This is a genomic window from Nocardiopsis oceanisediminis, from assembly GCF_048595525.1.
Lineage (GTDB): Bacteria > Actinomycetota > Actinomycetes > Streptosporangiales > Streptosporangiaceae > Nocardiopsis_A > Nocardiopsis_A oceanisediminis.
On record NZ_JAFMZJ010000001.1, the window covers coordinates 5,795,407 to 5,851,852 of the forward strand.

A 56,446-nucleotide genomic window follows, 5' to 3' on the forward strand; every position below is an offset into this window, starting at 1 on the left:
GGCCACCTCGTGCACGGTGATCGCGGGCAGGGTGGTGGAGCTGAACACCTCCAGCCACTCCTCCCGCTCGGCCTCGGTCCACTCCGGGTCGGGCGGGGTGATGTAGTAGTTCGTGGTGCTCTCCGCCTCGGCCGGGCCGGGCCAGGACAGCATCGCGGTCCCCCAGCGCTGGGACTCCGGGGACTCCGACACCTCCAGCTCCCCGTCGTGGAACGGGGCCAGGCCGCGCTCGGCGGTGAACGCGGTGGCCAGCCGGGTCCAGGTGCGGGCGGCCTCCAGCACGCCCTGCGGGCCGGGGTGGTCGCGCACCAGCTCCCGGGCGGCCTCCAGCGGCGGGCGGCCCGGGGCGATGCGCCCGGTGGCCTCGGCGAGCCGGTCCATCAGCCGGTCCCGCTCGGCGTCGGCGCGCTCGGCCAGCCGGTCGAGGTCGACGTCGATGCCCTCGGGGGTGCCCATCAGGCGGCGCAGCGCCCCGGTGCCGAGCCGGGCGCTGGGGTCGCCGTCCCGGGCGGCCTTCTCCAGGTGGCCGAGGAGCAGGGCGTGTGCGCGGAGCGCGTCGGCGCGGACGTCGGCGGGGGCGTCGGCGGGGATCCCGGCGGCGAGGCCGCGCGCCGCGGGCAGCAGCGCCTCGGCGATGGGGGCGCTGACCCGGTCCAGCGCGGCGAGCGCCGCCTCCACCGCGGCCGGCCAGGCCGCCAGGTGGCGCAACCGGGCCGCGGCCCGCTCCGGCTGCGGGGCGTAGTCCCGGTCGTAGCAGGACAGGTCGAGCTCGTCGAGGTGGAGCAGCGGGTTGATCCGGTGCTCCTCCAGCTCGCCCAGGGTGTAGCGGAGCGCCTCCTCCTGGATGCGCGCGTGCGCCTCCTCGTGCGGGTCGTCGAAGGCGCCGCCGGCGCCGATCCGGGCGAGCCCGGAGCGCACGCCGTCCGGGGAGAGGTCGCCGGTGGTGCCGTCGTACTCGTGCCGCCCGGCGCCCACCCGCATCTCGGGCACGCGGAGGTCGGCGATGGCTCGGAGCCGTTCCGGAAGTTCGTCCATGGCACCGGACCCTACCGGCGGCCGGCGCGGCGGAACCCTGCGGCCGCACGGGACGTCCACCCCTGTATGGACGGGATTCGAGGACCGCTGCGGCGGCGTGCGGTGCGGGCGGCCCTGGCGGTCGCGGTGCTGGGCGCGCTCGCGGCGGGGGCGGCGACGGCCTGGCTGCGGCTGTCCACTGCGGAGCTGCGCGCGGCGGTCGCCGAGACGCCGGAGCGGCCGGTCGCCCTGGTGCTGGGGGCCGGGCTGAGCGACGAGGGGCGGCCGATGCCGTTCCTGGCCCGCCGCCTGGACCTGGCCGCCGAGCTGTACCACGCGGGCAAGGTCGAGGCGGTCCTGGTGAGCGGGGACAACGGCCGCGAGGAGTACAACGAGCCCGACGCGATGGCCGACTACCTGGCGGCGGTGGGCGTGCCCCGGAAGAAGATCGCCGCCGACTACGCCGGGTTCAGCACCTGGGAGTCGTGCGCCCGCGCCGAGCGGGTGTTCGGCGTGGAGGCGGCGACCGTGGTCACCCAGGAGTTCCACCTGCCGCGCGCGGTGGCGCTGTGCCGGGCCGCGGGCATCGACACCCGCGGCGTCGCCGACCCGAGCTGGGGCGACTTCCCCAGCGACAGCGCCTACGGCTACGCCCGCGAGCTCCCCGCCGGCCTCAAGGCCGCCGCGGACGCGGCCCTCCGCCCCGACCCGACCTTCCCGGGCCCCCGCGAGAGCGCCGTCGAGGAGGCGCTCTCCGCACCCCGCTGACCCCGGGCGGGCCGCCTCGGGCAGGCTCGCAGGCCGCCGCGGACGCGGCCCTCGACCGGGGCCCGGCCTCCCCTGCCCCTCCGGGCGGGCGGCGCCGGCGCGGCAGGGGTCCGGCCTCCCCGAAGGGCCCGGCCGACCGGCGGGGCACCGGCCCTTGCACCGGCACGGCCGGTTCGGGCCGCGGTGGCGGCGCTCCGCCGCCCTGCCCTCTTCCCGCCCCTCGCCTCCGGTCCTCTCCGCGCCCCCGCTGAGGGCGGGGCCGTCGCCTTCCCGGCCCTGAGCTTGTTCTTCGACCTCGGGGGCGGCCGGAGCGCCGAGGCGGCCGACCGGTGGGCGTGGCCTGTGACCGCCGCCCGCACCCGGCTCCGCCCGGCCCGGCCGCCGAGGACCTGCGCCGCCCCCGGGAGCGGCCCCGGCCACCGGGACGGACGGTCGAGCCCGGCGCGGACGCGGCAGGGCCTTCGCAGCGCCCGCGCGAAGGCGGCCCGTCCCGGGGTTTCCGGAGGCGGCGGGGGCGGGTGTGCCCGGCCGGGCCGCGCCGTGCGGGGGCCGCGGGTCAGCGGCCGCCGAAGAGGCGGCCGAAGAGGCCGCCGACGCTCTCCTCCGGGCGGGGCGCGGCGGGGGCGGCCGGGGCCTGCTCCTCGGGCTCCTCTCCGTCCGCGGTGTCCGCGCCGACGCCGACGTACTCCCGGAAGCCGTCGCGGTCGGCGGGCAGGCCCCAGGCGGCCGCGGTCTCGCCGACGGCCGCCTCCTCCCAGGCGGAGGCGGGCAGCTCGGCGACCGCCCACAGCACGCGCAGCAGCAGGCCGGGGTCGCGCTCGTCGTCGCCGGTGTCGGCGGCCTCGATGGCCTCGGCGGCGTCCTGCGGTGCGGAGCGGGAGCCCAGCACCTCCTCCAGGGCGGAGCCGACGACCGCCGGGGCGAGCGCCCCGGCCTCGTGCAGCGCCTCGGGCAGGATCTCGGCGCGGAGCTCGGCGGCGGCCTCCCCGCAGCGGCCCAGCGCCAGGTAGGCCAGGACCACGGGGGCGGCCTCGCCCGGGTGCGGCCAGGAGTCGTCGAACAGGCCGGTGTGGCCGACCCGGGTGCGGCCGTGCCGGCGCATCCGCTCGACGGCCTGGTGCGGCACCCGCTCGCCGTGCTGCATGGCCAGCGCGGAGGCGGCCGCGAACTCGGTGTAGAGGTTGCCCGAGGAGAGCTGCCCGGCGAGCGCGACGGTGGTGTCGGCATCGGCCGGGTCGGCCAGCATGCCCAGCGCGAACAGCTCCGCGGAGAGCGGCCTGCGCCAGGAGTCGCGCGCCTGCAGGGCGGCGGAGGGGACCTCCGGGGCCTGGTCCAGCTCCAGCAGCCCGCGGCCGCGCAGGATCGCCGGCACCGCCTCGTCCCGGGCCTCGGGCAGGAAGGCCAGGATGGAGGCGGCCCACTCCGCGGTGGAGTTGAGGCCGCTGCGGTTCTCCCGGCCCTCCAGCAGGCCGACCAGGTCGGGGATGTGCGCGCGGACCGCCTCGCGGGTGTCCAGCTCGGCCTTGAGCAGCGCGGCGCCGGTGTCCCGGGCGACCGCGTCGTAGCGCGCGCTCATCCGGCGGAACGCCTGCTCGTCGGGGGCGTCCTCGCGCCACTTCAGGTACTGGTCGCGCACCGCGTCGAGGTCGGAGGCGACGGCCCAGGCCACCTCGTCGGCCCACTGGCCGCCGTCCCAGGGCACCGGGACGACCGCGGCCGGAGCCGGCACCACCAGCTCGAACAGGAGGCTGAGCGCCTCGGCGGGGGCGCCGGTCGCCTTGTCGGCGGCGATCCGCGCCAGGAACGGCGCGGCCTGCGGCGCGGCCAGGTAGCCGGGGCCGGGGTGGCGCAGGATGTCGAACAGGGCGCTGACCGCGTCCATCGATTCGGTGCCGCCCGCGGCGACGGTCCGCAGCAGCTCGGGGATCCGCGCCCCCTCGCCCGGGACCAGGCCGGTCCAGTCGATGTCGTCCAACCCGCGCAGCGGCCCCTGGCCGGTGTTCTCGTCCATGGGTGCGATTATCCCCGCACCGCGAGGCCGAGCGCGACGTGCAGTACGTCGCGGGCCTCCTGCCCGGCCTCCTCGGCCACGGCGGGTCCGGGGCGGAGCACGGCGTCGCGCAGGGCCTTGGCGCTGGCGCCGACCTCGCGCAGGTAGCCGGTGGCGATCGAGCGGGACCTGGCCCGGGAGCCGGCGTCGCCCACGCCGACCGCGTCGATCCCCGCGGCGCGGGCCAGCGCCACCGCGCGGGGCAGGTGGAACGCCTGGGTGACCATGACCGCGGCGTCCACCCCGTAGACGCCGCGGGCGCGCACGCAGCTGTCCCAGGTGCGGTAGCCGTGCGGGTCGGCGGCGACCGCCTTCTCCGGCACCCCGGCCCCGACCAGGTAGGCGGCCATGCCGTCGGTCTCGTTGCGCGAGCACGGCCGGTTGTCGCCGGAGACCAGGACCGCCTGCACCCGCCCGGCGCGGTGCAGCCGCACCGCCAGGTCGAGGCGGCGGGCCAGCAGCGGCGACGGGCCCTGCGGCCACATCGCGGCGCCGAGCACGATCGCCACCGGGCGCTCCGGGGCGTCCTCCGGCGCGAAGCGGCGCCCTGCCGCACGCGCGTACACCCAGGCGGTGGGCGCGGCGGCGGCCAGCGCCGCCCCTCCGAGGGCCAGTCCGGCCTGTCCGGCGATGCGCACGGGTCCTCCACTCGACGGTCCGGGGGGACCCCGACCCTACCGCCCCCGGCCGCGGAGGCGGCCACGCCCGCGGGCCGCCGCCCCTACCGCCGCGCTCCCGCCCTCCCCGCCGCCGCGAGGGCGGCCGGGAGGGCGCCGGGGTCGTCGCCGGGGCGCACCACCGCCACCGGGCCCTCGCCGGGTTCGGGCGGATCGAAGGAGTCGCGGTAGCCCGCCGCGACCTCGTCGCCGAGCCGCACCGCGTTCGCGTCCGCCCCGCCCCGGCGACGGATCCGGTCGGGCGCCGTCTCGCGCGGCGTCGCCGGGTGGACGAGGACGGGGACCACTCCGAGGGGCGCCGGCGGCCGGCGGTGGCGGTCGCGCATCCGGCGGGACCGGAACGAGCAGTCCGGCACGACGCCGGTCCCCGCCGTGACCACGCCGATGAGGCGGCGGCGGAGGTCGTCCTCGATGGCGGCGACGTCGTCGGGGAGCGGCTGCCGCCGCCCCCGGTTCCAGGCCTCCTCGTCGATCGAGAGCCGCACGCGGCCGCCGGCCTCCAGCCGCCGGGCGACCGTCGACTTGCCCGAGCCGGCCGGTCCGCACTTGAAGACCACCGCCGGTCCGCCGGGCCCCGGGTCGGCCATGGGGTCCCCCTCCCGCCGTGCTCCCGCCGTCATCGCCCCGGGCGGGCCTCCCGGTGAAGGCCTAGTGGATCTCCCAGAGGCGGGCCACGTCCGGGTGGGCCGAGGAGAGGCGGGCGTGCAGGGTGCGGGCCTCCTCCTCCAGGTCGGGGAGGGCGGCGCCGGAGGCGGAGCGGGCGGCGGTCTCCAGGTGGCCGAGGACCTCGGCGCGGTCGGCGCCGTCGACCCAGAGGATGCGGGCCAGCAGGATGCGGGCGGTGGCCAGGCCGGAGGTGTTGCCCCGCTCCTCGTACAGGTCGAGCGCCTGGTGCACGTGGGACAGGGCCTGCTGGAGCGGGCGGGCGTAGCGGAGCGGGACGGTGGGGTCGGCGCCCTCCCGGGCCGGGGAGACGGCCGCGAGGATCTCCTCGGCCGCGGCGTGGTGGGTGCGGGCCTGCCAGCGCAGGTCGCCCTGGTCCCCGTCGCGGCCGGCGCCGCGGCCCAGGTCGGCGAAGCCGCCGGCGGCCCGGCGGAAGGCCCGCTCGGCCCCGTCGAAGTCGCGGGCGTGCACCAGCACCCGGGCCAGGGTGAGCCGGGTGCGGTTCACCCCCCACAGGTCGCCCATCCGCTCCATCAGCGTGATCGCCTCGCGCAGCTGGGCGGTGCGCTCCGCGGCCGACCAGGCGCGGCGGAGCCGCCGGGTCGGGCGGCCGCCGCCCTCGGCCGTGCGCCACTCCTGGCGGAGCAGCTCGCCGTCGAGCCCGCCGAGCACCCGCAGGCACTGCGCGGCGAACCAGTGCCTGCCCTGCGCGCGGAACCCCTCCAGCAGCGATTGGAGTGCGATCCAGGCGTCCAGGTGGCGGCCCTCGTCGGCGAGGATCTCGGCCAGCATGATGCGGACCTGGTCCCGCTGGGCGGTGTCGCCCTCGGCCGCGAAGGCCTCCCGGGCCCGGCGGAGCAGCCCGGCCGCCTTCTCCCGGCGGCCCAGGTCGGCGTGGAGCTGGGCCAGGTCGTACAGGGCGCGGGCGTGCCACCGGCGCTCGCCGTGCTCGGCCAGCACCGCCTCGGCACGCTCCAGCTCCTCCTGGGCCTCGCCCAGGTCGCCCCAGCGCTGCAGGCAGACGCCGAGCGCCCTGTGGGCCCGCGCGGCCCACCGCTCGTCGGCGCCGAGCCGCTCGAAGACGAGCAGGGCGCGCCGCGCGTAGACGGCCCCCTGCTGGTAGCGGCCCCGGGCGCCGGACAGCTCGGAGGCCTCCAGCAGCGCCATGGCCAGCGCCTGCGCGTCGGCGCCGCCGTAGGCCAGGGCGAGCTGCGCCTCGACCGCCTGCTCCCACTCCTCCCAGTGGGTGCGCAGCGCCTTGCACATGTCGGCGACGGCGCGGGAGAGCCGCCACCCGGCCCCGGTGTGGCCGCCGTCGGCGGCCAGCCAGATGCAGCCCAGCAGCACCTCGCTCTCCCGGTGCAGCCAGGCGGGCGGGTTGCCGGGCGCCTCCAGGCCGAACGCGGCGGCCGCGGGGTCCGGCGGCGGGCCGGCCAGCGGCGGAGACGGGAACCCGGGGTCGTCGCCGTGCAGCTCCGCGGCGGCGGCCCCGGCGGTCCAGGTGTAGGCCTCGACCAGGCGGCGGGCGGCGGCCGCGGTCGCCTCCGGCCCCCACTCGGCCTCCGCCTCGGCGGCGGGGACGCCCAGTTCCGCCGGGCCGAGCACCACCATGGTGTCCCGGACCAGCTGGTGCATCCGGTAGCGGCGGACGCCGTCGTCGGCCCGGCCGAGCGGTTCCAGCAGGGAGAGCTCGACCAGCTCGGTGAGGACCGCGGCGGCGCGCTCCCTGGCGGTGCCGAGCAGGGCGGCCGCGGCGTAGTCGGCGGCCTCCTGCATGCCGCAGCCGGCCATCCGGTGCAGCAGCCGGCGCGCCTCGGTGCCGCACAGCCGGAAGACGCCGAGGAAGGAGGCGGGGAAGCCGGTGGGGCCGAGCAGCGGGGTGCCGTGCGTGCTGCGCAGCTTGGCCAGCAGCCGCTCGGCGTCCTCGCCGGTGTGCGAGGCCAGCCGCTTGCCGCACATCTTCAGGGCGAGCGGGAGGCCGTGGCAGTGCTCGGCGACCGCCCGCCGGGCCCGGCGCTCCCGACCGGGGTCGGCGGCGTCGGCGGGGATCGGCGCCTGCAGGTCCAGCAGCTCGGCGCCCTCGTCCTCGCTGAGCCCCTCCAAATGCACCTCGGTGAAGGCGAACCCGGCGTCGTGGAACGGGCGCCTGGCGGTGACCAGCACCGCGCTGTCCGGGCTGTTCGGCAGGAGCGGCAGGACCTGGCGGGGGTCCTCGGCGTTCTCCAGCACCAGCAGCAGCCTGCGGCCCGAGGTGCGGCCACGCCAGGCCTCCTCCAGGTGCCGGCGGGGGCCGCGCGGGGTGTCCCCGGAGGCGCCGAGCAGCTCCTCCAGCAGGGCGTGCACCGAGCGCGGCCGGGCGGCGGGCGGGGTCGGGGAGGGGTCGGCCCGGTCGCCGAGCAGCCGGGGGAACCTGCGGGGCAGCACGTCGGGCATGCGCAGCCAGCTCCGGCGGGCCTCCGGCTCTCTCCCGGCCGCCTCGTCGTCGGCGCTGGTCCCGGTGGTCAGGTCGACCCAGCGGGCCCCGTCGGGGAAGCGGTCCGCGGTCTCCCGGGCGACCCGGTTGGCCAGCTGGCTCTTGCCGGTCCCGGGCGCCCCGGTCACCACCGCGACCAGCGGGGGCGTCTGCGGTCCGGGCCGCCGCCACCAGCGGGCCCGGTCCAGGGCGCCGCGCCAGCCGGGGCGGGTGAACGCCTCGAACAGCCGCCGCATCTCCTTCCGCTGCTCCCGGTAGCCCACGAAGTGCGGCTCGGGGTGGAGCAGGTTGTCGCCGCGGCCCTCCCGCCAGAACGGGTCGGCCGCGTCCCGCCCGGTGCGGCCGCCGCGGAGCGCGTCGCGGGCGATGAACGGCAGCTGGGCCAGGGCGCCGATGACCACCAGGCCCCAGATCGCCTCGTTGGGCAGCCACTCCAGCAGGTCCGGCGCGTTCTGCAGCACGGTCGCCGCGATGGAGAGCAGCCCCCAGGCGCCCAGTACCGCGAGGTGCGCGCGGCGCTTCCGCTCGGTGCGCGGGGCGGGGGTCCGATCGGGCTGGGGGTCGGCCCGTTCCGTCATGCGCTCCATCCGTCCATGTTCCGGTCGCCGGAAACCGGCCGGGGGTCCGGCTCGTGTCGTGCCACCGATGCTCTCAGAGGCGGCGGGGCGGCGGCCGCACCGATCTTCTGTCCGGTATCTCAGACGCCCTGTCCACTGTTTTCGCAGGTCATAGGCGTCTTCGGTGTCCACATGGTGTCCTGGGCCACACTGCGGGCATTTCGCCGCAAAACCGGCCCTGAAGATGGGGGTCTACATCACCCCAGCTCATCACGTACGGCCGGAGGGCTGTCCGCCTTCGGCCACGCCGTGGAGGTTCTATGACCCCCTCTTCCCGGCCGACCCCGCCGGCGGGCGCGCAGACCCGCCGCGGCGGGGCCCGGTTCGCCGCCGCCACCCTCACCGGCCTGGTCTTCTTCCTGCTCCCGATCCGGGTGGGCGGCGAATGGACCATCCCCTTCGACCTGCTGGTGAACCTGATCAAGGAGGGGGCGCCGACCGCGGCGCGGCTGTACGCGGCGGCCGCGACCGTCGCGGCCGCGCTGCTCACCCTCGCCGCCGCGGTGGTCCGCCGGCGGGACGGCGGGCGGCCCGCGCTCCTCGGCCACTTCGCCACCGGCCCGGTCTTCACCGTGCTGCGCACGGCCGGCGCGGTGCTCGCGGTGATGGTGGTCGCCGGGGCCGGCCCGGCCGCCGTACTGGACGAGGGCGTCGGCCCGCTGATCTTCGACAGCGTGGTGCTGTCGGTCGCGGTCATCGTCCCGATCGGCGCGGTGTTCGTGTCGCTGCTGGTCTCCTACGGCGGGCTGGAGTTCATCGGCACCCTGGCCCGGCCGGTGATGCGCCCGGTCTTCAAGGTCCCCGGCCGGGGCGCCCTGGACGCGCTCGCGTCGTTCGTCGGGTCGTACTCCATCGGCCTGTACGTGACCAACCGGATGTACCTGGAGGGCCGGTACACCACCCGCGAGGCGGCCACCATCGCCACCTGCTTCAGCAGCGTCAGCCTGGGCTTCTTCGCGGTGGTCGCGGCCGCCCTGGACCTGATGCCGTACTTCCCGGTCATCGTCGGCTCGGTGCTGCTGCTCTCGGTGCTGCTCTCCGCGGTCCTGGTGCGGATCCCGCCGCTGTCCCGGCTCCCCGACGACTACCTGGGCGAGGGCGCGCCGGAACCGGAACCGGAGCGGCCGCTGCTCCGCGCCGCGCTGCGCAGCGCGCTGGAGCGGGCCCGGAGCGCCGAGGGCGTGGGCCGGGAGTGCGCGCGCAGCTTCGCCGAGGGGGTGCGGCTGGCGCTGGTCATCCTGCCCAGCATCATGGCGGTGGGCACCGCCGCGATCCTCATCGCGCAGCACACCCCGGTCTTCGACTGGCTGGGCCGCCCGCTGGAGCCGGTGATCGCGCTGCTCGGCATCCCCGACCCCGAGGTGGTGGCGCCCGCCTCCCTGATCGGGATCAGCGAGATGTTCCTGCCCGCCCTGCTCGGCGCGGGCGCGGCGGTGGAGGCGAAGTTCTTCATCGCCGTGCTCTCGCTGACCCAGCTCCTGTTCTTCTCCGCCACCATCCCGCTCCTGCTGGAACTGGACGTCCCGGTCCGGCTGCGCGACTGCGTCGTGCTCTTCCTGCTCCGCACGGCCGTCTCCATTCCACTCGTCGCGCTCATCACCCACATCGTGTTCTGAGCGGGCCCCCAGGTGCCGGTTCCGGCCGCGAACAGGCGGATTGTCCGCTCCCTCCGGTAGAAAAGAACCGTAGGCGGCCCGATACGCGGCGTTCCCCCCGCCGCGTCCCGGCCGGCCCGCGCGCCTGGAGTTGAGGAGGCCCATGCCCCAGCTGGCCATCGACGCGACGTGTCTTCCTCAGTACGACAAACTCGACGGGCCGACGCGCGAGCGGCTCCGCGCAGTCACCCGGAAGTTCCGCGAGCTGTCCTGGGAAGCCCTGATCGCCCACCCCGACCTGCGGATCCGCCCGCTGCCGCACGGCCAGGACCCGCGGATCAGAACGTTCCGGCTCAGCGACACCTGGACCGGCGTCATGCTCGCCCCCGAGTCCGGCGAGACGTTCCTCCTGGTGCACCTGCTGCCCAAGGAGAACGCGGAGGGCTGGGCCTCCGGCCAGCGGCACGACGTGAACAGCGTGATGGGCACCCTGGAGCGGCGGGACGCGGCCGCGCTCGCCCCGGTGGTGTCGGCGGAGCCCTCCGCCCCGCCGCGCCCGGCGGCCGCCTCCCCCGGCGCCCCCGGGGAGGGATCCGCGCCCGCCGGCGCCGCGGTGAACGGGGCGCCCGCGGGCGCCCCGGCCGGCGGGGGCGCGGAACCGGAGGCGGGGCCCGGCGGCGGGCCGTTCGACGGGGTGACCGACCGGGACCTGGAGCGGCTCGGCGTGGACCCGGAGATCCGCGGGTTCTGCCGGTCCCTCAAGGACGCCGCCGAGCTGCGCGCCTGGCGGCCGGCGCTCCCCCAGGACCAGTACGAGGTGCTCGCCGCGCTGGCCGACGGCCACTCGGTGCAGCGGGTGCTGCAGGAGGTGGTGGCGCCGCGGCGGCCGCGGATCGGCGCGGTCGCCACCGACGACTACGACACCGCGATCCGGCACACCCGGGAGCGGGTCATCGTGGTCGGCGACGACCAGGAGGTCGAGGACGTCCTGGCCGGGGAGTTCAACGCCTGGCGGGTCTTCCTCCACCCCAAGCAGCGCGACCTGGCCTACCGGGCGCGCTTCAGCGGCCCGGCCAAGGTCTCCGGCGGGCCCGGCACCGGCAAGACGGTGGTCGCCCTGCACCGGGTGAAGTTCCTCGCCGAGCACCTGCCGCTGGACGGCCGGGTGCTGCTCACCAGCTTCACCAACGCCCTGGTCGAGTCGCTCAAGCGGAACCTGGCGCTGCTCCTCCCGGACGAGCTCCTGGACGACGTGGACGTGGTCACCACCGACAAGCTCGCCCTGGACGTGGTCAAGGAGGCCCGGCCGGACGTCCGGCTGCGCACCGACACCCGCGGCCTGTTCGCCAACATCGCCCGCCAGCACCGGCTGGACTTCCCCCCGGACTTCCTCTACTCGGAGTACCGGCACGTGGTGATGGCGCAGGGCATCGGCACCCTGGAGGGGTACCTGGACCCGGACGCCCGGCGCGGCCGCACCGCCCCGCTCGACGCCGACCGGCGGCGCGCGGTGTGGCACGCGATCAGCGAGGCGCGGGCGCGGATGCGGACCGGGCGCGCGCTGGCCGCCGAGGAGATCCACGCCGAGGCCGCCCGGCTCCTCGCCGAGCGGGGCGAGAAGCCCTACACCAACCTGGTCGTGGACGAGGCCCAGGACCTGCACCCGATGCAGTGGCGCACGCTGCGCGCCGCGGTCGCCCACGGCCCCAACGACATGTTCATCACCGGCGACAACCGGCAGCGCATCTACGACAACACCGTCTCCTTCAAGCAGCTGGGCATCGGCGTGGTGGGCCGCTCCTACCCGCTGCGGGTCAACTACCGCACCACCGAGGAGATCCTCACCTGGGCCGACGGGATCATGCGCGGCCGGGTGCCGAACGAGCTCGGCGAGGCCGCGCCGGAGCCGCCCGGCTCGGTGCGCTGCGTGCTGAGCGGGCCGCCGCCGGAGGTGCGCGGCGCCGCCGACGAACCGGACGAGCTGGACGCCCTGGCCGAGCGGGTGCGCGGCTGGCTCGCCGAGGGCATCGCCCCCGGCGACGTCTGCGTGACCGCCCGGACCAACCGGCTGCGCGACTCCGTCGCCGCGCACCTGCGGGCCCGGGCGCTGCCCGCGACGATCTTCAACCCCGGCCGGCACTCGGTCACCGACGAGGCGGGATCGGTGCGGGTCACCACCATGCACGGGGTCAAGGGGCTGGAGTTCCGCGCGGTGGCGGTCACCGGGGCGACCGCCTCGGCGCTCCCGCTGATGGACCACGTGACCGCCCCCGACATCGACGAGAACCAGCACCGCGCCGACCTGGACGCGCAGCGCTCCCTGCTCTACGTCGCCTGCACCCGGGCCCGGGAGCGGCTCTACGTCAGCTGGCACGGCGACCCCAGCCCCTTCCTGCCCTGACCGCCGCCCGGGGCGGCGGAGTCCCGGGCGGCGCGCACCAGCTCCGCGATCTGGCCGGGGTGGCGCAGGTCGCTCCAGGTGAACCGGAGCAGGACGAGCCGCTCCGGGGCGACGGCGATCCGGTTCTGCCGGCTCCGGTCGGCGTAGAGCGCGCCGGGAAGCGCGTGCGCGCCGCGGCCGTCGGCCTCGGCGACCACCCCCCAGCTCGGCCAGGCCAGGTCGGCGTGGCCGGCCAGGCCGCCGTCCGCGGTGTGCACCGGGTACTGCAGGGTCTCCGGGGCGACCCCGGCGTCGGCGCAGACCAGCCGGAGCCGGGTCTCGAAGGTGCTCTGCGCGCGGCCGTCGCACTCCTCCCACCAGCCGCGGCTGCGCGGCGCCCCGGCCCGGCCGGCGTTGGCGTCGCGCAGCCCGGGCAGGTCGCCCGGGTCGACCAGGCCCTGCTGCAGGGCGGAGTCCAGGACGCTCACCGCGGTGTGCCGGTCGGTGAGCAGGGCGGTGTCGCGCAGGGTCCGCCCGGGGGTGGTGAGCCGGATGCCGTGCCGCAGGGTGACCTCGCCGGCCGGCACGTCCCAGCCGTGCAGGCGGACGCCGGTGGCGGTGCCGCGGCCGCGCCCGGGGACGCTGAGGTGGATGTGCTCGAAGCCGGGGCCGGGGACCGGGCCCTGCATCTCCCACAGCCGGGCGGCGGTGGGGCCGGCGACCACCGCGCGCGGCCCGTAGACCAGCTGGGCGGCCTTGGCCCGGGCGGCGAGCGGCGGCGGTCCGTCGCGGACGTAGTAGACCCCCGGGCGGAGGATCCGCCAGCGCCGGGCGCGCACCAGGGCGCCGACGCGGCCGGCGCTCAGCCCGGACCGGAGGGCCTGGTCGCGGCCGAGCACGCCGTGCTGGGCCGCGGCGAGGCCGAGGGCGGCGGAGAGGCCGGGCGGGGGCGGGTACGGGAGTTCTGCCATGGCCCCATCGGACCGCGTCGCACCGTCCCGGCGCGAGGCCTTCCCCGGACCTGTGGACGGCCCCCCTGTGGACAGGGCCCCGCGGACGGAGGCCTGTGGACGGAGGCCTGTGGACGGCGGAGGGCGGCCCGCCCCCGGCGCCCAGTAGGCTCCAGGGCCATGATCTCAACCGTTCGGGACGTGTTCTCCGGAGCCGCGATCCTCTTCCGCGGCGCGGGGATGGTGCTCCGCCGCCCCAAGCTCTTCTTCCTCGGGGCGATCCCGCCGCTGTTCACCTCGCTGCTGTTCGTCGCGGTGCTGGTGGCGCTGCTGACCAACATCGACGACCTGGCCGCCTGGACCACCCCGTTCGCCGACGGCTGGGCCGAGGGGTGGCGCACCGCGGTGCGGGTGGCCGCCGGCGCGGTGCTGACCGCCGGGACGGTGCTGCTGATGGTGGTCGCCTTCACCGGGCTCACCCTGGCGCTGGGCGCGCCGCTGTACGACCTGATCGCCGAGGCGGTCGAGGACGAGCTGGGCGACGCGCCCCCGGAGTCCGACGAGCCGCTGGTCTCCTCCATGGCCCGGTCGGTCCGGCAGTCGCTGGTGATCGTGGCGATCACCGCCCTGGTGTCGCTGCCGCTGTTCGCCGCGGGGTTCATCCCGGTGGTGGGGCAGACCGTGGTCCCGGTGGTCTCCGCGCTGTTCGGCGGGTGGATGCTCGGCATGGAGCTGGTCGGCGCGGCGTTCGACCGCCGCGGGCTGATCCGGCTGGGCGAGCGCCGCCGGGCCATGGCCGGGCACAGGGCGCTCTCCCTGGGCTTCGCCGTCCCCTGCTACCTGCTGCTGGCGATCCCGTTCGTGGCGGTGCTGGTGTTCCCGGCGGCGACCGCCGGCGGGACCATCCTGACCCGGCGGCTGCTGCCCGCGCACCGCCCCGGACCGGGCGCGCCCCCGCCCCCCGGCGGCCCCTACGGCGCACCGCCCCAGGGGCCGTACACCGGCCCGCCCCAGGGGCCGTACGGAGCACCGCCCCAGGGCCCGTACGGCGGTCCGCCCCAAGGGCCCCAGAACCCGTACGGCGGCCCGAGCGCGCCCCGCGGCGGCCTCCGCTAGGCCGCCCCCGGCGGGGGCCGCGCAGAGGCGGCGCGGTGCCGCCCTCCCGGGCCGGGAAGGGACGCGCCTCCCCCGCCGCCCTGGACCCTCCGCCCGTGCGGCGGGCGGGGGGCGGCTCCCCCGCCCCTCGTCCGCGCCGCGGCTCCTCCGGACCGGCCGGGGAACGGAGCGCGGGCCGCGCCCGCCATCGCGGTGCGGGCCGGTCCGGGCGGCGGAGCGGGCACGCGGCCGCCGCCCGGCGGCCCCGGGTGACCGCGGAAAGGGCCCCGGTGCGCGTCGCGCCGGGGCCGTCCGGGGTCAGCGCAGGCCGGCGGGGCGGCTGAGCGCGGTGGTGATCAGGCGATCCACCAGGGCCGGGTAGTCCACCCCGGTGGCCTCCCACATCTTCGGGAAGGCCGAGCTGGGGGTGAAGCCGGGCAGCGTGTTGATCTCGTTGACCAGCACCTCGCCGGCGTCGGTGTAGAAGAAGTCGACCCGGGCCAGGCCCTCGCAGCCCAGCGCCTCGAAGGTCGCCACGGCCGCCTTGCGGATCCGCTCGACCGCCTCGGCGGGCAGCTCCGCCGGGATGGTGAGGCTGCTGCTGGAGAGGTACTTGGCCTCGAAGTCGTAGAAGTCGAAGCCCTCGGCGACGTGGATCTCCGCGGGCAGCGAGGCCTCGGGGGCGGCTCCGTCCAGCCCCTCCAGCACGCCGCACTCGACCTCCCGGCCGGAGACCGCGGCCTCCACGATGACCTTCGGGTCGTGCTCGCGGGCGGCCTCGATCGCGGCCGCCAGCGCGTCGGCGTCGGCGGTGTCGGCGACCCGGGTGATGCCGACGCTGCTGCCGGCGCGGGCCGGCTTGACGAACACCGTGCCGCCCAGCGCCGCGGCGTCGTCCAGCACCCGCTTGCGCTCGGTGCGCCACTGCCGGTCGGTGACGGCCAGGTAGGGGCCGGTGGCGATGCCGTTCGCGGTGAACATGGCCTTCATGTAGACCTTGTCCATGGAGGCGGCGCTGGCGAACACCCCGGCGCCGGCGTAGCGGGCGCCCATCATCTCGAACAGGCCCTGGATGGTGCCGTCCTCGCCGTAGGGGCCGTGCAGCAGCGGCAGCACCACGTCCACCTCGCCGAGCCGGGCGGGCACCTCGTCCGGACCCATCACCAGCAGGTCGGAGGCGGCGTCGAAGGGCAGCGCCAGCCGGGCGCCGCCGGGCGCGGCGCTCTCCACCGTGGGCAGCTCCTTGGCCGCGCCGATGGCCAGCCGCTCCGGGTCGGACGGGGCGAGCACCCACTCTCCGCCCCGGGTGATGCCGATCGGCACCACCTCGTAGCGGTCCGCGTCGATCGCCGACAGCACACTGCCCGCGGTGACGCAGCTGATCTCGTGCTCGGAACTGCGTCCGCCGAAGACGACGGCGACGCGGATTTTACGCTGCTCGGCCATGCTGCCCGACCCTATCTCGCCTTAAAACCGACCCGAAAACCGCGATGTGCGGCGTCCGGACTTGCCGGAGCGGGCCCCGACCCGGGACCGCCCCGCCCTCCTGCTGCCTTCCCCGCCGCGCCGGACGACCGGCCCGCGCCGCGACCGGATCGGGCGCGCGGCCCGGGAAGCGGCGCTCCGGTGCGCGGCCGGAGGGCACCGCCTCCGGCACCGGGGAGGAGCCACCGCGCCGGCGCGCCGGATGCGCACCGGTGCGTCGTGGAGCCTACGTGACCGGAGCCGCCGCGGATACCACCCCGCGCCCAGGTGTCCCGGGCCGACCGCCGGTCAGACCCCGTACCGCTCCGGTTTGGCGCTGCGCGACATGAACGCCATCAGCGCCTCGGCGGGCGACAGGTCGTGGTGCATCATCCCGACCACGGCCTCGGTGATCGGCATGTCGATGCCGTGCTTGCGGGCCAGCGCCAGGATGGACTCCGAGGACTTCACGCCCTCCGCGGTCTGCCTGGTCTCGGCGACGACCTGCTCGAGGGTGAGCCCGGAGCCCAGCCGCTCGCCGAAGGTGCGGTTGCGCGAGAGCGGCGAGCTGCACGTGGCCACCAGGTCGCCCATCCCGGCGAGCCCGGCCAGGGTGTGCTCGTCGGCGCCGAGCGCCACCGCCAGCCGCACCGTCTCGGCGAGGCCGCGGGTGATCAGCGAGGCCTTGGCGTTGTCGCCGAAGCCCATGCCGACCGCGACGCCCACCGCCAGCGCGATGACGTTCTTCACCGCCCCGCCCAGCTCGGCGCCGACCAGGTCGGTGCTGCTGTACGGGCGGAAGTAGGCGGACTTGCACAGGTGCTGCAGGCGCACGGCGGTCGGCTCGTGCGGGCAGGCGACCACGGCGGTGGCCGGCTGCCGCTCGGCGATCTCCCGGGCCAGGTTGGGGCCGGTCACCACGGCGACCTGGGACTCCGGCAGCGCCAGCTCCTCGGCGATCACCTCGCTCATCCGCAGCGAGGTGCCGAGCTCGACGCCCTTCATCAGGCTGACGACCACCGCCCCGGGGCGGACGTGCGGGGCCCAGTCGCGCAGGTTGGCGCGGAGCGTCTGGGACGGCACGGCGACCACCGCGAAGTCCGCCCCGGACAGCGCCTCGGCCGGGTCCGCGGTGGCGGAGAGCCCCGGGTTGAGCGCGATGCCGGGGAGGTAGTCGGGGTTCTCGTGGCGCTCGTTGACCGCCGCGGCGACCTCGGCCCGCCGGCCGCACAGCACCGTCCGCGCCTGCCCGGCGTCGGCCAGCACGTTGGCGAACGCGGTCCCCCAGGACCCGCCGCCCATCACCGCGACCTTCGTCATGCGGCGCCCGCCTTCCCGTTGTCGCCGTCCTCGACCGCCTTGTCCTGGCGGGCCTGCTTGGGGTCGTAGGGCACCGCGGGGGGCTCCTCGCCGCGGATCTCCGCCTGCAGCCGGGTGATGGCCGCCATGATCTCGGCGGTGGCCTCGCGCAGTACCGTCCCGGTGAGCGGCTTGTCCCGGTAGGCCGACAGGTCCACCGGCGGGCCGGCCGCCATCCGCACCCGCTTCCGCGGGAACAGGCTCAGCTTGTTGGTGCCGTACTCCAGCATCTCGTGCTCGCCCCAGTGGGCCAGCGGGACGACCGGCACGCCGGTGCTCAGCGCCAGCCGCGCCACACCGGTCTTGGCGGCCATCGGCCACAGCTCCGGGTCGCGGGTGACGGTGCCCTCGGGATAGAAGATGACCGAGGATCCGTCCCTGGTCAGCGCGGTCTCCGCCTCGCCGAGCGCCTTGATCGCCTCGGTACTGCCGCGCTTGACCGGGATCTGGCCGGTGCTCTTGGCGACGGAGCGGACCACCGGGATCCGCATCACGCCCTCCTTCATGGTGAAGGTGGGCCAGCGGCGACCGGCGACGTAGAGGAAGTGCGCGATGGTCAGCGGGTCGGCCATGGACAGGTGGTTGGCGGCGATGATCACACCGCCGCTGCGCGGGATGTTCTCCTGTCCGCGCCACTCCGGCTTGGTGAGCGTCCGCATGATCGGGCGGACGATGGAGGCCACGACGACCTTCACCCACCGCGACTCGCGTTGCTTCGCCACAGGCTCCTCCGGATTCGCCCCGCTCTCCAGGTGCACCCCCGCAGGGCCGGAGGGGGACGGTCTCCTGCGGTCGGTCCAGTCTAGGCGGCCCGGGAAGGCGCCCACGTCATGCCGGTACGGGCGGTTCCCGCCGATCCCTGCGCCGTATGATGATCGGGTTTATCCGGTTCCATCGGCGGTCAGGGGGGGAGCACCGGTGGGCGAGCTGTGGTCGGTGCTGGTCCCGGTCAAGGGGCTGGCCGAGGCGAAGACCCGGCTGTCCCCGCTGGGCGGGGCGCTCCGCAGCGAGCTGGCGCTGGCCTTCGCCCGGGACACGGTGGCCGCCGCGGCCGCCTGCGCCCGGGTCGGCGCGGTGTTCGCGGTCACCGACGACCCCCGGGCCCAGCGGGCCCTGTCCGGGCTGGGCGCCTCGGTGGTCGGCGGCGAACCGGGCACCGGGCTCAACCCGGCGCTGGCGCACGGCGCCGCCGCGGCCCGGCTGCGCGACCCCGGTCGGGGCGTGTGCGCGCTCTCCGCCGACCTGCCCGCGCTCCGCTCCGAGGAGCTGGAGCGGGCGCTGGACGACGCGGCCCGGTATCCGCGCTCCTTCGTCGCCGACGCCGCCGGGGTGGGCACCACCCTGTACGCGGCCGCGCCCGGGGCGGAGTTCGCCCCGGCGTTCGAGGGCCCGTCGCGCCGCCGCCACCTGCGGCTGGGCGCGGTCGAGCTGTCCCGGGCCGGCCTTCCCGGCCTGCGCCGGGACGCCGACACCCCGGCCGACCTGGACGCCGCCCGCGGGCTGGGCGTCGGCCGGCACACCGCCGCGGCGCTGGAGCGGCTGGGGCTGTGAACGGCGCGGCGCCGCCGGGCCCTTCCGGGCCGGGCGGCGCCGCGATGCGTCGGGTTACTTCTTCTTGTCGTTCACCAGGTCCTTGAAGTCGGCCCCGGCCCGGAACCTCGGGACGAAGCTCGCGGGGACCTGGATGGCCTCCCCGGTCGCGGGGTTGCGGGCGGTGCGGGCGGCGCGCTCGGCCTTCTCGAACACGCCGAACCCGGTGATGGCGACCTTGTCGCCGGCGGCGACGGTCTTCTGGATGGTCTCCAACACGGCGTTGACGGCCTCGGTTGCGGTCTTCTTGTCCCCCAACCGGTCGGAGATCGCGTCGATCAGGTCACGCTTGTTCATTGGTTCCTCCGGTTCCCCCTTGCTCGCACGAAATTAGGGGACCGGAGGGGGTCCGCACAAACACAAACGCCCCTGTTTTCAGCGTGTCGAGGACTCATCGACCTGCGAAGAGATCTCCTTCAGCATCCGGTCGAGACGCTCGGAACCGCGAACAGGATCCCTTTTGACCGCTTCCGTGACAGTCAAAAGCCTACGAATAACCGGAATCCGGACACCCTCCGGGAGCGACTCGGCCAGCCGGTGGGCCTCCTTCAGCCGCTTCGCCAAATCAAGGTAAAATTCCGCTCCGGGCGGCGGTTCCGCGCCCTCGGAGGGGGGTCCGGGGTCTACCTGGTCACCGGGAGCCATGGCCTCCGGGTCTCCTCGTAGGCGTCGATGTCGTCGGTGTGCCGCAGGGTCAGGGCGATGTCGTCCAGCCCCTCCATCAGCCGCCAGCGAGTGTAGTCGTCGATCTCGAACGGCTCGGTCAGCCCGGGCGCCCGGACCTCGCGCTCCACCAGGTCCACGGTGACCGGCGCGGAGGGGTCGGCCTCCACGGTCTCCCACAGCCGCTCGATCACCGGCTGCGGCAGCACCACCGCCAGCAGCCCGCCCTTGAGCGCGTTGCCGCGGAAGATGTCGGCGAAGCGCGGGGAGAGCACGGCCTTGAAGCCGTAGTCCTGCAGCGCCCACACCGCGTGCTCGCGGGAGGAGCCGGTGCCGAAGTCCGGCCCGGCGATCAGCACGTCGGAGCCCCGGTAGGCCTCCTGGTTCAGCACGAAGTCGGGGTCGTTGGCCCGCCAGGCGGCGAACAGCCCGTCCTCGAACCCGGTGCGCGCCACCCGCTTGAGGTAAACGGCCGGGATGATCTGGTCGGTGTCCACGTTGCTCGCGCGCAGCGGGGCGCCGCGCCCGGTGTGGACGGTGAACTTCTCCATGGCTCGTCGTTCTCCGTTCGTCGTCGCAGGGGCGTCAGGGGCGCCCGGTCACAGGTCCGCGGGCGAGGAGAGCGTGCCGCGCACCGCGGTCGCCGCGGCCACCAGCGGCGAGACCAGGTGGGTGCGGCCCCCCTTGCCCTGCCGCCCCTCGAAGTTGCGGTTGGACGTGGACGCACTGCGCTCGCCCGGCTTGAGCTGGTCGGGGTTCATGCCCAGGCACATCGAGCAGCCCGCCTCGCGCCACTCGGCGCCGGCCGCCGTGAAGACCTCGCCCAGGCCCTCCTCGTTCGCCTGCTCCTTGACCCGCATCGACCCGGGGACCACCAGCATCCGCACCCCGTCGGCGACCTTGCGGCCCTTGATCACCTCGGCGGCGGCGCGCAGGTCCTCGATCCGGCCGTTGGTGCACGAGCCGAGGAAGACGGTGTCCACCCTGATGTCGCGCATCCGGGTGCCGGCCCGCAGGTCCATGTAGGCGAGCGCCTTCTCGGCCGCGGCCCGGTCGTCGGCGCCCTCCATCGCGGCGGGGTCGGGCACCTCGGCGTCCAGCGGCACGCCCTGGCCCGGGTTGGTGCCCCAGGTGACGAACGGGCTCAGCCGGTCGGCGTCGAGCACGACCTCCTTGTCGAAGACGGCGTCCTCGTCGCTGCGCAGGCTCTTCCAGTGCTCGACGGCGGCCTCGAAGCCGGCCCCGGCCGGGGCGTGCGGGCGGCCCTCGATGTAGTCGAAGGTGGTCTGGTCCGGGGCGATCATGCCGGCCCGGGCGCCCGCCTCGATCGACATGTTGCAGATGGTCATCCGGGCCTCCATGGACAGCGCCCGGATCGCCTCGCCGCGGTACTCGATGACGTAGCCCTGCCCGCCGCCGGTGCCGATCTCGGCGATCACCGCCAGGATGATGTCCTTGGCCGTCACCCCCGGCGCGAGCGTGCCGTTCACCGTGACCGCCATGGTCTTGAACGGGGTCATCGGCAGCGTCTGGGTGGCCAGCACGTGCTCCACCTGGCTGGTGCCGATGCCGAAGGCCAGCGCGCCGAAGGCGCCGTGGGTGCTGGTGTGGCTGTCGCCGCAGACGATGGTCATGCCCGGCTGGGTGAGCCCCATCTGCGGGCCCACCACGTGCACGATGCCCTGGTCGATGTCGCCCATCGGGAACAGCCGGACGCCGAACTCGGCGGCGTTCTTGCGCAGCGTCTCGATCTGGGTGCGGGAGACCTTGTCGGCGATCGGGCCGAGGATGTTCTCGGTGGGCACGTTGTGGTCCTCGGTGGCCACCGTCAGGTCGGGGCGGCGCACCCCCCGGCCGGCCAGCCGGAGGCCCTCGAAGGCCTGCGGGCTGGTCACCTCGTGCACGAGGTGCAGGTCGATGTAGAGCAGGTCGGGCTCCCCGTCGGCACGCCTGACGACGTGCTCCTCCCAGACCTTCTCGGCCATCGTGCGTGCCATCTGCGACGCCTCCCGGTTGTATCGCTGGACCGTGTACGGAGCGGACGTGTGGAGCGGCCCGCCGCCTCCCGGCACCCGCCCGCGCGGCGCGGAGACGCGCGTCGGACCGGACTTGCATTCCAAATAGCGAGACGGCAATATCAAGCCATGGACAACTCTAGCTCATCCAGCGGCGTCGGTGTCCTGGACAAGACGATGTCGGTCCTGGACGCCCTCGAAGCGGGCCCGGCCTCCCTGGCCCAGCTCGTCAAGATCACCGGCCTGGCGCGCCCCACCGCGCACCGGCTGGCCGTCGCCCTGGAGCGGCACCGCATGGTCACCCGGGACAGCCAGGGGCGGTTCGTCCTCGGCCCGCGGCTGGGCGAGCTGTCCATCGCCACCGGCGAGGACCGGCTGCTGGCCGCCGCCACCCCGGTCCTGGCCCAGCTGCGCGACCTCACCGGGGAGAGCGCCCAGCTCTACCGAAGACAGGGCGACGTCCGGGTGTGCGTGGCCGCCGCCGAGCGGGCCAGCGGCCTGCGGGACACCGTCCCGGTCGGCAGCGAGCTGCCGATGAACGCCGGCTCGGCCGCCCAGATCCTGCTCGCCTGGGAGGACACCGACCGGATCCGCCGCTCGCTGCGCGGCGCGCACTTCACCGCGCAGAGCCTCACCCAGGTCCGCCGGCGCCGCTGGGCGCAGAGCGTCGGCGAGCGCGAGCAGGGCGTCGCCTCGGTGTCGGCCCCCATCTCCGGACCGGGCGGCCGGGTGATCGCCGCGGTCTCGGTCTCCGGCCCGATCGAGCGCCTGACCCGCTCCCCCGGCCGGCTGCACGCCAAGGCCGTCACGGCCGCCGCGGAGAAGATCACCGAGGCCCTGCACAACCACGAGGCGGCGTGAGCGCCCGCGCTCTATAGTGGAATTCCGCGGTCCACGAAGGAGGGCGAGCGATGGCGATGCCCGTCACGGGCCTGATGCAGGATCTCGGCACCCTCGCCGACCACATCGAGGCCCCCGATGGCTACCGGGTGGAGATCATCGATGGGAAGGTCGTCGTGTCCCCCACTCCGCTCGGTTCGCACGCCCTGCTCGCCTCCCGGGTCCAGTACGCGCTGCGCGGCCTGCTGCCGGCCGAGTGGGAGATCGTCCAGTACGTGACCCTGGCCATCCCCGCGACCGGCGAGCGCTACATCCCGGACCTGGCCGTCCTCCCGTCCTCCCTGCTCACCGAGGAGATCTGGAAGTTCCCTTCCCAGGAGGCCCTGCTCACCGTGGAGATCACCTCGCCGAGCAACGCGGAGACGGACCGGGTCAAGAAGCCGCGCGGCTACGCATACGGCGAGATCCCCGCTTACCTGCTGATCGACACCGAGAACCGGCGCTGGACCCTCTTCGAGGAACCGGAGAACGGCGTCTACCGCAAGCAGATGCACATCACCACGGGCGACGACCTCCCGCTCCAGGCCCCCTTCAGCGGACCGCTGCGGACCGCCGCCATCGGCTGACCGCCGAAAAGACGCCGCCGCCTTCCACCGGGCGTCCCTGGCGCCGACGGGCTATCCCCGCAGCGGGACGCGGAGGATCCGGTCGTCGCCGTCGCGGGGGTCGCCGCGGCCGTCCCGGTTGCTGGTGGTGATCCACAGCTCGGAGCCGCCGGGGGCGGCCGCCACCGCGCGCAGCCGGCCGTACTCGCCCTGGTAGAGCGCCTCCGGTTCGGCGACCGGGTCGTCCGGGTCGCCGGTGAGCGGCACCCGCCACAGCCGCTCGCCGCGGAGCGCGGCGACCCACAGCGAGCCCTCCGCGACCGCCGCGCCGCTGGGCGAGGCCTCGTCGGTGGTCCAGGTGACCACCGGGTCGACGGCGCCCTCGCCGCCGCCGGTGCCCTCGGTCTCCGGCCAGCCGTGGTCGCCGCCCGGCTCGATCACGTTGACCTCGTCCCAGGTGTCCTGGCCGAACTCGGTGGCCAGCAGCGCCCCGTCCCCGTCCCAGGCCAGGCCCTGCACGTTGCGGTGCCCGCCGCTGTAGACCAGGGTCCCGCCGGGGTTGCCGGGGGCCGGGTCGCCGTCCGGGGTCATCCGCAGGATCTTGCCGCCGAGCGAGTCGGGGTCCTGGGCGTTCCCGGTGTCGCCGGCGTCGCCGGTGCCCGCGTAGAGGTGGCCGTCCGGGCCGAACGCGATCCGGCCGCCGTTGTGGAACGAGGCGGAGGGGATGCCGTCCAGCACGGTCTCCTGCCCGCCCAGCCCGCCGTCCGGGCCGTAGTCCATCCGCACGATCCGGTTGTCGGAGCCGGAGGTGAAGTAGGCGAACACCGCGCCCTCCAGGTCCTCGCCCATCTCCGGGGAGACCGCCAGGCCGAGCAGGCCGCCCTCGCCGGAGGGGGCGACCCCGTCCACCTCGCCGGCCTCCTCGGTGCCGCCGTCCGGGAAGACCCGCAGCACCCGGGCGGTGTCCCGCTCGCCGACCAGCGCCGAGCCGTCCGGCAGGAACGCGATGGACCAGGGCGTCTCCAGGCCGTCGGCGACCGTCTCCGGCTCGCCGGGCGGGACCAGCCGGTCGGTGGCCCGCGGCTGCTCCGCGGCGCCGCCACCGCCCCCGGCGGCCTGCTCTCCGGCCCCGCCGGAGCAGGCGGGGAGGAGCAGGGCCGCACCGAGGAGGGCGGCCGCGGCGCGCGGGCGGGCGTGTCGTCGCATGCCGGATTCCTGCCCGCCGCGGCCCCGCCGTATCCCGGGAAGAGCCGCTCCGCGGGCCCTGGCGCCTTACTGACACCTTGTTTAACATGACGCCATGTCTCACACGAGTGCGGCCGAGGCCGCGGCGGCCCCCCGCCTCCGGTACGCGGCCACCGCGGACGGGCTGCGCCTGGCGGTGCGCGAGCACGGGGACCCGGCCGCGCCGACCCTGCTCTGCGTGCACGGCTACCCGGACGACTCCTCGGTCTGGGACGGCGTCGCCGCCCGGCTGGCCGACCGGTACCACGTGGTCGCCTACGACGTGCGGGGCGCCGGCGCCTCCACCGCGCCCCGGCACCGCTCCGGCTACGCGCTGGACCGGCTGGCCGACGACATGGCCCGGGTCGCCCGCGCCGCCTCCCCGGGCGGACCGGTGCACCTGCTCGCGCACGACTGGGGGTCGATCGCGGCCTGGCACGCGGTCACCGACGAGCGGCACGCCCCGGCGTTCGCCTCCTACACCTCGATCTCCGGCCCCTGCCTGGACCACGCCGCGCTGTGGCTGCGCTCCCGGCTGCGGCCGTCGCCGCGCGCCCTGCGCGCCTTCGCCGACCAGGCGGTGCGCTCCGGCTACATCGCCTTCTTCCACCTGCCGGTCCTGCCCGAGCTGGCCTGGCTGACCGGGGCCGGCGGCGCGGTGCTCGGCGCCCTGGACCGGATCGGCCGCCCGCCGGCCGGCTCCCCGCCGCCCCGGCGCGCCCTCCGCGACCACCTCAACGGCCTCGGCCTGTACCGGGAGAACTTCCGCCCCCGGCTGCGCGCACCCGCCGAGCGGCGCACCGCCGTCCCGGTCCAGGTGCTGCTCCCCGCCGACGAGGTGTTCATGACCGAGGGCGCGCAGACCGCGGCCGCCCGCTGGACCGAGGACTTCCGGGCCGTGCCGGTGGAGGGCGGCCACTGGATGCCGCGCTCCCGCCCGGGCGCGGTGGCCGAGCGGGTGGACGCCTTCGTCCGCGGCCTCGGCGCCGCCGGCCCGCGGTGACCCCCGCCGCCGGTCGCCGATACTGGACGGTGCACGGCGAGCGGCGGAAGGGCGGCGGCGGATGGCGAGCGGACCGGCGGGCGGAGCGCGGCGCCCGCGCAGGATGTCCCCGGACCGGCGGCGGGAGGACCTGGTCCGCACCACGCTCCGGCTGTTCTCCGAGCGCCCGCCGGAGCGGGTCTCCCCGGAGGACGTCGCCGCGGCCGCGGACGTCTCCCGGGCGCTGGTCTACCGCTACTTCTCGGACATGGACGAGCTGCGCACCGCCGCGCTGCGCAGCGCGATCGACGAGCTCGCGCCGCGGCTGGCCGCACCGGAGGAGCTGCCCCCGGCCGAGCAGGTGCGCCGCGCGCTGCGCGCGTTCATCGCCTTCGCCGAGGGGTACGCCCCCGCCTACACCTCGCTGCTGCGCGGCGGCTCGAAGGTGGCCACCGAGCGGACCGAGGCGCTGATCGACGAGGTCCGCGGCCAGGTGCTGGCCCTGCTGGCGGAGCGCGCCGGGGCCGGCGGGCCCTCGCCCCGGGTGCGGCTGGCGATGCGCTGCTGGATCTCCGCGGTCGAGTCGGCCGTGCTGATCTGGATCGAGGAGCGCCCGATGCCCGCCGCCGAACTGGCCGACTGGCTGCTCGACCAGCTGCTCGCGATGGTCGGCGCCTCCGGGGCGGGCGACGCGGAGGCCTTCGCCGCACGGCACATTGGATAGCGGTACTCTCCACTCGGGGGCGCGGAGGCGCCCCGGGAAGGAGGCCGCGGCGTGCGCATCTCGGAACTGAGCAGGCGGAGCGGGGTACCGGTCGCCACGATCAAGTTCTACCTGCGCGAAGGGCTGATCCCCAAGGGGGAGGCCACCTCGGCCACCCAGGCCCGCTACTCCGAGGGGCACCTGCGCCGGCTCCGGCTGGTGCGCGCGCTCACCGAGGTCGCCGGCGTCCCGCTGGCCCGGGTGCGCCGGCTGCTCGACGCGGTCGACGACACCGGCCTGGAGCTGCACGACCTGCTCGGCACCGTGCAGTACACCCTGGCCGCCGAGGAGGCCGGGGACGCCGCCGGCGACGCCCCGGAGGCCGAGCGGGTCGAGCGCCTCCTGGCCGGCCTGGACTGGCGGGTCTCGCCCCTCTCCCCGGACCGGCGCGCCCTGGGCCGCACCCTGGAGGCGATGGAGCGGCTCGGCTTCTCCCCCGGCCCCGAGCTGCTCGCCCGGTACGCCGCCGCGGCGCACGCCGTCGCCGAGCTCGACGTCGCGGGCATCGACCCGGACGCGCCCCGGGAGCGCACCGTCGAGTACATGGCGGTCTGCTGCACCCTGATGGAGCGGGCGCTCGCCTCGATGCACCGGATGGCCCAGGAGGACGTCTCCGCCCGGACGCTGCGCGGCCGGGCCCGCCGCGAGGAGGAGCGGAGCGGGGACGCCTCCCCCGCCGCCGACGCCCCCGGGTCCTGATCCCCGCAACGTCACGATCATCGCGGGATGGCGGGTCAGCCGCGCACCGGCGGCCGCTTGTGCGTGCTGACCGCGATCCGGTTGAAGAAGGCGATCAGCGCGATCCCGGTGATCAGTGCGGCCAGCTCGCGCGGCGGGAAGTGCGCGGCGGCGCGGCCGTAGACCTCGTCGCTCACTCCGTGCTCGCCCAGCCGGGTGACCTCGTCGGTGAGCTCCAGCGCGGCCTGCTCGGCCTCGGTGAAGTGGTCCCGGGCCTCCCGCCAGGCGGCGGCCAGGAACAGCTTCCGCTCGCTCTGGCCCGCGCGGAGCGCGGAGCGGGTGTGCATGTCGATGCAGAACGCGCAGCCGTTCAGGTAGGAGCCGCGCAGGTAGACCAGTTCGGTCAGGCGCTCACCGAGCGCCTCGGCGACCAGCTTGCCGATGGCCGCCGCCGAGGGGTACATCTCGCCGAATTCGGCGGCGACGTCGACGCGTGCGTGCCGGTGCTCTGCTGCGGTGCTCATGGGGGCTCCCTCCGCCTCCGTGGGGTGCTGCTCTTCGCAGAAGAGACACCCCGGCCGGGCGGAGGCGTGACGCCCGGAGCCCCGGAACGGGTGTGAAGTGGGCCACTGGAGGGGCGAGGGGCCGACGGCCGGGCCAGGGGCGCGGCTCGGGCGCGGTCGCCGGCCCGGAGGGCCCGGAGAAGCGGAAAGGCCCGCACTCTGCGAGTGCGGGCCCTGCCCGTTGGTACCCCCGAGCGGATTCGAACCGCCGTTACCGCCTTGAGAGGGCGGCGTCCTAGGCCACTAGACGACGGGGGCCTTGGTGCTTCGGAACCCATCCTACCGAACTCCGGAAGTGCCCGGGTCGGCAGTGATCTGTCCGTTTTCGGGTCGGCGCCGGAGCGGCGACCCCAGAAAAAAGGCCCCCACGGTGATGGGAGCCCCTCCCTGTTGCGTACCCCCGAGCGGATTCGAACCGCCGTTACCGCCTTGAGAGGGCGGCGTCCTAGGCCACTAGACGACGGGGGCCCAGACGGGCCGGTGACCGGCCCCGCGACCCTCGATGAGGGCCGTTGGCTGGGGTACCAGGACTCGAACCTAGACTAACTGAACCAGAATCAGTCGTGCTGCCGATTACACCATACCCCAGTGCGTTTCCGCGGCTTCCCGGCCCTTTTCCGGCCCGTCCCCCGCGGCGACGTGCTCAACCTTAGCGGACTTCCGGAGTGCTCGCGAATCGAATACGGGGGCGGTCCGGGTGCTCTGGACCACCCCCGCGCACGGCTACTCCGCGGGCGCTCCGGCCTCGGCGGAGGAGAGCCGCTCCAGCGCGGCGCGCAGCCGGCGGACGGTGCGCTCCCGGCCCAGCAGCTCCAGCGACTCGAAGAGCGGCAGCCCCACGGTGCGGCCGGTGACCGCGACCCGCACCGGCGCCTGGGCCTTGCCGAGCTTGAGCCCCTGGGCGGCGCCGATCTCCTCCAGCGCCGCCTTGAGCGCCTCGGCCCCCCACTCCTGCTTCTCGTCGGCGAAGCGCTCCGCGGCGGCGGTGAGCATCTCCGCGCCGATGCCGGGCTTCATCGCCTTGTTCCACGACTTCTCGTCGAAGACCGGCTCGGCCAGGAAGAGGAAGTCCACGTTGGGCACGATCTCGCCGAGGACCGCGATCCGGCTCTGGGCCAGCGGCGCGATGGCGGCGAAGGCCTCCGGGTCGTAGTCCTCGGCGGCCCAGGGGGCGTCCGGGCCCTCCAGCCAGGGGCGGCAGCGCTCGGCGAAGTCCTCGGCGCTGAGCGCGCGGATGTACTCGCCGTTGAAGGCGCGCAGCTTCTTCTCGTCGAAGAAGGCGCTGGAGCTGTTCACATCGGCGATGTCGAACAGCGGCACCATCTGCTCCCAGGGCATGATCTCCCGGTCGTCCCCGGGGGCCCAGCCCAGCAGCATGAGGTAGTTGACCATGGCCTCGGCCAGGTAGCCCTCCTCCTGGTAGGACTCCAGGGCCACCTTGTCCCGGCGCTTGGACAGCTTCTGCCGCTTCTCGTTGACGATGACCGGCAGGTGCGCCCAGACCGGCGGGGTGTGCCCCAGCGCCTCCCAGAGCAGCTGCTGCTTGGGGGTGTTGGACAGGTGCTCCTCGCCCCGGACCACCTCGTTGACGCCCATCTCCACGTCGTCGACCACGTTGGCCAGCACGAACAGCGGGGAGCCGTCGCCGCGCGCGATCACGAAGTCCTCGATGGCGGCGTGGTCGAACTCCACCCGGCCGCGGATCCGGTCGGCCACCACGGTCGGCCCGCCCTCGGGGACCCGGAAGCGCAGCGCGCGCCCCGGACCGGGCTCCAGGCCGCGGTCCCGGCAGAAGCCGTCGTAGCCGCGGAACTGCTCGCCGCGCCGCTCCACCACCGCGTCCCGGGTGCAGTCGCAGTAGTAGGCCCGGCCGGCCTTGTACAGCGCCTCGGCGGTCTCGCGGTGCTTCTCCGCGTAGGCCGACTGGAAGTAGGGGCCCTCGAAGTGCGGGTCCTCGGCGGAGATGCCCAGCCAGGAGAGCGCCCGGACGATCCCGTCGGTCCACTCGGGGCGGTTGCGGGCCGCGTCGGTGTCCTCGATGCGGAGCACGAAGCGGCCGTCGGTCTGCTGTTGGGCCAGCGCCCAGTTGAAGAGCGCCGATCGCGCCCCCCCAACGTGGAACATGCCGGTCGGGGACGGCGCGAAGCGCACACGAATCGAAGTCTCACTCACCCGACCAACCCTATCCGCGCCGACCGCCCCGGCCGGGGGTATCGGTAACCGGTGGATTCGTAGCTAACCTTCTTGACAGCGGAAAGTTGTGAAGGAAACCTACTGACACGCCGGGACGCCTCACCGGGGAAAGGACGGCCTCCTCCATGGCCACCACCGACAGCGCGGACGCCGCCGAGCGGGAACTGCGGGAACAGCTCGCCGGGCTGGCGACCGAGGCCCGCCGGGACGATCTGGCCGACATCGACCGGATGGGCACCGAAGCGATCCTCCAGGCGATGAACGCCGAGGACGCGACCGTGCCCGCGGCGGTCGCCAAGGCCGCCCCGGCCGTGGCCGCGGCGATCGACGCGCTCACCGCGCGGATGCGCCGGGGCGGACGGCTGATCTACGCCGGCGCGGGCACCGCCGGCCGGATGGGCGTGCTGGACGCCTCGGAGTGCCCGCCCACCTTCAACACCGACCCCGGCCAGGTGGTCGGGCTGATCGCCGGCGGCCCCGGGGCGATCCGGGAGGCGGTCGAGGGGGCGGAGGACGACGCCGCCGCGGGCGCCGCCGACCTCGCCTCGATCGGGCTGACCCCGGAGGACACCGTGGTCGGGATCTCCGCCTCCGGGCGGACCCCCTACGCCGTCGGCGCGGTGCGCCACGCCCGCGCGGCGGGCGCGCTGACCGTCGGGGTCTCCTGCAACCCCGGCTCCCCGCTGGGCGCCGCCGCCGAGCACGCGGTGGAGGTGGACACCGGGCCCGAGCTCATCGCCGGGTCGACCCGGCTCAAGGCCGGCACCGCGCAGAAGCTGGTGCTGAACATGATCTCCACCGTCACCATGGTCCGGCTCGGCAAGACCTACGGGAACCTCATGGTCGACCTGCGCAGCACCAACGAGAAGCTGCGCGCCCGGTCCCGGCGGATCGTGGAGATGGCCACCGGCGCCGGCGAGGAGGCCGTCGAGCGGGCCCTCACCGAGACCGGCGGCGAGGTGAAGGCCGCCATCCTCACCCTGGTCGGCGGGGTCGGCCCGGAGGAGGCCGCCCGGCTGCTCGCCGGCTCCGGCGGGCGGCTGCGCGACGCCGTCGACGCCGCCCGCGCCGGGCAGGCCCCGCCGTCCGCCGAGAGGACCGCTCCGTGACCCGCACCCCGCCCTGACCCCCGCGCCCCGGGCGGGGCCGCACCGCCCGGGGCCGCCCGGCCCCGCCCTCCCCCCTGCGCCCGCGCCCCCGGCGCCCGTCCCCGAACCCCGCCCCGTCCCCCCGACGGGACCGCGTCCGCTCCCCATCCCCCGTACGAAGCCGAGGGATCCACCGAAAGGTTTCCGATGAGCGCACCGGACTCCCCCGCCGCGACCGCGCGCGACCTCCTCGCGCTGGTCGGCGGCGAGGCCAACGTCACCTCGATCGCCAACTGCATCAGCCGGCTCCGGCTCGGCCTGGCCGACCGCTCACTGGTCCGGGACGCCGCGGTCCGCGAGCACCCCAAGGTGCTGGGCGTGGTGGACGACGAGACCTACCAGATCGTGCTCGGGCCGGGCGCGGTCGGCAGGGTCACCGAGGAGTTCACCCGCCTGGTCGAGGCCGAGCGCGAGGAGCGCGCGGAGGATCCGGGACGCCCGGCGCCGGACGGCGCCGCCGCGCTGGCCGAGCGGGGCGCGGCGATCCGGGCGGAGAACAAGCGGCGCAACGCCACCCCGGTCAAGCTCTTCCTGCGGCGCATCGCCAACATCTTCGTGCCGCTCATCCCGGCGCTGATCGCCTGCGGCATCCTGGCCGGCGTCAACGGGCTGCTGGCCAACTTCGGCTGGCTGCCCGCGGCCCAGCCCGCGCTCGCCGCGCTGGCCTCCGGCTTCATGTCGCTGATCGCGGTGTTCGTCGGGATGAACGCGGCCAAGGAGTTCGGCGGCACCCCGATCCTGGGCGGCGCGGTCGCCGCGATCATCCCGTTCGCCGGCGTCGCCGACGTCCAGGCCTTCGGCGTGGAGCTCTCCCCGGGCCAGGGCGGCGTGCTCGGCGCGCTGGCCGCGGCGGTGCTCTGCGCCCGGGTGGAGCGGTGGGTGCGCCGGTGGGTGCCGGAGACGCTGGACATCCTGGTCACCCCGACCATCGCGGTGCTGGTCTCCGGCCTGGTGACGGTGTACGGCCTGATGTACCTGGCCGGCGAGCTCTCCGAGGCGATCGGGGTGGCGGCGAACTGGCTGCTGGCCCAGGCGGGCGGCTTCGCCGGGTTCATCCTGGGCGGGCTCTTCCTGCCGCTGGTCATGCTCGGGCTGCACCAGGCGCTGATCCCGATCCACACCACGCTGATCGGGCTGGACGGCCACACCGTGCTGCTGCCGATCCTGGCGATGGCCGGCGCGGGCCAGGTCGGCGCGGCGCTCGCGGTCTACGTCCGGCTGAAGAACAACGCCGGGGTGCGGAACACGATCCGCTCGGCGCTCCCCGCCGGCCTGCTCGGGGTGGGCGAGCCGCTGATCTACGGGGTGACGCTGCCGCTGGGGCGGCCGTTCATCACCGCCTGCGCGGGCGGCGCGGTCGGCGGCGGCGTGGTGGGCCTGCTGGGCCAGCTCGGCACCACGGTCGGCTCGACGGCGATCGGCCCGTCCGGCTGGGCGCTCTTCCCGCTGCTCCAGGGGAGCCAGGGCCTCGGCCCGGCGATCGCGGTCTACGGCGCCGGGCTGCTCACCGGGTACGTCGCCGGGTTCGCGCTGACCTACTTCTTCGGCTTCGGCAGGGGCGCGCTCACCGAGCTGAACGCCCCGGCGGCGGAGCGGCCCGAGACCGCCGGGGCACCGGTGTAGCCGGTCCCGAGCCGGGGCGCCGCCCTCTTCTCCGCGGCCCTCCCCGGGGCGGGCCCGCCGGCCCGGTCCCCGCTCCGGGGGCCGGGCCGGCGGAGCCGGCCGGGTCAGTCCTCCCGGGTGGTGACCGTGTTGGCCAGCTCGCCGATCCGCTCGATGGCGACGGTGACCCGCTGACCGGGGCGGACCGGGCCGACGCCGGCCGGGGTGCCGGTGAGGATGACGTCCCCGGGGACCAGCGTCATGAAGGAGCTGACGTAGGAGACCAGCTCCGCCAGCGGGTGGATGAGGCTGGAGGTGCGGTCGTCCTGGCGGACCTCGCCGTCGACGCTGGTGGTGATCCGCAGGTCGGAGGCCTCCTCCAGGGTGAGGCCGGTCTCGATCCAGGGGCCGAGCGGGCAGAAGGAGTCGAAGCCCTTGGCCCGGGTCCACTGCTTGTCCTTGCGCTGCAGGTCCCGCGCGGTGACGTCGTTGGCGCAGGTGTAGCCGAAGATCAGCTCGCCGGCCCGCTCCGGGGGCACCTCGCGGCCGAGCCGCCCGACGACCAGGGCCAGCTCGCCCTCGTAGTCGACCCGCTCGGAGATCTTCGGGTGGAACACCGGGTCGTTCGGCCCGACCACCGAGGTGGAGGGCTTGAGGAAGACCACCGGCTCCTCGGTGGCCGGCCCGGTGGTGTCCGCCATCTCCGCGACGTGCTCGGCGTAGTTCTTGCCGATGCAGATCACCTTGCTGGGCAGCACCGGGGAGAGCAGCCGGACGTCGTCCAGCTTGGCCCGCTCCCCGGTCAGCTGGATGCGGCCGAGCAGCGGGTGCCCGCTGAGCCGCGAGACGTACTCCTCCCCGCTGTCCACGTCGGTGTCGACCAGCCCGAAGCCGACATCGTCCCCGGAGGAGAACCTCGCGATGCGCACGGTCGCGCCCACCCCTTCACCAGCTCGAAGTACCTGTCCCCCGAGATTACCGACGCGGCGGCGCCGGTGCGCCGCGGCGCGGCGCCGCCCGCCCCGGAGCGGGGCCCGGTCCGTCCCCGGCGGTGCGGGCCGGACCGGGCCGCCGGCGGGGCCGGGGCGGCGGCGCGGCCGCGCCGCGCACCGCCCGCGCGTCCGTTCTGCACGGATGAACGGTCGCCCCGGCGATGTTCAACCTCCCTTAGCATTTCCGGTATGACCGATTGGGACCTGCGCCGGCTCCGGGTGCTGCGCGCACTGGGCGAGCACGGCACCGTGCGGGCCGCGGCCGAGGCCCTGCAGATGACGCCGTCGGCCGTCTCCCAGCAGCTGGCGGCGCTCTCCCGGCAGGTGGGCACGGCGCTGCTGGAGGCGCACGGCCGCCGGGTCCGGCTCACCGACGCCGGGCACGTGCTGCTCCGCCATACCGACCAGGTCTTCTCCGACCTGGAGCGGGCCGAGGCGGAGCTGGAGGGGTTCGTCCGCGGCGACGCCGGGCGGGTCTCGGTGGGCGCGTTCGCCACCGCGGTGCCGGCCCTGGTCGTCCCGGCCGCCACCGACCTGCGCCGCCGCCACCCCGGCCTGGAGCTGCGGATCCGCGAGGCCGAGGCGGCCGAGGCCTACGAGCTGCTGGCCGCGGGCGAGGTGGACCTGGCGCTCTCGCTGGCCGCCGACGCCCCCTCGCCGCGGGACGCCAAGTTCGAGCGGACCACGCTGCTCGCCGACCCGATGTACGCGGCGCTGCCCGCGCACCACCGGCTGGCCGCCGCCCCCGGCCTGCGCCTGGCCGACCTGGCCCGCGAGCCGTGGATCTTCGGCGGCTCCGGCCCCTGGCGCGACATCACCCTCACCGCCTGCGCCAACGCCGGGTTCACCCCGGAGCAGACGCACGTGGCCGCCGACTGGGAGGCGATCCTGGCCATGGTCGCCGCCGGGATGGGGGTGGCGCTGGTGCCGCGGATGGCCGCGCCCGCGCCGCGCCCGGGGGCGGCCGTCCGCGAGCTCCGCGCCGACCGGCCGCGGCGGCACGTGGTCGCCGCGGTGCGCTCCGGCTCCGGCGACCGGCCGCGGCTGGCCCGGGTGCTGCGCGCACTGCAGCGCGCCGCCGCCGAGCACGCCGAGGACTCCGGCGCCCGCACTGTTCAGCCGGACTGAACAGTCTGATCGGCAGATCGCGATGGACGTGACGGATCGGCCGGGCGCACACTGGACGGCAGACGGCCCATCGAGGTACGGACCGTACATTTCCGGCACCCGATCAGAAGGTGAGACGTGACCGCGAACCAGACGTCCGATCCGCACGCCCACGACGCCCTCCCCTACTCCGGCGGCGACCCGTACGCCGACTACCGCCGCTCCGAGCACGCCTTCACGGCCCTGGTCGACCTGGCCGACCGCCGCCTGGGCGCCGGCGCCATCGCGACCAACGACGAGTTCTTCGCCCAGCGGGAGAACCTGCTCAAGCCGGAGCCCGCGGTCTTCGACCCGGAGGCGTTCGGGCACAAGGGCAAGATCATGGACGGCTGGGAGACCCGCCGCCGGCGCAACACCGCCGAGAGCCCCTTCCCCGGGGACGGCGAGCACGACTGGACGCTGATCCGGCTCGGCCTGCCCGGCGTGATCCGCGGCATCGTCGTGGACACCGCGCACTTCCGCGGCAACTACCCGCAGCAGGCCTCGGTGGAGGCCGCCAGCGTCCCGGGCACCCCCTCCGAGGAGGACCTGCTCGGCCCGGACGTGGTCTGGACCGAGATCGTCCCCCGCTCCCAGCTGCGCGGGCACGCCGCCAACGGGTTCCCGGTGGACTCCGCCAAGCGCTGGACCCACCTGCGGCTGAAGATGTACCCCGACGGCGGCATCGCCCGGCTGCGGGTGCACGGCGAGCCGGTCGCCGACCCGGAGTGGCTGGGCGCGCTCGGCTCCTTCGACCTGGCCGCGCTGGAGAACGGCGGCTCGGTCGCGGACGCCTCCGACCGCTTCTACTCCCCGCCGGAGAACACCATCCTGCCCGGCCGCTCCCGGAAGATGGACGACGGCTGGGAGAACCGCCGCCGCCGGGTCCGGGAGAGCAACGACTGGGTGCTCTACCGGCTGGCCGGCCACTCCGAGGTGCGCGCGGTGGAGATCGACACCGCCTACCTCAAGGGCAACGCCGCCGGCTGGGTGGAGATCTCCTTCGCCGACGAGACCAAGTCCGACCTGGCCGACCCGGCCGCCTGGACCGCGGTGCTGCCGCGCACCCGGCTGCAGCCGGACTCCCCGCACCGCTTCCTGCTGACCGACGCCCCCGCGGCCACCCACGCCCGGATCGACGTCTTCCCGGACGGCGGCTACTCCCGGGTGCGCTTCCACGGCGCGCTCACCCCGACCGGCCTGGACGCCCTGCGCGCCCGCTGGGCCGAGCTGGCCTGAGCCCGCGGCGCGGCGGCCGGAGGGGTCAGCCGAAGGTCGCCGCGCCCGCCACGAAGGCGCACACCAGCACGGACAGGACCGCCAGCAGCGGCCAGAGGAAGCGCAGGTAGGCGCCGTAGCCCACCTTGGCCAGGGCGAGGCCGCCCATCACCACCGCGGTGGTGGGCACCCACAGGTTCATCCACCCCGACGCCGACTGCCAGGCGGTGACCACCACGTCCGCCGGCACGTCGGCGAACTCGGCCAGCGGGGCCATCACCGGCATGGCCAGCGTCGAGTGGCCCGAGGTGGACGGGATGAGGAAGGCCAGCGGCAGGTTCACCACGAAGACCAGCACCGCGAACAGCCCGGACGAGGTGCCCGAGACGGCGTCCTCCATCGAGTGCAGCACGGTGTCGGTGATCTGCGCGTTGTTCATGATCGCGGTGACCCCGCGGGCGGCCACGATGACCAGGCCGGGGCCGATGAAGTCGGCCGCCCCGCCGACCAGGGTGTCGGTGAGGCCCTTCTCCCCCATCCGGGCGACCGCCCCGACCAGCACCGCGGCGACCAGGAACAGCGCGGTCAGCTCGGGGAAGGACCAGCCCAGCTCCCACGGGTAGGGCTCGGCGTCCGCGTCCCCGGTGAGGATGCCCGCCCAGGGCAGCACCGCGTAGACCATCACCGCGAAGGCCGCGACGAGCAGGGCGATGACCGCCTTGTGCGTCCCGGTCAGCGGCTCCGGGTCGGCGGTCGCCGCCCCCAGGGCGTCGTCACCGGGCTGCGCCTCGGCCAGCGACGCCTCCGGCCGGGCCTTGACCCGGGCCGCGTAGCGCAGCACGTGGCCGATGGTGACCGCGGTGAGCACGACCAGCATGGCCGCGCGCAGCGGCAGCCCGTCGCCGAGCGAGACCCCGGCCGCCGGGGAGGCCACCCCGGTGGAGAACGGGTTGACCGTCGAGCACAGCACCCCGACCCCGGCGCCCAGGATGATCGTGCCGACCGCGACCATCCGGTCGTACCCCAGCGCCAGCACCAGCGGCACGATCAGCCCGTAGAACCCGAGGGTCTCCTCGGCGAACCCCTCCACCGAGCCGAGCACCGCGAAGACCGCCATGATCGCGGCGATCAGCAGCGCGCCCCGGTCGCGCAGCCGGTGCGCCAGCCGGGCGATGCCGCGGTCCAGCGCCCCGGTGGCGAACACCATGGTGATGAAGGCGCCGATGGCCAGCACGAAGAAGAACACCCCGGCGCTGCCGAACAGCGCGCCGACCATGTCCGGGCCGACCTCGCCGGAGTCCTGGTCCTGCACCCCGTACAGCCCGTTGACCGGGGACAGGAAGAGGTCGGACAGGCGCTCGCCGAGGCTCCGGTCGTCCTCGACCCGCTGGTAGCTTCCGGCGATCGGGCGGCCCTCGGCGTCCCGCTCGTAGGCGCCGGGCGGGACGAGGAAGGCCGCCGTCCAGACCGCCAGGGTGACCAGGGCGAGCACGGTCAGCGCGCTGGGGAACCGCCGGCTCCGCCCCCCGGCCCCGTCCCGCCGCTCCGCCGGCGGGGCGCCGCCGGAAGCGGCCCCGGGAGGGTCCCCGGAGGTTCCGCCTCCATCGCGGTCGCCCCCGGGAGGGCCGCCGGGCCCTCCGCCGGAAACGCCGTCGCGGGCACCCCCGGAAGCACCGCCCCCGGGAGGGCCGCCGGAGGCCCCGCCGCCCCCGCCGCGCGGGGCGCCCTCCCCGGTCACCTCGGCCCCTGCCGGGCCGCGCGGTCCCGGGCGAAGGCCCGGAAGAAGGCCGCCTCGGCGTGGACCGCCCGCTTCAGCTCGTCCAGCAGCACCCGCTCGTTGGGGGCGTGCAGGTTGGACATCGAGTCCTGCGCCCCGAACAGCAGGATCTCCGCTTCGGGGACCGCCTCGGCCAGCCCGGCCACCAGCGGGATCGCGCCGCCGGAGGCCATGTGGACCGGATCGGCCCCCCACGCCTCGCGCATCGCCTCGGCGGCGGCCCGGTAGGCGGGGCCGCCGGTCCGCGCGGCGAAGCCGTCGCCGGCGTCCCCCGGGGTGACCTGGAGCCGGACCCCGAACGGGCGGACCCGGTCCAGGTGCTCGACCACCGCGCGCTGCGCCTCGGCGGCCTTCTGCCGGGGGTGCACCCGCACGTTGAGCTTGGCCCTGGCGTAGGGCACCACCGCGGCCGCGGCGCCGTCCACCGAGGGCGCGTCCAGCCCCATCACGGTGATGGCCGGGCCGGTCCACAGCCGGCGGCCGAGGCTGCCGGTGCCGAACAGCGGCACCCCCTCGCGCACCCCGGCCATCCGCCGGAACTCGTCCTCGTCCAGGGTGGCGCCGTCCCACTCCTCGCGGAGCAGCCCGGGGACGGCCACGTCCCCCTCGGCGTCGTGCAGCGTGGCCAGGGCGTGCAGCAGCACGATGAGGGCGTCCGGCGCGGCCCCGCCGTACTCGCCGCTGTGCCGGGGCTCGGCCAGGGTGCGGGCCTCGACGATCACCTCGGTGTCGCCGCGCAGCGCGACGGTGAAGGTCGGCACGCCTGGCCGGACGTTGCCCATGTCGGCGATGACCATGGCGTCCGACCCGAACAGGTCGGGGTCGCTGGCCGGGTAGTCGTCGAAGGCGCTGCCGTACTCCTCCTGGCCCTCGATGACGACCTTGACGCCCACCGGGGGCCGGCCGCCGAACGCGCGCAGCGCCCCGACGTGCACCAGGATGTTGGCCTTGTCGTCGGCGATGCCGCGCGCCCGGATCGCCCCGTCCACCCGGGTGGGCTCGAACGGCGGCGAGTCCCACAGCGCCTCGTCGCCCGGCGGCTGCACGTCGTAGTGGGCGTAGAGCAGCACGGTGGGGGCGCCCTCCGGGGCCGGGATGGAGCCGGTGATCACCGGCTGGGTGCCGGGCAGGTCGAGGCCGCCGATGGAGCCGACGCCGGCCGAGCGGAGCAGCTCCACCACCCGGTCGTGCGCCCGGAGCACCGGCCCGTCCGGGTAGCCGGGGAAGGCGATCGACGGGATGGCCGCCAGTCCGGCCAGGTCGGTACCGAGCCCGTCGGCGAGCTCGTCGACCCTGCGTGCGAGGTCCTCCATGTCCGGCTCCTTCGGCTGCGGTGCAGCGGAATCGCTCTCCGTGGCAATCCGTGCACTTCCCCGCACCGGCCCGTCGGGCGCCCGGTGCCGGGTAAAGATCCGCACAAGCGGGGCCCGCCGCCGCCCCTGGCCGGCCTTCCCTCCGGGACCGCCCTCTCCCGCCTGCGGCGCCGCCCGACCGGCCGGGCAGCGGCGGCACGGCCTCCGGCCCCTGCCCCTCCGGGTCCTCCCGGTGGTGGAGACTGGCCCCGACAGGCAGGACCAACGACACGAAAGCGGGGCGCCGCCATGCCGAGCGTCGTCAAGTTCAATGTGCTGACCGTGCCCGAGGGGGCCGGGCCGACCCTGGAGGAGCGGTTCGCCAAGCGGGCCGGGCTGGTCGAGGGGCAGCCCGGGTTCGAGGAGTTCCAGCTGCTCCGCCCGGTGGAGGGGACCGACCGCTACATCGTCTACACCCGGTGGAAGGACGAGGAGTCGTTCCGCGCCTGGCTGGAGAGCGCCGCGTTCCGCGAGGGGCACGCCCGCGCCGCCGCGGAGGCCGGGGAGGGGCACGGACACGGCGGTCCGGCCGCCTCCGGCAGCGAGCTGTGGGGCTTCGAGGTGATCGAGCACGTGGTCGAAGGGCGCGGCTGACCTCGGCGGTTGCGGGGCCGGTCTCGCCCGGCCCCGTTATCTGCGATGCTAGGTGGCCTCTCCATCACCGAACCCGGGAAGTCCGCCGCCGCCCATGCCTGCCCCGCGAACCGGTGCCCGTCCGCACCGCCGACGCCGTCGGCCCGAACTGCTCATCGGACTGCTCGTCATCGCCCTCGGCTGCACCTTCCTGGTCCTGGACCGGGTCCCCTCCGGCTCCGGCGGCGCGCCGGCCGACCGGCCCTCCCGGGAGCCGCAGCGGGCCGCCGAGGAGGCGACCGGGGACGCCGGGGAGAAGGACGGGGAGAAGAAGGAGGAGCAGCCTCCGCTGCTCCGCTCCGTGGTCGGCGCGGTGGACTCCGCCGACGGCGAGCTGGACGTCGTGCCGGGCGGCTCCGACCCGGTCGGCGACGGCACGGTCAAGCGCTACACGGTCGCCGTGGAGAAGGGGCTGCCGGGCGAGGCCGAGGACTTCGCCGCCGCCGTGGAGACCGTGCTGGACGACGAGCGCGGCTGGGCCTCCGAGGGGCTCTCCTTCGAGCGGGTCGACGACGGCCCGGTGGACTTCCGGGTGGTGCTGGCCGCCCCCGCCACGGTGGACGCGCTCTGCGCCCCGCTGCGGACCAACGGCTACACCTCCTGCACCACCGGCGACCGCGCGGTCATCAACCAGAACCGGTGGGTGGACGCGGTCGAGGAGTTCGGCGACGACCTGGAGACCTACCGGGTCTACGTGCTCAACCACGAGATCGGCCACGCCCTGGGGCACGGCCACGTGAGCTGCCCCGGCAAGGGCGAGCCCGCCCCGGTGATGCAGCAGCAGACCCTGGGCCTGAACGGCTGCGAGCCCAACGGCTGGGTCAGCCCCTGACCCCGGTGGGCCGGGTGCCCGGCCCACCTGCCCCCGGGCCCGGCCCCTTCGTCTTCCTCCCCCGACCGGCAGGCGCCCGCGGCGCCCGAGCCCCGGAGCGGCCGGGAGGCCGGGAAGGGCCGGAGCGGAGCCCTTTCCAGCCCCCGGCCCCCGGCGCTCCCCCGAAGGGGCCCACCGGCCGGGGGCCGTTCCCCCGCCCTGGTCAGGGGGCGGGGTACCCCTGGCGCATCAGGCCGTAGGTGATGGCCTGCTCCAGGGCGGTCCAGGAGGCGTCGATGACGTTCTCCCCGACGCCCACGGTGGTCCACTCGCCGCGGCCGTCGCCGAAGGTGACCAGGATCCGGGTGACCGCGCCGGTGCCGCCCCCGCCGTCCAGGATGCGGACCTTGTAGTCGGCGAGCTGGATGCCGCCGAGCGCGGTGTAGACGCCCTCCACCGCGCTGCGCAGCGCCCGGTCCAGGGCGTTGACCGGGCCGTTGCCCTCCGCGGTGGCGATCACCCGCTCGCCCTTGACGTGCAGCTTCACCGTGGCCTCGCTGAGCGAGGAGCCGTCGGCGCGGCGCTCGGTGATCGCCCTCCAGGACTCGGCGGTGAAGTAGCGCGGCCGGTCGCCCCGCTCCTCGCGGAGCAGCAGCTCCAGCGAGGCGTCGGCGGCCTCGAAGCTGTACCCGGCCCGCTCCATCTCCTTGACCCGGTCCACCACCCGGCCCAGCAGGGCCCGGTCGCCGCCCAGGTCCACCCCGAGCTCCTCGGCCTTGAGCTCCACCGAGGCCCGCCCGGCCATGTCCGAGACCAGCATCCGCATGCCGTTGCCGACCAGCGCGGGGTCGGTGTGCTGGTAGAGGTCGGGGTCGACCTTGATCGCCGAGGCGTGCAGGCCGGCCTTGTGCGCGAACGCGGAGACGCCCACGTAGGGCTGGTGGGTGGCGGGCGCGATGTTGACCAGCTCGGCGACGGCCGCGGAGACCCGGGCGGCCTCCGCCAGGCGGCCCTCCGGCAGCACCCTGCGGTCGTACTTGAGCTCCAGGGCCGCCGCCACGGAGAACAGGTCGGCGTTGCCGACCCGCTCGCCGTAGCCGTTGGCGGTGCACTGCACGTGGGTGGCGCCGGCCTCCACCGCCGCCAGCGTGTTGGCGACCGCGCACCCGGTGTCGTCCTGGGCGTGCACGCCCAGCCGCACCCCGGTCGCCTCCAGCACCTCGGCGACGGTCCGCCCCACCCCGGACGGGAGCATGCCGCCGTTGGTGTCGCAGAGCACCACGGCGTCGGCACCGGCCGCCCCGGCCGCCCGGACCACGTCCAGGGCGTAGCCGGGGTCGTACCGGTAGCCGTCGAAGAAGTGCTCGCAGTCGAGGAAGACCCGGCGGCCGCACTCCTTGAGGTGCGCCACGGTGTCGGCGATCATCGCGAGGTTCTCCCCGCCGGTGGTGCGCAGGGCGCGTTCGACGTGGCGGACGTCGCTCTTGGCGACCAGGGTCACCACCGGGGCACCCGATTCGCGCAGTGCGGCGACCTGAGGGTCGTCGGCCGCCCGCACACCCGGTCGGCGGGTCGCGCCGAACGCGGTGAGCTGCGCGTGCTCCAGGTCGAGCTCTTGTGAAGCCCGCTGGAAGAACTCGGTGTCCTTGGGGTTGGCCCCCGGCCAGCCGCCCTCGATGAAGCCCACGCCGAACTCATCGAGCAGGCCCGCGATGGCGAGCTTGTCGGCGACGGTCAGGTTGACGCCCTCTCGCTGGGCGCCGTCGCGCAGGGTGGTGTCGAAGACGTGGAAGCTGTCGTCTGGCATCGGTGGGACTCCCGAGTCGGATGCTGTCGGCGGCGTCCGGGCCCGCCGGCGCTGGGCGGTGCAATAAAAAAGACCCCTCGTGGACACGAGAGGTCGGCGCGCCGGCGGGGTCCGTTAGCCGGCGCGCCTCACGATAATGATCACCTGAGACGGCACGCGATCAGTGTGCCACAGCCGTCCCGGAAACCAGGAGTTCACCGCGGAAATGTCTCGCCATCCGAGACGGGCGGTCCTGGATCCGGACGGATCGGGCCCCGCGGGATCGCCGCGGGACCCGGCCGCCCGGCGGGTGATCAGGCCAGGGCGCGGACCCAGCCGTGGGTGTCCGGCCGCTTGCCGTACTGCAGCGCGACGAGCTCCTCGCGCAGCCGCATGGTCACCGGGCCCGGTGTGCCGTCGCCGATGTCGAAGGCGCCCTGGGCGCTCTTGACGTGCCCGACCGGGGTGATGACCGCGGCGGTGCCGCAGGCGAACACCTCGGTGATCTCCCCGCTGAGCGCGCCCTGGCGCCACTCGTCGGTGGAGATGCGGCCCTCCTCCGCGGGGACGCCGAGCTCCGGGGCGAGCTTGAGCAGCGAGTCGCGGGTGATGCCGGGCAGCAGCGTGCCGGTGAGCCCGGGGGTGATGATCCGCGCGCCGTCGCCGGAGCCGAGGACGAAGAACAGGTTCATCCCGCCCATCTCCTCGACCCAGCGGTGCTCCACCGCGTCCAGCCAGACGACCTGGTCGCAGCCCTGCTCGACGGCCTGCGCCTGGGCCAGGAAGCTGGCCGCGTAGTTGCCGGCGAACTTGGCCTCGCCGGTGCCGCCCGGCGCCGCGCGGGTGTAGTCCTCGCTCAGCCAGACGGTGACCGGCTTGACGCCGCCCTTGAAGTAGGGGCCGGACGGGGAGGCGATCACCCCGAACAGGTAGGACGAGGAGGGCCCGTTGACCCCGAGGCCGACCTCGGTGGCGATCATGTAGGGACGCAGGTAAAGGCTGGCGTCCTCCTGGTCGGGGACCCACTCCGCGTCGTGCTTCAGCAGCAGCTCGATCGCTTCGATGAACACCTCCTCCGGAAGCTCCGGCATGGCCATCCGCCGGGCGCTGCGGTTCATCCGCCGGGCGTTGGCCTCGGGGCGGAAGGCCGCGATGCTGCCGTCGGGGTGCCGGTACGCCTTGAGCCCCTCGAAGATCTCCTGTGCGTAGTGCAGGGCCTTGGTCGCCGGGTCGAGGCTCAGCGGCCCGTAGGGCTCCAGGGCGGCGTCGTGCCAGCCCTTCCCCTCGGTGTAGCGGATGGTGACCATGTGGTCGGTGAACACGTTTCCGAACCCGGGGCCGTCCAGCAGCGCCGCTCGCTCCTGCGGGGTCTTCCGCCGGGACGAGGGCCGGACGTCGAACGTCAACCCGCTTGTGGTGGTGCCGTTGCTCATGGGTCTCTCAGGTCCTCTCACCTACATGGGCCGGCAGCGCTGCCGGTCCGCTTTCCAGTCTGGCGGAATCGGCGCATCCCGGGCCAGTGCCGGTACCGGTCCTGTGCACGGCCGGCATGGAAAAGGGCGCGCCCTCCCGGACGTGGTCCGGGAACGGGCGCGCCCCTGCGCACCGATGACCGGCGGCCCGGCCGCGCCCGCTCACTGAAGGGGGCAGGGCCGGGGCCGCCGCGCGGCTCAGCCCTGCCGGGCTACTCGGGCGACCAGGTCGTCGCCGATCTGGGAGGTGGAGCGGGTGCTCCCCTCCTTGGCGCGGACCTCCAGGTCCTCGGCGACGGCCTGCTCGACCCGCCGGGCGGCCTCCGGCGCGCCCAGGTGGTCCAGCATCAGGGCGACCGAGAGCACGGTCGCGGTGGGGTCGGCCTTGCCCTGGCCGGCGATGTCCGGCGCCGAGCCGTGCACCGGCTCGAACATGCTCGGGAAGGCGTTCTCCGGGTTGATGTTGCCGCTGGCGGCCAGGCCGATGCCGCCGGTGACCGCGGCGCCGATGTCGGTGATGATGTCGCCGAACAGGTTGTCGGTGACGATCACGTCGAACCGCTCCGGCTGGTTCACGAAGAACATCGCGGCCGCGTCGACATGGCTGTAGTCCACGCTGACCTGCGGGTACTCCTCGCCGACCGCGCGCACGACGCGCTGCCACAGGTCGCCGGCGTAGGTGAGCACGTTGTCCTTGTGCACCAGGGTGAGCTTCTTGCGCGGGCGCTCGGCGGCCTTGGCGAAGGCGTAGCGGACCACGCGCTCCACGCCCATCCGGGTGTTGACGCTGTCCTGGGTGGCGATCTCGTCCGGGGTGCCCTTGCGGAGCACGCCGCCCATCCCGGCGTAGGGGCCCTCGGTGCCCTCGCGGACCACGAGCATGTCGATGTCGTCCGGTCCGCGGTCGGCCAGCGGGGTGGCCACGCCCGGGTAGAGCCGGACCGGCCGCAGGTTGACGTAGTGCGAGAAGGCGAAGCGGAGCCGGAGCAGCAGGCCGCGCTCGAGCACGCCGCTGGGCACCGACGGGTCGCCCACCGCGCCGAGCAGGATCGCGTCGTGGCCGCGCAGCTCCTGCTCGACCTCGTCGGTGAGGGTCTCGCCGGTGGCGTGCCAGCGGCGGGCGCCCAGGTCGTACTGGGTGGTCTCGAAGGAGAGGCCGTGCTCGGGGGCCACCGCGGAGAGCACCCGCAGCCCTTCGGCCACGACCTCGGGGCCGATGCCGTCCCCGCCGATGACGGCCAACTTCACGGTGCGCTCACCCATACCTGCCCCAGACTTCCTTCGCTCGGCCATCGTCCTTCCGACCTCTACCTTCTCGCATTCTGAGACCGGAAGGACATCCTGTGAGACAACTCTAGCGCCTCACCAGTGCTCGGGGGCGCCGTTGTCCCTGCGCTCGAAGGCGTCCTGCAGCGCGCGCTGCGCCTCGTCGCGGTCCTGGGCCGGGGTGTCATCGGTGTCGTACACGGCGATCCTCCTCGGATACGCGGAAAAGCAGAGGAATGGCGAACGGGATGTGCGTTCGCGCAGGCCCTGGAGATCCGGATCGTCCGGACGGGCGGGCGCGGAGACGGGACATCGGGGCGCCGGGACCGGTGGGGATCGCCTGACCGGTGGCCGCCGCGCGGACCCGATGCGGGACCGGCCGGCGGAAGCGCCGCCGCCGGGCGGAGTCGCTCCGGCGGATTTCCTCGGACGACAGAATATCGGACGTGAAAACAGACGGCCAGAGCGGGCCCGCCGGAAAACCGCCGCCCGGCCGCCGCGCACCCCGCCGCCCGCTGCGGGGCGCGCGGGGGCCGGAGAACGGCGGCGGGCCGCCCGCGCCGTGCGCGAGCGGCCCGCCGGTGCGGACGGGAGGGCCTCAGTCCTCCAGGTCCACCTGGCGGGTGGTCTCCGCGCGGATCTCGGTGGAGATCGACTCCAGGGTCGGCGCCGGGATGGCCGAGTCCACGGTGAGCGTGATCAGCGCCTTGCCGCCCTGCTCGTCCCGGCTGACCTGCATGCCGGCGATGTTCACCGAGGCCTCGCCGAGCAGCGCGCCGACCGCGCCCACGATGCCCGGGCGGTCGTCGTAGGAGAAGAAGGCCATGTGGTCGCTGAGGCCGATCTCCATCGAGTAGCCGTTCAGCTCCACCAGCTTCTCGGTCTGCCGCGGCCCGGTGAGGGTGCCCGACACCGATACCCGGCGCCCGTCGGAGAGGACGCCGCGCACGCTGATCAGGTTCCGCCAGTCGGAGTCGCCGTCACCGGTGGCCAGGTTCACCTCGACGCCCCGCTCCTTGGCCAGCAGCGGGGCGTTGACGAAGGTCACCGCCTCCTCGACGACGCCGCCGAAGACGCCCTTGAGCGCGGCCAGCTCGATCACCTTGACGTCGTGCTCGGCGATCTCGCCGCGCACCTCGACGTCGATCCGGGTGGCCAGGCCGCCGGCCACCGCGGTGAAGATCCGGCCGAGCTTCTCGGTCAGCGGCAGGCCCGGCTTGACCTCCTCGGCCACCGCGCCGCCCTGGACGTTGACCGCGTCCGGGACGAACTCGCCGGACAGCGCCAGCTTCACCGAGCGGGCGACCTGGGTCCCGGCCTTCTCCTGGGCCTCGTGCGTGCTGGCGCCCAGGTGCGGGGCGACCACGACGCTCTCGAACTCGAACAGCGGGCTGTCGGTGCACGGCTCGCTGGCCCACACGTCGATGCCGGCGCCGGCCACCCGCCCCTCCTTGAGGGCCCGGTAGAGCGCGGCCTCGTCCAGGATCCCGCCGCGCGCGGCGTTGATGATCCGCACGCTCGGCTTGACCTTGGACAGCGCCTCGTCGCCGATGAGGCCGAGGGTGTCCTTGTTCTTCGGCAGGTGGATGGTGATGAAGTCGGCCTGCTCCAGCAGCTCGTCCAGGGTGACCATGTGCACGCCGATCTGCGCGGCGCGGGCCGGCTGGACGAACGGGTCGTAGGCGAGCACCCGGGTGCCGAACGCGGAGAGCCGCTGGGCCACCAGGGCGCCGATCCGCCCCAGGCCGACGATGCCGACGGTCTTGTCGTAGACCTCCACACCGGTGTACTTGGAGCGCTTCCACTCGCCGTTGACCAGCGCGTTGTGCGCCGGAGCGGTGTTCCGGGCCGAGGCCAGCAGCAGGTTCACCGCCTGCTCGGCGGCGCTGACGATGTTGGACGTGGGGGCGTTGACCACCAGCACGCCGGCCTTGGTGGCGGCGTCCACGTCGACGTTGTCCAGGCCGACGCCGGCGCGCGCGACGACCTTCAGCTTCGGGGCCGCGGCCAGCGCCTCGGCGTCCACCTGGGTGGCGCTGCGCACGATGAGGGCGTCGACGTCGGCGAGGGCCGGCAGCAGTTTGGACCGGTCGGCGCCGTCGGTGCGGCGGACCTCGAAGTCGTCCTCCAGCAGGGCGAGTCCGGCGGGCGAGAGTTCTTCCGCGACGAGTACTGCGGGCTTGGGCACAGCTGGTTCCTTAGGTTTCGCGAGCGGCTGTCGGGTGCTTCGGCCAGGGAAAAGTCTACTGCGGGGGTCGGGATCCCCGGCGGCGAGGTGGACCGGAAACGGCAGGGGCCCGGCGGCCTCCGGCCGCCGGGCCCCGTCCGGGCCTCAGCCCTTGAGCCAGCTCATCAGGGGGCGCAGCTCCGCGCCGACCTTCTCGATCGGCTCGCTCTGCTCCGCCTCGCGGCGCTTGAGGAAGTTCGGCCGGCCGGCGTCGAACTCGGCCACCAGCTCCCGGGCGTAGGTGCCGTCCTGCACCTCGGCCAGGATGCGGCGCATCTCCTCGCGGGTCTGGTCGGTGACCACCCGCGGGCCGCGGGTGTAGCCGCCGTACTCGGCGTTGTCCGAGACCGACCAGTTCATCTTGGAGATGCCGCCCTCGTACATGAGGTCGACGATCAGCTTGACCTCGTGCAGGCACTCGAAGTAGGCCACCTCGGGCTGGTAGCCGGCCTCGGTCAGGGTGGCGAAGCCCGCCTTGATCAGCTCGGCCAGGCCGCCGCAGAGCACCGCCTGCTCGCCGAAGAGGTCGGTCTCGGTCTCCTCGGTGAAGGTGGTCTTCAGCGCGCCGGCGCGGGTGCCGCCGATCCCCTTGGCGTAGGAGAGCGCCAGGTCCCAGGCGCCGCCGGAGGGGTCCTGCTCGACCGCGACCAGCACCGGGACGCCGCGCCCCTCCTCGAACTGGCGGCGGACCAGGTGGCCCGGGCCCTTGGGGGCGACCATGGCGACGTCCACGCCGGCCGGCGGGACGATCAGCTCGTAGCGGATGGAGAAGCCGTGGCCGAAGAAGAGCGCGTCGCCCTCCTCCAGGTTGGGGGCGATCTCCTTGGCGTAGAGGTCGCGGTGGATGTGGTCGGGGACCAGCACCATGATCAGGTTCGCCTCGCGGGCCGCCTCGGCGGGGGTGAGGACGCGCAGCCCCTCCTCCTCGGCCTTGGCCCGGCTCTGGGAGCCCTCGGCCAGGCCGATGCGCACGTCGACGCCGGAGTCGCGGAGCGACAGCGCGTGCGCGTGCCCCTGGCTGCCGTAACCGATGACGGCGACCTTGCGCCCCTGGACGATGCTCAGGTCGGCGTCGTCGTCGTAGTACATCTGTGCTGCCACTTCGGCTCGCTCCTTGCTCGTGGTTCTTCGTCGTCGGGCCCGGGGCCGTCCCGGGCCGGTCCAGGGGTCCGTTCAGGCGCTGCGTTCGACGGGGCGCAGCGACCGGTCTGTGATGGAGCGGGGGCCGCGGCCGAGCGCGACCGTCCCGGACTTCACCAGTTCCTTGATTCCGTACGGCTCCAGATTCCGGATGAGTGCATCGAGCTTCTCGGGTTTGCCGGTGGCCTCGATGACGACCACGTCCGCGGAGACGTCCACGATGTTGGCGCGGAACAGCTCGGCGGTCTGGATGACGTGCGGGCGGCTGGCGGCGTCGGTCTTCACCTTCGCCAGGAGCAGCTCCCTGCGGACCGATGCGTCGTTGTCCATCTCGACGATCTTGATGACGTTCACGAGCTTGTTGAGCTGCTTGGTCACCTGCTCCAGAGGATGGCGGTCGCAGTTGACCACGATCGTCATGCGGGACAGTCCCTCGTACTCCGTCGTGCTGACGCTGAGGGAGTGGATGTTGAAACCGCGGCGGGAGAACAGCGCCGAGGCCCGGGTGAGGATCCCCGGAGTGTCCTCCACGAGGACCGCGAGCGTGTGCTGGGTCATGACTGGTTCCTTGTCGTCACTCGTCGGTCCTCGTCAGTCGTCGTCGCCCCAGTCCGGCGCCATGTCGCGCGCGTACTGGATGTTGTCGTTGCTGATGCCGGGGCCGACCATCGGCCAGACCATGGCGTCGGCGTTGACGGTGAAGTCCACCACGACGGGGGCGTCGTCGATCGCCATCGCCTTCTCGATGGTGGCGTCGACGTCCTCGGCGCGCTCGCAGCGCAGCCCGACACAACCGTACGCCTCGGCGAGCCGGACGAAGTCCGGGATGCGGACCTTCTCCGCGTCGGGCGCGGTGCGCAGCTCGGTGTTGGAGTAGCGGCCCTCGTAGAAGAGGGTCTGCCACTGCCGGACCATGCCGAGGTTGCCGTTGTTGACGACCGCGACCTTGATCGGGATGTTCTCCACCGCGCAGGTGGCCAGCTCCTGGTTGGTCATCTGGAAGCAGCCGTCGCCGTCCACCGCCCAGGTGGTCCGGTTCGGCGCGCCCACCTGGGCGCCCAGCGCCGCCGGGACGGAGAAGCCCATGGTGCCCAGGCCGCCGGAGTTGAGGAAGGTGCCCGGGTTGTCGTAGGAGATGAACTGCGCGGCCCACATCTGGTGCTGGCCGACGCCGGCGACGTAGGCCGCCTCCGGGCCGACGATCTCGCCCAGCCGCTGGATGACGTGCTGCGGGGCCAGGCTGCCGTCGTCCGGGGCGTCGTAGCCCAGCGGGTAGACGTCGCGCAGCCGGTCCAGCTGGGCCCACCAGGCGGCGTAGTCGCCCTGGCGCCCCTCGGACTGGTCCTTGCGGACCGCGACGACCAGGTCGGCCAGGACCTCGCGGCAGTCGCCGACGATCGGCACGTCGGCCTGGCGGTTCTTGGAGATCTCCGCCGGGTCGATGTCGGCGTGCACGATCTTGGCGTCCGGGGCGAAGGTGTCCAGCCGGCCGGTGACCCGGTCGTCGAAGCGGGCGCCCAGCGCGACGATGAGGTCGGCCTTCTGCAGCGCGCCGACCGCGGCGACGGTGCCGTGCATGCCCGGCATGCCCAGGCTCTGCGGGTGGGTGTCGGGGAAGACGCCGCGGGCCATCAGGGTGGAGACCACCGGGACGCCGGTCAGCTCGGCGAGGACGCGCAGCTCCTGGTGGGCGCCGGCGCGCAGCACCCCGCCGCCGACGTAGAGCACCGGGCGGCGGGCCTCGGCGATCATCCGGGCGGCCTCGCGCACCTGCTTGCCGTGCGGTTTGGTGACCGGGCGGTAGCCGGGCAGGTCGAGCCGGTTCGGCCAGGCGAACGGCGCCTCGCTCTGCAGCGCGTCCTTGGCGATGTCGACCAGGACCGGGCCGGGGCGGCCGGTGGAGGCGATGTGGAACGCCTCGGCGATCGTCCGCGGGATGTCCTCGACCCGCTTGACCAGGAAGTTGTGCTTGGTGATCGGCATCGTGATGCCGCTGATGTCGGCTTCCTGGAAGGCGTCGGTGCCGATCGAGGGGGTGGCGACCTGGCCGGTGATCGCGACCATCGGGACCGAGTCCATGTGCGCGTCGGCGATCGGGGTGACCAGGTTGGTGGCGCCGGGACCGCTGGTCGCCATGCAGACCCCGGGCTTGCCGGTGGCGTAGGCGTAGCCCTCCGCGGCGTGCCCCGCCCCCTGCTCGTGGCGCATGAGGATGTGCCGGACCCTGCGCGAGTCGTAGAGCGGGTCGTAGGCGGGCAGGATCGCGCCGCCGGGGATCCCGAACACCACGTCGACACCGGCGTGCTCCAGCGACCTGATGAGCGATTGGGCTCCGGTCATCTGATCGGTCATCACAAGATCCTTCGGAGGGCTCGTAGTCGGGTGTGCCTGGCAACAAAAAACCCTCCACCGCTCGGAGCGGTCGGAGGGCGCGCGCAGCGATCGACTCGGTCAGCCGGCTGCGCGCCGACCAAGTACGAGAATGAGGTGGAAGTTGCTCTGCACGATGTCAACATTGGCCGAGGGGGCGCCGCCCGTCAACCGATTCTCCAGAATGTCTCAACCAATGAGATGTGACTTCCAGCATACGGCCGATACCGGGATGAAGGATCGCAGGTCAGCGGGGGTGCGCACGCCCGGAGCGCCGCCCGTCTCGGCATGCGGACGGGTTCCGGCGGGTCAGAGCGGCAGGCCGGCCCCGCCGACCAGCGCCTCCATGCCCTCCGCCGCCATCGGCCGCGCCACCAGGAAGCCCTGGCCGTGGCCGCACCCCATGGAGCGCAGCTTCTCCAGCTGCTCCGGGCGCTCGATGCCCTCGGCCACCACCTGGACCCCCAGGTCCTGGCCGAGCCGGATGATGGTGTGGGTGAGCAGCGTGACGGTGCCGTCGGTGCCCAGGTCGCGGATGAACGACGGGTCGATCTTGATCGCGTCCACCCGCAGCTCGCGCAGGTGCGCCAGGGAGGCGTAGCCCATCCCGAAGTCGTCGATGGCCAGCCGCACCCCGAGCCGGCGCAGCGCGGAGAGCCGCTCCACCGCCTCCCCGGGGTCCTCCAGCAGGACCTCCTCGTCGACCTCCAGGGTGAGCACCCGGGCCGGCAGCCCGCTGTCCTCCAGCGCCCCGGCCACCGTCTCCACGAACCGCGGCGACAGGATCTGCTTGACCGACAGGTTCACCGAGAGCTCGATGTCCCAGTCCGAGGCCCGCCACACCGAGACCTTCTCGCAGGCCTCGCGGAGGATCCACTCGCCCAGCGGGACGATCAGCCCGGACTCCTCGGCCGGACCGATGAACTCCTCCGGCATCGCCGTCTCGCCGCCGCGCCGCCAGCGCACCAGCGCCTCCACCGCGGTCACCTGGGAGCTCTCCAGGTCGACCACCGGCTGGTACTCCAGGGTGAAGTCGCCGTCGGCGAGCGCCTGGCGCAGCTGCGCCTGGAGCTCCAGCCGGCCGACCACCCGGGCGTGCATGTCCGCGGCGTAGATCTCCATCCGGCCGCCGCCCTGCTCCTTGGCGCGGGCCAGCGCCATGTCGGCGTTGCGCATCAGCTCGCCGGCGTCCATGCCCTTCTCCGCGAAGGCCACCCCGGCGCTGGCGGTCAGCACCACCTCGCGCCCGGCGATCTGGAACGGCTCCGCGCCGATCACCCGGGCCAGCCGCTCGGCCAGGTCCGCGACGCGCTGCGCGTGCTCGCCCCCCTCGACCAGCACGGCGAACTCGTCGCCGCCCCAGCGCGCCAGGGTCACCCCGGAGGTGGAGGTGGCCCGCAGCCGGCGCGCCGCCTGGGCCAGCAGGTAGTCGCCGAAGCTGTGCCCGGCGGAGTCGTTGACCGCGGTGAAGCCGTCCAGGTCCAGGAAGATCGCGGCGATCTCGCCGGCGCCGGCGGCGCCCGCCTCCCGGCGGGAGAGCATCTCCCGGGTCCGCTCTTCCAGGTAGGCGCGGTTGGGCAGGCCGGTCAGCCCGTCGTGGAAGGTCAGGTGGTTGACCTGGTCCTCCAGCGCCACCTGGGCGCTGATGTCCCGGGTGGTCACCAGCAGCCGGTCCGGCTCGCCCGGCTGCTCGTACAGCGAGACGGTGGACTCGGTGTGCCGCCAGGTGCCGTCCCCGGCGCGCGCCCGCACCCGCAGGTGCACGCTCTCCGGGCCGCCGCCGGACCGCTCGAAGACCCGGGCGACGCTCGCCGTGCGCGGCAGGTCCTCCGGGTGCACGATCGCGGTGACCGGCTCGGCCACCAGGTCGTCCAGCCGGTAGCCGAACGACTCGGCCGCTCCCGGGCTGGCGTAGAACACCCGGCCGTCCTGCTCCAGGATGAGGATGACGTCGCCGCTGTTCCGGGCCAGCTCGTGGAAGTGCCCCTCGCGGGTGTGCAGCATCCGGATGAGGGTGCCGTTCTCCTCCAGCATGCCGACCACCCGGACCAGCAGCACCAGCACCGACGACCCGGCGGCCAGCGCCAGCACCGGGCCCACCTGGGGGACCCGGAAGGCGGCCGCGGTCAGCACCACCGTCGCCGCCCCCAGCGCGCCGCAGGCGGCGATCTCCGGAGCGAACCGGTACAGCCCCCGGCCGGTGATCCGGCGCGGCTCGGCGCCGGCCCGGTCCCGGATCAGCCAGGGCAGGATGCCCAGCAGCGCGAAGCCCAGCACCCGCACCGGGTACTCGATGCCGCCGGCCGGGGCGTCGCCGGTCAGCCGGGTCACCGCGCCGATCAGGTCGGCGCCGCAGACGATGACGAAGGCGCCCATCGCCAGCAGCACCGCCCGCCGGGTGCTGTGCGGCGAGGTGAAGACCAGCGGCGCGATCAGGCAGAGCACCGCGATGTCGGCGACCGGGTAGACCAGGCCGAAGCCGAGGAACTCCCCGCCCTGGCCCAGCTCCCGGTAGAGCGGCGCGAACAGCAGCAGCCAGACCAGCGAGAACAGCGCCGCGGCGGCCACATAGCTGTCGGTGATGTGCCTGGTCACCGGGCGCAGCCCCTGCGGGAGCGGGGCGAAGCGGGTGAAGCCCAGTACGAACAGCGGGAGCGCCACCAGGGAGAACAGGTCGCCGAAGGTCAGCGAGACCGCCGGGCTGGTGACGAGCAGGCCGGTGACCGCGGAGGTGATCGCCCCCGCGCTCCACGCCGCCGCGGCTAGGCCGAGCAGGCGCAGCGCGGCCGGCCCGTCGGCGCCGTCCGCCTCCAGTCCGGCGTCCTCGAAGGCGGACGCCCGCCGGCGCGCCGCGTAGAGCAGCGACGCCGAGGCCGCCGCGGCCACCGCGCCGGTGGCCCAGCCGCCCATGCTGGTGGTGAGCGTCGTACCGGCCCCGGTCGGCACCAGCGTCCCCAGTGCGTAGAGGACGGTGAGCGCCGCCACCGCGGCCAGCCAGATCCGGTGGTCGCGCTTCATCGGGCGCCCGGCCCGGGATCGGGGACCACCACGACGGACGTGTTCATGGGCACCCTTCCGGTCGATGGCGGTATGCGGGCCGGCGCCTCCGCGCCGACCGGGAGCCCCCGGCGGTTCCCTGGGTGAACACGGTATTCACGCAAGGTCACGCTCCGATTGAGAGGAAGCGGAGACCCGGCGACGAACCGAACACGATGCGTGATCGGCGTCACCGGGCCGGCCGCCGTTCCGTCCGCCCTCCGGCTCCCGGAAGAGCGGAGACCGCTCAGGCGGCGCCCAGCCGCTCCAGGATCAGCTCGCGGGCCCGGCCCGCGTCCGCCTGGCCGCGGGTCGCCTTCATCACATCGCCGACCAGCTTGCCGGCGGCGGCCGCCTTGCCGTTGCGGATCTTCTCCGCGACGTCGGGGTTGTCCGCGATGACCTGGTCCACGATGCCGCCGAGCGCGGAGTCGTCGCTGACCACCTTGAGGCCGCGGGCCTCCACCACGGCGTCCGGCCCGCCCTCGCCGTCCAGCACGCCCTCGACCACCTGGCGGGCCAGCTTGTTGGTCAGGTCGCCGGCGGAGACCAGCGCGCAGACCCGGGCCACCTGCTCCGGGGAGATCGGCAGCGCGGCCAGCTCCACACCGGACTCGGTGGCCCGCCGGGAGAGCTCGTTCAGCCACCACTTGCGCGCGTCGGCCGGCCCGGCGCCCGCCGCGACGGTCGCCTCGACCAGGTCGACGGCCTCGGCGTTGATCAGGTCGCGCAGCTCCTCGTCGGTCAGCGACCACTCGGCCTTGATCCGGGCGCGGTGCGCCGAGGGCGGCTCGGGCAGCGCGGCGCGCAGCTCCTCGACCCACTCGGCGGCCGGCGCGACCGGCACCAGGTCGGGGTCGGGGAAGTAGCGGTAGTCCTGCGCCTCCTCCTTGCTCCGCCCGGAGACCGAGGTGCCGGTGTCCTCCTTGAAGTGCCGGGTCTCCTGCACCACGCGCCCGCCGGCGTCGAGCACGCCGGCCTGCCGCTCGATCTCGGAGCGGACCGCGCGCTCCACCGAGCGCAGCGAGTTGACGTTCTTGGTCTCCGAGCGGGTGCCCCACTCGTCCGAGCCGGCCGGGGAGAGCGACACGTTGACGTCGCAGCGGAGCGAGCCCTCCTCCATCCGCACGTCGGAGATGCCCAGCGAGCGGGCCAGCGCGCGCAGCTCGGCCACGTAGGCCCGGGCGACCAGCGGCGCCAGGTCGCCGGCGCCCTCGATCGGCCGGGTGACGATCTCCAGCAGCGGGATGCCGGCCCGGTTGTAGTCGACGTTGGAGTGGTCCGCGCCGTGGATCCGGCCGGTGGAGCCGCCCACGTGCAGGCTCTTGCCGGTGTCCTCCTCCATGTGCACCCGCTCGATCGGGATGCGGAACTCCCGCGGCCCGTCCGGGGTGTCCACGGTGACGTCCAGGTGGCCGTCGCTGCACAGCGGCTCGTCGTACTGGGAGATCTGGTAGTTCTTCGGCATGTCCGGATAGAAGTAGTTCTTCCGGGCGAACCGGCACCAGGAGGCGATCGAGCAGTTCAGCGCCAGGCCGAGCCGGATCGCGCTCTCCACCGCGGTCTCGTTGACCACCGGCAGCGCGCCGGGCAGCGCCAGGCAGACCGGGCACACCTGGGTGTTGGGGTCGGCGCCGAACGCGGTCGGGCAGGCGCAGAACATCTTCGAGGCGGTGCCCAGCTCGATGTGGACCTCAAGGCCCAGCAGGGGCGCGTACCGCCGCACCGCGTCGTCGTAGGCCACCGTCGCCGGGGCTCCGCTCCCGGCAGGGGCGCTCTTCACCGCGTCGACCATCACGCACAACCCGTTCCGTGTTCCGATCCTGACTCCACCTCGAAAGCCTACCGATGCCCGGGGCGTCGCAGGTACGGGCGCGCAATGTCACAGCACGCACACGATTCGGTGCTACCGAGCGGTTCTTCCGTAACCGCACTGCCTGGCCGGTTACCCTTTGCGGGACCGATTCCGCCCCGCGCCCGCCGCCGAGGAGACCACCGCACGTGCCCCGCGCCCCGTTCCGCCCGCGGCCGCTCGCCGGCCTCGCCGCGGCCCTGCTGGCCGCAGGGGTCCTCTCCCCCGCCGCCCCCGCGGCGGCCCAGGACGGACCCGCCCGCGTCGCGCGCGAGGCGGTGCCCGGCACCGAGGTGCGCCTGGCCGGCGGCGGGACCGCGGAGACCGCGCTGTACCGGCTCCGGGTGGACGACGATACCTCGCTGAGCGCCTACGGAGCGGTGCACTCCGACGAACCCGACCGCAGCACCGCCTATGTCGAGTCCGGCTGGAACGCGGTTCCGGGCGAGCACCCCGCCGGCGACCCGGCCGGACCGGTCGCCTGGATCGTCCGCAACTCCTACCCGGAGCTGGCGGTGGAGGAGCTGCGCGAGCGGAGCGGGGCCGGCGGGCTCTCCGCCGAGCAGGCCATCGCCGCCACCCAGACCGCGATCTGGCACTACACCGAGGGCGCCGAGCCGGCCTCCGCGGACAAGGGCAACGACCCGGCCGTGCTGGAGGTCTACCGGCACCTGGTGGGCGGGGCCGAGGGGGCGGACGAACCCGCCGCCGCGCCCTCGCTCTCGGTCACCCCCGAGCGCATCCAGGGCGCCGACCCGACCAGCCCGATCGGCCCGATGAAGGCGCGCACCACCGGCACCGGCCCGGTCTCGCTGCGGGTCGGCGGAGCCGAGGGCGCCCGGCTCACCGACGCCTCCGGCGCAACGGTCACCGAGGTCGGCGACGGCGAGGAGTTCTACCTGGAGGTGCCGGAGGGGGCCGGCGCCGGGGTGGCCACGGTGCACGCCTCCACCACCGCGGCCACCGTGCAGTCCGGCCGCGCGTTCGTCGGCAAGGACGGGGTGACCACGCTGCCGCTGGTCACCGCGGAGGAGGGGGTGACCTCCGGCACCGCGGCGATCAAGGCCGACTGGAACGCCCCGGCCCGCGGACCGGTGCCCGCCGCCGACCCGACCCTGGAGCCGCTCCCCTCCGCCTCCCCCGCGGAGCCGCCGCCCTCGGCCGAGCCCCCGGCGCCCTCCCCGGAGCCGAGCGCCTCCCCCGCCTCCCCCGAGCCGGAGCGCCGCGGCCCGCTGGCGCTCACCGGCACCTGGCTGGGCGCGCTGATCGGCATCGGCGCCCTGCTGGTGGTGGGCGGGGCCGCCGCCATGCTGCTGTTCCGGCGCCGCTCCCGCCGGGACTGACCCCGCCGCCCCGGCCCGGTTCCGCCCCGCGGGGCGCCGCCGGGCGGCGCCCCC

The 56,446-nt window shown here is 74.9% G+C and carries 45 protein-coding genes and 3 tRNA genes (1 of these 48 cut by a window edge); 17 read left to right on the plus strand and 31 right to left on the minus strand.

Annotation, left to right across the window (positions count from 1 at the left end; translation table 11 throughout):
• On the minus strand, positions 1–1,035 hold the 5' portion of the coding sequence (locus tag J0910_RS25300; RefSeq protein ID WP_420161044.1) for a DUF885 family protein. It extends 516 nt beyond the left edge of the window; the window shows 1,035 of its 1,551 coding nt (coding positions 1–1,035); the start codon lies at positions 1,033–1,035; its stop codon lies beyond the left edge, outside the window.
• A gap of 66 nt (positions 1,036–1,101) precedes the next feature.
• On the opposite strand from J0910_RS25300, the gene J0910_RS25305 reads away from it, so the two are divergent.
• Positions 1,102–1,782, plus strand: coding sequence for a SanA/YdcF family protein (locus tag J0910_RS25305; RefSeq protein ID WP_420161045.1), 681 nt, complete (start codon positions 1,102–1,104; stop codon positions 1,780–1,782).
• A 556-nt stretch (positions 1,783–2,338) separates the two neighbouring features.
• On the opposite strand, the gene J0910_RS25310 is transcribed toward J0910_RS25305, so the two are convergent.
• From J0910_RS25310 to J0910_RS25325, 4 genes are all read right to left on the minus strand, one after another.
• Entirely contained in the window at positions 2,339–3,793 is a 1,455-nt protein-coding gene (locus J0910_RS25310; RefSeq protein ID WP_420161046.1) for a hypothetical protein, read from the minus strand.
• Positions 3,794–3,801: 8 nt separating this feature from the next.
• Positions 3,802–4,470 (minus strand): SanA/YdcF family protein, encoded by a 669-nt coding sequence (locus tag J0910_RS25315; protein WP_420161047.1) that lies wholly within the window; start codon positions 4,468–4,470, stop codon positions 3,802–3,804.
• 83 nt (positions 4,471–4,553) lie between these two features.
• Entirely contained in the window at positions 4,554–5,096 is a 543-nt protein-coding gene (locus tag J0910_RS25320; protein ID WP_420161048.1) for an AAA family ATPase, read from the minus strand.
• A gap of 61 nt (positions 5,097–5,157) precedes the next feature.
• Positions 5,158–8,232 carry an NB-ARC domain-containing protein gene (locus J0910_RS25325; RefSeq protein WP_420161049.1) on the minus strand — a complete coding sequence of 1,025 codons (3,075 nt, stop codon included), beginning with the start codon at positions 8,230–8,232 and terminating at the stop codon, positions 5,158–5,160.
• Positions 8,233–8,522: 290 nt separating this feature from the next.
• Between J0910_RS25325 and J0910_RS25330 the strand changes: the two genes are divergently transcribed.
• Both J0910_RS25330 and J0910_RS25335 read left to right on the plus strand, forming a co-directional pair.
• A complete protein-coding gene (locus J0910_RS25330) occupies positions 8,523–9,878 on the plus strand; it encodes a YjiH family protein (RefSeq protein WP_420161050.1) in 1,356 nt (451 codons plus the stop codon).
• Positions 9,879–10,020: 142 nt separating this feature from the next.
• The gene (locus tag J0910_RS25335) at positions 10,021–12,258 is read left to right on the plus strand and encodes a UvrD-helicase domain-containing protein (RefSeq protein ID WP_420161051.1); all 2,238 of its coding nucleotides are present in this window, start codon (positions 10,021–10,023) and stop codon (positions 12,256–12,258) included.
• Here J0910_RS25335 and J0910_RS25340 read toward each other — a convergent pair.
• A complete protein-coding gene (locus tag J0910_RS25340) occupies positions 12,216–13,208 on the minus strand; it encodes a hypothetical protein (RefSeq protein WP_420161052.1) in 993 nt (330 codons plus the stop codon). The two genes, J0910_RS25335 and J0910_RS25340, sit on opposite strands and share 43 nt — an antisense overlap.
• 159 nt (positions 13,209–13,367) lie before the next feature.
• Between J0910_RS25340 and J0910_RS25345 the strand changes: the two genes are divergently transcribed.
• Positions 13,368–14,303, plus strand: a complete 936-nt coding sequence (locus tag J0910_RS25345; protein ID WP_420161053.1) for an EI24 domain-containing protein — start codon at positions 13,368–13,370, stop codon at positions 14,301–14,303.
• A gap of 297 nt (positions 14,304–14,600) precedes the next feature.
• Here the strand turns inward: J0910_RS25345 and J0910_RS25350 are convergent, their stop codons facing one another.
• From J0910_RS25350 to J0910_RS25360, 3 genes are all read right to left on the minus strand, one after another.
• Positions 14,601–15,728 carry a D-alanine--D-alanine ligase family protein gene (locus J0910_RS25350; protein WP_420161054.1) on the minus strand — a complete coding sequence of 376 codons (1,128 nt, stop codon included), beginning with the start codon at positions 15,726–15,728 and terminating at the stop codon, positions 14,601–14,603.
• 327 nt (positions 15,729–16,055) lie between these two features.
• Positions 16,056–17,066: an NAD(P)H-dependent glycerol-3-phosphate dehydrogenase gene (locus J0910_RS25355; RefSeq protein WP_420161055.1), complete on the minus strand. Its 1,011-nt coding sequence runs from the start codon at positions 17,064–17,066 to the stop codon at positions 16,056–16,058.
• On the minus strand, positions 17,063–17,827 hold the full coding sequence (locus J0910_RS25360; protein ID WP_420161056.1) for a lysophospholipid acyltransferase family protein: 765 nt from the start codon (positions 17,825–17,827) through the stop codon (positions 17,063–17,065). The genes J0910_RS25355 and J0910_RS25360 overlap by 4 nt, the downstream gene beginning before the upstream one ends.
• A gap of 196 nt (positions 17,828–18,023) precedes the next feature.
• Between J0910_RS25360 and cofC the strand changes: the two genes are divergently transcribed.
• Positions 18,024–18,656, plus strand: a complete 633-nt coding sequence (cofC, locus tag J0910_RS25365; RefSeq protein ID WP_420161057.1) for a 2-phospho-L-lactate guanylyltransferase — start codon at positions 18,024–18,026, stop codon at positions 18,654–18,656.
• 54 nt (positions 18,657–18,710) lie between these two features.
• On the opposite strand, the gene J0910_RS25370 is transcribed toward cofC, so the two are convergent.
• The 4 genes from J0910_RS25370 to leuC all read right to left on the minus strand — a co-directional run bounded on the left by J0910_RS25370 (position 18,711) and on the right by leuC (position 21,355).
• Positions 18,711–18,992, minus strand: a complete 282-nt coding sequence (locus tag J0910_RS25370; RefSeq protein ID WP_017594741.1) for an HU family DNA-binding protein — start codon at positions 18,990–18,992, stop codon at positions 18,711–18,713.
• Between the two features lie 78 nt (positions 18,993–19,070).
• The gene (locus J0910_RS25375; RefSeq protein ID WP_420161058.1) at positions 19,071–19,340 is read right to left on the minus strand and encodes an SCO5555 family protein; all 270 of its coding nucleotides are present in this window, start codon (positions 19,338–19,340) and stop codon (positions 19,071–19,073) included.
• A complete protein-coding gene (leuD, locus tag J0910_RS25380) occupies positions 19,319–19,909 on the minus strand; it encodes a 3-isopropylmalate dehydratase small subunit (protein ID WP_420161059.1) in 591 nt (196 codons plus the stop codon). The genes J0910_RS25375 and leuD overlap by 22 nt, the downstream gene beginning before the upstream one ends.
• A 48-nt stretch (positions 19,910–19,957) precedes the next feature.
• On the minus strand, positions 19,958–21,355 hold the full coding sequence (leuC, locus tag J0910_RS25385; RefSeq protein ID WP_420161060.1) for a 3-isopropylmalate dehydratase large subunit: 1,398 nt from the start codon (positions 21,353–21,355) through the stop codon (positions 19,958–19,960).
• A 195-nt stretch (positions 21,356–21,550) separates the two neighbouring features.
• Between leuC and J0910_RS25390 the strand changes: the two genes are divergently transcribed.
• Together J0910_RS25390 and J0910_RS25395 are read left to right on the plus strand one after the other, a co-directional pair.
• Complete coding sequence (locus tag J0910_RS25390; protein ID WP_420162081.1) at positions 21,551–22,234, plus strand: IclR family transcriptional regulator; 684 nt, start codon at positions 21,551–21,553, stop codon at positions 22,232–22,234.
• Between the two features lie 50 nt (positions 22,235–22,284).
• The gene (locus J0910_RS25395; protein ID WP_420161061.1) at positions 22,285–22,839 is read left to right on the plus strand and encodes a Uma2 family endonuclease; all 555 of its coding nucleotides are present in this window, start codon (positions 22,285–22,287) and stop codon (positions 22,837–22,839) included.
• 51 nt (positions 22,840–22,890) lie between these two features.
• On the opposite strand, the gene J0910_RS25400 is transcribed toward J0910_RS25395, so the two are convergent.
• Complete coding sequence (locus J0910_RS25400; protein ID WP_420161062.1) at positions 22,891–24,024, minus strand: PQQ-dependent sugar dehydrogenase; 1,134 nt, start codon at positions 24,022–24,024, stop codon at positions 22,891–22,893.
• Positions 24,025–24,118: 94 nt separating this feature from the next.
• Between J0910_RS25400 and J0910_RS25405 the strand changes: the two genes are divergently transcribed.
• The 3 genes from J0910_RS25405 (at position 24,119) to J0910_RS25415 (ending at position 26,486) form a co-directional block, all read left to right on the plus strand.
• A complete protein-coding gene (locus J0910_RS25405; RefSeq protein ID WP_420161063.1) occupies positions 24,119–25,045 on the plus strand; it encodes an alpha/beta fold hydrolase in 927 nt (308 codons plus the stop codon).
• A 103-nt stretch (positions 25,046–25,148) separates the two neighbouring features.
• A complete protein-coding gene (locus tag J0910_RS25410; RefSeq protein ID WP_420162082.1) occupies positions 25,149–25,748 on the plus strand; it encodes a TetR/AcrR family transcriptional regulator in 600 nt (199 codons plus the stop codon).
• 51 nt (positions 25,749–25,799) lie between these two features.
• Positions 25,800–26,486: a MerR family transcriptional regulator gene (locus J0910_RS25415; RefSeq protein WP_420161064.1), complete on the plus strand. Its 687-nt coding sequence runs from the start codon at positions 25,800–25,802 to the stop codon at positions 26,484–26,486.
• Positions 26,487–26,521: 35 nt separating this feature from the next.
• On the opposite strand, the gene J0910_RS25420 is transcribed toward J0910_RS25415, so the two are convergent.
• From J0910_RS25420 to gltX, 5 genes are all read right to left on the minus strand, one after another.
• Positions 26,522–26,989 (minus strand): carboxymuconolactone decarboxylase family protein, encoded by a 468-nt coding sequence (locus J0910_RS25420; RefSeq protein ID WP_420161065.1) that lies wholly within the window; start codon positions 26,987–26,989, stop codon positions 26,522–26,524.
• 221 nt (positions 26,990–27,210) lie between these two features.
• A tRNA-Glu gene (locus J0910_RS25425) sits at positions 27,211–27,286 on the minus strand.
• Positions 27,287–27,423: 137 nt separating this feature from the next.
• Positions 27,424–27,496 (minus strand) — tRNA-Glu (locus J0910_RS25430).
• Positions 27,497–27,541: 45 nt separating this feature from the next.
• Positions 27,542–27,616 (minus strand) — tRNA-Gln (locus J0910_RS25435).
• 135 nt (positions 27,617–27,751) lie between these two features.
• Positions 27,752–29,179, minus strand: coding sequence for a glutamate--tRNA ligase (gene gltX / locus J0910_RS25440; RefSeq protein WP_420162083.1), 1,428 nt, complete (start codon positions 29,177–29,179; stop codon positions 27,752–27,754).
• Positions 29,180–29,346: 167 nt separating this feature from the next.
• Between gltX and murQ the strand changes: the two genes are divergently transcribed.
• Together murQ and J0910_RS25450 are read left to right on the plus strand one after the other, a co-directional pair.
• On the plus strand, positions 29,347–30,330 hold the full coding sequence (gene murQ, locus J0910_RS25445; RefSeq protein ID WP_420161066.1) for an N-acetylmuramic acid 6-phosphate etherase: 984 nt from the start codon (positions 29,347–29,349) through the stop codon (positions 30,328–30,330).
• 186 nt (positions 30,331–30,516) lie between these two features.
• On the plus strand, positions 30,517–31,992 hold the full coding sequence (locus J0910_RS25450; RefSeq protein ID WP_420161067.1) for a PTS transporter subunit EIIC: 1,476 nt from the start codon (positions 30,517–30,519) through the stop codon (positions 31,990–31,992).
• Between the two features lie 104 nt (positions 31,993–32,096).
• Here J0910_RS25450 and J0910_RS25455 read toward each other — a convergent pair whose 3' ends face one another.
• A complete protein-coding gene (locus tag J0910_RS25455; RefSeq protein ID WP_420161068.1) occupies positions 32,097–32,900 on the minus strand; it encodes a fumarylacetoacetate hydrolase family protein in 804 nt (267 codons plus the stop codon).
• Between the two features lie 252 nt (positions 32,901–33,152).
• Here J0910_RS25455 and J0910_RS25460 point away from each other — a divergent pair, with 252 nt between their 5' ends.
• Both J0910_RS25460 and alc read left to right on the plus strand, forming a co-directional pair.
• Complete coding sequence (locus J0910_RS25460) at positions 33,153–34,091, plus strand: LysR family transcriptional regulator (protein WP_420161069.1); 939 nt, start codon at positions 33,153–33,155, stop codon at positions 34,089–34,091.
• A 117-nt stretch (positions 34,092–34,208) separates the two neighbouring features.
• Positions 34,209–35,348, plus strand: a complete 1,140-nt coding sequence (gene alc, locus J0910_RS25465; protein WP_420161070.1) for an allantoicase — start codon at positions 34,209–34,211, stop codon at positions 35,346–35,348.
• Positions 35,349–35,373: 25 nt separating this feature from the next.
• Here alc and J0910_RS25470 read toward each other — a convergent pair whose 3' ends face one another.
• Together J0910_RS25470 and J0910_RS25475 are read right to left on the minus strand one after the other, a co-directional pair.
• On the minus strand, positions 35,374–36,825 hold the full coding sequence (locus tag J0910_RS25470; RefSeq protein ID WP_420162084.1) for a YfcC family protein: 1,452 nt from the start codon (positions 36,823–36,825) through the stop codon (positions 35,374–35,376).
• A 236-nt stretch (positions 36,826–37,061) separates the two neighbouring features.
• Positions 37,062–38,417, minus strand: a complete 1,356-nt coding sequence (locus J0910_RS25475; protein WP_420161071.1) for a M20/M25/M40 family metallo-hydrolase — start codon at positions 38,415–38,417, stop codon at positions 37,062–37,064.
• 288 nt (positions 38,418–38,705) lie between these two features.
• Between J0910_RS25475 and J0910_RS25480 the strand changes: the two genes are divergently transcribed.
• Both J0910_RS25480 and J0910_RS25485 read left to right on the plus strand, forming a co-directional pair.
• Complete coding sequence (locus tag J0910_RS25480; RefSeq protein ID WP_420161072.1) at positions 38,706–39,050, plus strand: antibiotic biosynthesis monooxygenase family protein; 345 nt, start codon at positions 38,706–38,708, stop codon at positions 39,048–39,050.
• 94 nt (positions 39,051–39,144) lie between these two features.
• Positions 39,145–39,921 (plus strand): DUF3152 domain-containing protein, encoded by a 777-nt coding sequence (locus J0910_RS25485; protein ID WP_420161073.1) that lies wholly within the window; start codon positions 39,145–39,147, stop codon positions 39,919–39,921.
• Between the two features lie 202 nt (positions 39,922–40,123).
• Here J0910_RS25485 and cimA read toward each other — a convergent pair whose 3' ends face one another.
• The 9 genes from cimA to gatB form a co-directional block, all read right to left on the minus strand.
• On the minus strand, positions 40,124–41,707 hold the full coding sequence (gene cimA / locus J0910_RS25490) for a citramalate synthase (protein ID WP_420161074.1): 1,584 nt from the start codon (positions 41,705–41,707) through the stop codon (positions 40,124–40,126).
• Positions 41,708–42,000: 293 nt separating this feature from the next.
• A complete protein-coding gene (locus J0910_RS25495) occupies positions 42,001–43,119 on the minus strand; it encodes a branched-chain amino acid aminotransferase (RefSeq protein WP_420161075.1) in 1,119 nt (372 codons plus the stop codon).
• A 237-nt stretch (positions 43,120–43,356) separates the two neighbouring features.
• On the minus strand, positions 43,357–44,421 hold the full coding sequence (locus tag J0910_RS25500) for a 3-isopropylmalate dehydrogenase (RefSeq protein ID WP_420161076.1): 1,065 nt from the start codon (positions 44,419–44,421) through the stop codon (positions 43,357–43,359).
• A gap of 601 nt (positions 44,422–45,022) precedes the next feature.
• Complete coding sequence (gene serA / locus J0910_RS25505; RefSeq protein WP_420161077.1) at positions 45,023–46,612, minus strand: phosphoglycerate dehydrogenase; 1,590 nt, start codon at positions 46,610–46,612, stop codon at positions 45,023–45,025.
• Between the two features lie 144 nt (positions 46,613–46,756).
• On the minus strand, positions 46,757–47,752 hold the full coding sequence (gene ilvC / locus J0910_RS25510; RefSeq protein WP_420161078.1) for a ketol-acid reductoisomerase: 996 nt from the start codon (positions 47,750–47,752) through the stop codon (positions 46,757–46,759).
• Between the two features lie 72 nt (positions 47,753–47,824).
• Positions 47,825–48,349 carry an acetolactate synthase small subunit gene (gene ilvN, locus J0910_RS25515; RefSeq protein ID WP_017594715.1) on the minus strand — a complete coding sequence of 175 codons (525 nt, stop codon included), beginning with the start codon at positions 48,347–48,349 and terminating at the stop codon, positions 47,825–47,827.
• A gap of 33 nt (positions 48,350–48,382) precedes the next feature.
• On the minus strand, positions 48,383–50,230 hold the full coding sequence (locus J0910_RS25520; protein ID WP_420162085.1) for an acetolactate synthase large subunit: 1,848 nt from the start codon (positions 50,228–50,230) through the stop codon (positions 48,383–48,385).
• 240 nt (positions 50,231–50,470) lie between these two features.
• A complete protein-coding gene (locus J0910_RS25525; protein WP_420161079.1) occupies positions 50,471–53,179 on the minus strand; it encodes a putative bifunctional diguanylate cyclase/phosphodiesterase in 2,709 nt (902 codons plus the stop codon).
• Positions 53,180–53,444: 265 nt separating this feature from the next.
• The gene (gatB, locus tag J0910_RS25530; protein ID WP_420161080.1) at positions 53,445–54,992 is read right to left on the minus strand and encodes an Asp-tRNA(Asn)/Glu-tRNA(Gln) amidotransferase subunit GatB; all 1,548 of its coding nucleotides are present in this window, start codon (positions 54,990–54,992) and stop codon (positions 53,445–53,447) included.
• A gap of 206 nt (positions 54,993–55,198) precedes the next feature.
• Here gatB and J0910_RS25535 point away from each other — a divergent pair, with 206 nt between their 5' ends.
• A complete protein-coding gene (locus tag J0910_RS25535) occupies positions 55,199–56,392 on the plus strand; it encodes a thioester domain-containing protein (RefSeq protein WP_420161081.1) in 1,194 nt (397 codons plus the stop codon).
• Positions 56,393–56,446 lie beyond the last annotated feature (54 nt).

Bases quoted from the DNA above. Each gene is read 5' to 3' on its own strand.
- J0910_RS25305 (WP_420161045.1), top strand. From the start codon at position 1,102: ATGGACGGGATTCGAGGACCGCTGCGGCGGCGTGCGGTGCGGGCGGCC.
- J0910_RS25310 (WP_420161046.1), bottom strand. From the start codon at position 3,793: ATGGACGAGAACACCGGCCAGGGGCCGCTGCGCGGGTTGGACGACATC.
- J0910_RS25320 (WP_420161048.1), bottom strand. From the start codon at position 5,096: ATGGCCGACCCGGGGCCCGGCGGACCGGCGGTGGTCTTCAAGTGCGGA.
- J0910_RS25325 (WP_420161049.1), bottom strand. From the start codon at position 8,232: ATGGAGCGCATGACGGAACGGGCCGACCCCCAGCCCGATCGGACCCCC.
- J0910_RS25330 (WP_420161050.1), top strand. From the start codon at position 8,523: ATGACCCCCTCTTCCCGGCCGACCCCGCCGGCGGGCGCGCAGACCCGC.
- J0910_RS25335 (WP_420161051.1), top strand. From the start codon at position 10,021: ATGCCCCAGCTGGCCATCGACGCGACGTGTCTTCCTCAGTACGACAAA.
- J0910_RS25340 (WP_420161052.1), bottom strand. From the start codon at position 13,208: ATGGCAGAACTCCCGTACCCGCCCCCGCCCGGCCTCTCCGCCGCCCTC.
- J0910_RS25345 (WP_420161053.1), top strand. From the start codon at position 13,368: ATGATCTCAACCGTTCGGGACGTGTTCTCCGGAGCCGCGATCCTCTTC.
- J0910_RS25350 (WP_420161054.1), bottom strand. From the start codon at position 15,728: ATGGCCGAGCAGCGTAAAATCCGCGTCGCCGTCGTCTTCGGCGGACGC.
- J0910_RS25355 (WP_420161055.1), bottom strand. From the start codon at position 17,066: ATGACGAAGGTCGCGGTGATGGGCGGCGGGTCCTGGGGGACCGCGTTC.
- J0910_RS25370 (WP_017594741.1), bottom strand. From the start codon at position 18,992: ATGAACAAGCGTGACCTGATCGACGCGATCTCCGACCGGTTGGGGGAC.
- J0910_RS25375 (WP_420161058.1), bottom strand. From the start codon at position 19,340: ATGGCTCCCGGTGACCAGGTAGACCCCGGACCCCCCTCCGAGGGCGCG.
- leuD (WP_420161059.1), bottom strand. From the start codon at position 19,909: ATGGAGAAGTTCACCGTCCACACCGGGCGCGGCGCCCCGCTGCGCGCG.
- leuC (WP_420161060.1), bottom strand. From the start codon at position 21,355: ATGGCACGCACGATGGCCGAGAAGGTCTGGGAGGAGCACGTCGTCAGG.
- J0910_RS25390 (WP_420162081.1), top strand. From the start codon at position 21,551: ATGTCGGTCCTGGACGCCCTCGAAGCGGGCCCGGCCTCCCTGGCCCAG.
- J0910_RS25395 (WP_420161061.1), top strand. From the start codon at position 22,285: ATGGCGATGCCCGTCACGGGCCTGATGCAGGATCTCGGCACCCTCGCC.
- J0910_RS25400 (WP_420161062.1), bottom strand. From the start codon at position 24,024: ATGCGACGACACGCCCGCCCGCGCGCCGCGGCCGCCCTCCTCGGTGCG.
- J0910_RS25405 (WP_420161063.1), top strand. From the start codon at position 24,119: ATGTCTCACACGAGTGCGGCCGAGGCCGCGGCGGCCCCCCGCCTCCGG.
- J0910_RS25410 (WP_420162082.1), top strand. From the start codon at position 25,149: ATGTCCCCGGACCGGCGGCGGGAGGACCTGGTCCGCACCACGCTCCGG.
- J0910_RS25420 (WP_420161065.1), bottom strand. From the start codon at position 26,989: ATGAGCACCGCAGCAGAGCACCGGCACGCACGCGTCGACGTCGCCGCC.
- murQ (WP_420161066.1), top strand. From the start codon at position 29,347: ATGGCCACCACCGACAGCGCGGACGCCGCCGAGCGGGAACTGCGGGAA.
- J0910_RS25450 (WP_420161067.1), top strand. From the start codon at position 30,517: ATGAGCGCACCGGACTCCCCCGCCGCGACCGCGCGCGACCTCCTCGCG.
- J0910_RS25460 (WP_420161069.1), top strand. From the start codon at position 33,153: ATGACCGATTGGGACCTGCGCCGGCTCCGGGTGCTGCGCGCACTGGGC.
- J0910_RS25475 (WP_420161071.1), bottom strand. From the start codon at position 38,417: ATGGAGGACCTCGCACGCAGGGTCGACGAGCTCGCCGACGGGCTCGGT.
- J0910_RS25480 (WP_420161072.1), top strand. From the start codon at position 38,706: ATGCCGAGCGTCGTCAAGTTCAATGTGCTGACCGTGCCCGAGGGGGCC.
- J0910_RS25485 (WP_420161073.1), top strand. From the start codon at position 39,145: ATGCCTGCCCCGCGAACCGGTGCCCGTCCGCACCGCCGACGCCGTCGG.
- cimA (WP_420161074.1), bottom strand. From the start codon at position 41,707: ATGCCAGACGACAGCTTCCACGTCTTCGACACCACCCTGCGCGACGGC.
- J0910_RS25495 (WP_420161075.1), bottom strand. From the start codon at position 43,119: ATGAGCAACGGCACCACCACAAGCGGGTTGACGTTCGACGTCCGGCCC.
- J0910_RS25500 (WP_420161076.1), bottom strand. From the start codon at position 44,421: ATGGGTGAGCGCACCGTGAAGTTGGCCGTCATCGGCGGGGACGGCATC.
- ilvN (WP_017594715.1), bottom strand. From the start codon at position 48,349: ATGACCCAGCACACGCTCGCGGTCCTCGTGGAGGACACTCCGGGGATC.
- J0910_RS25525 (WP_420161079.1), bottom strand. From the start codon at position 53,179: ATGAAGCGCGACCACCGGATCTGGCTGGCCGCGGTGGCGGCGCTCACC.
- gatB (WP_420161080.1), bottom strand. From the start codon at position 54,992: ATGGTCGACGCGGTGAAGAGCGCCCCTGCCGGGAGCGGAGCCCCGGCG.